The organism is Marivibrio halodurans, from assembly GCF_017963645.1.
Classification (GTDB): Bacteria; Pseudomonadota; Alphaproteobacteria; order UBA8366; family Aestuariispiraceae; genus Marivibrio; species Marivibrio halodurans.
Genome location: NZ_JAGMWN010000005.1, coordinates 228,075 through 284,654 on the forward strand (window position 1 = coordinate 228,075; position 56,580 = coordinate 284,654).

51 protein-coding genes, 1 tRNA gene and 1 riboswitch (2 of these 53 running past the window's edge) are annotated in these 56,580 nt (G+C 66.6%); of the genes, 22 read left to right on the forward strand and 30 right to left on the reverse strand.

Features of this window, described 5'->3' with window-relative positions:
• The 3 genes from tssH to acdA all read right to left on the reverse strand — a co-directional run.
• Positions 1 to 1,576, reverse strand: the 5' portion of a protein-coding gene (gene tssH, locus KAJ83_RS12270; protein WP_210682364.1) for a type VI secretion system ATPase TssH. It extends 1,121 nt beyond the left edge of the window; only the first 1,576 of its 2,697 coding nucleotides appear in the window; the start codon lies at positions 1,574 to 1,576; the stop codon falls past the left edge of the window.
• A gap of 86 nt (positions 1,577 to 1,662) precedes the next feature.
• On the reverse strand, positions 1,663 to 3,297 hold the full coding sequence (locus KAJ83_RS12275; protein WP_210682365.1) for a thiamine pyrophosphate-binding protein: 1,635 nt from the start codon (positions 3,295 to 3,297) through the stop codon (positions 1,663 to 1,665).
• Positions 3,298 to 3,339: 42 nt separating this feature from the next.
• The gene (acdA, locus tag KAJ83_RS12280; RefSeq protein ID WP_210682366.1) at positions 3,340 to 4,569 is read right to left on the reverse strand and encodes a 3-sulfinopropanoyl-CoA desulfinase; all 1,230 of its coding nucleotides are present in this window, start codon (positions 4,567 to 4,569) and stop codon (positions 3,340 to 3,342) included.
• 104 nt (positions 4,570 to 4,673) lie between these two features.
• Between acdA and KAJ83_RS12285 the strand changes: the two genes are divergently transcribed.
• Entirely contained in the window at positions 4,674 to 5,546 is an 873-nt protein-coding gene (locus KAJ83_RS12285; RefSeq protein ID WP_210682367.1) for a LysR substrate-binding domain-containing protein, read from the forward strand.
• A 31-nt stretch (positions 5,547 to 5,577) separates the two neighbouring features.
• On the opposite strand, the gene KAJ83_RS12290 is transcribed toward KAJ83_RS12285, so the two are convergent.
• Complete coding sequence (locus tag KAJ83_RS12290; RefSeq protein ID WP_246484476.1) at positions 5,578 to 6,651, reverse strand: GlxA family transcriptional regulator; 1,074 nt, start codon at positions 6,649 to 6,651, stop codon at positions 5,578 to 5,580.
• A 523-nt stretch (positions 6,652 to 7,174) separates the two neighbouring features.
• On the opposite strand from KAJ83_RS12290, the gene KAJ83_RS12295 reads away from it, so the two are divergent.
• From KAJ83_RS12295 to KAJ83_RS12315, 5 genes are all read left to right on the forward strand, one after another.
• Positions 7,175 to 8,419 (forward strand): sarcosine oxidase subunit beta family protein, encoded by a 1,245-nt coding sequence (locus KAJ83_RS12295; protein WP_210682368.1) that lies wholly within the window; start codon positions 7,175 to 7,177, stop codon positions 8,417 to 8,419.
• Between the two features lie 34 nt (positions 8,420 to 8,453).
• On the forward strand, positions 8,454 to 8,813 hold the full coding sequence (locus KAJ83_RS12300; RefSeq protein WP_210682369.1) for a sarcosine oxidase subunit delta: 360 nt from the start codon (positions 8,454 to 8,456) through the stop codon (positions 8,811 to 8,813).
• The gene (locus tag KAJ83_RS12305) at positions 8,810 to 11,824 is read left to right on the forward strand and encodes a sarcosine oxidase subunit alpha family protein (protein WP_210682370.1); all 3,015 of its coding nucleotides are present in this window, start codon (positions 8,810 to 8,812) and stop codon (positions 11,822 to 11,824) included. Before KAJ83_RS12300 ends, KAJ83_RS12305 begins: the two co-directional genes overlap by 4 nt.
• On the forward strand, positions 11,817 to 12,497 hold the full coding sequence (locus KAJ83_RS12310; protein WP_210682371.1) for a sarcosine oxidase subunit gamma: 681 nt from the start codon (positions 11,817 to 11,819) through the stop codon (positions 12,495 to 12,497). Before KAJ83_RS12305 ends, KAJ83_RS12310 begins: the two co-directional genes overlap by 8 nt.
• A 74-nt stretch (positions 12,498 to 12,571) precedes the next feature.
• Positions 12,572 to 13,126 carry a hypothetical protein gene (locus tag KAJ83_RS12315; protein WP_210682372.1) on the forward strand — a complete coding sequence of 185 codons (555 nt, stop codon included), beginning with the start codon at positions 12,572 to 12,574 and terminating at the stop codon, positions 13,124 to 13,126.
• 111 nt (positions 13,127 to 13,237) lie between these two features.
• Here KAJ83_RS12315 and KAJ83_RS12320 read toward each other — a convergent pair.
• A tRNA-Ser gene (locus KAJ83_RS12320) sits at positions 13,238 to 13,327 on the reverse strand.
• Positions 13,328 to 13,672: 345 nt separating this feature from the next.
• Here KAJ83_RS12320 and rplU point away from each other — a divergent pair.
• The 8 genes from rplU to rlmH all read left to right on the forward strand — a co-directional run bounded on the left by rplU (position 13,673) and on the right by rlmH (position 20,203).
• Positions 13,673 to 14,185 carry a 50S ribosomal protein L21 gene (gene rplU, locus KAJ83_RS19750; protein WP_210682373.1) on the forward strand — a complete coding sequence of 171 codons (513 nt, stop codon included), beginning with the start codon at positions 13,673 to 13,675 and terminating at the stop codon, positions 14,183 to 14,185.
• Positions 14,186 to 14,196: 11 nt separating this feature from the next.
• Entirely contained in the window at positions 14,197 to 14,466 is a 270-nt protein-coding gene (rpmA, locus tag KAJ83_RS12330; protein WP_210682374.1) for a 50S ribosomal protein L27, read from the forward strand.
• A 126-nt stretch (positions 14,467 to 14,592) separates the two neighbouring features.
• Positions 14,593 to 15,690, forward strand: a complete 1,098-nt coding sequence (obgE, locus tag KAJ83_RS12335) for a GTPase ObgE (RefSeq protein WP_210682375.1) — start codon at positions 14,593 to 14,595, stop codon at positions 15,688 to 15,690.
• Between the two features lie 21 nt (positions 15,691 to 15,711).
• Positions 15,712 to 16,920, forward strand: coding sequence for a glutamate 5-kinase (proB, locus tag KAJ83_RS12340; protein ID WP_210682504.1), 1,209 nt, complete (start codon positions 15,712 to 15,714; stop codon positions 16,918 to 16,920).
• Between the two features lie 28 nt (positions 16,921 to 16,948).
• Positions 16,949 to 18,259, forward strand: a complete 1,311-nt coding sequence (locus KAJ83_RS12345; protein WP_210682376.1) for a glutamate-5-semialdehyde dehydrogenase — start codon at positions 16,949 to 16,951, stop codon at positions 18,257 to 18,259.
• A gap of 22 nt (positions 18,260 to 18,281) precedes the next feature.
• Positions 18,282 to 18,956, forward strand: coding sequence for a nicotinate-nucleotide adenylyltransferase (locus tag KAJ83_RS12350; RefSeq protein WP_343221996.1), 675 nt, complete (start codon positions 18,282 to 18,284; stop codon positions 18,954 to 18,956).
• Between the two features lie 163 nt (positions 18,957 to 19,119).
• Positions 19,120 to 19,482, forward strand: a complete 363-nt coding sequence (gene rsfS / locus KAJ83_RS12355; RefSeq protein ID WP_210682505.1) for a ribosome silencing factor — start codon at positions 19,120 to 19,122, stop codon at positions 19,480 to 19,482.
• A 262-nt stretch (positions 19,483 to 19,744) separates the two neighbouring features.
• Entirely contained in the window at positions 19,745 to 20,203 is a 459-nt protein-coding gene (gene rlmH, locus KAJ83_RS12360) for a 23S rRNA (pseudouridine(1915)-N(3))-methyltransferase RlmH (RefSeq protein WP_210682378.1), read from the forward strand.
• A gap of 9 nt (positions 20,204 to 20,212) precedes the next feature.
• Here rlmH and KAJ83_RS12365 read toward each other — a convergent pair whose 3' ends face one another.
• Together KAJ83_RS12365 and KAJ83_RS12370 are read right to left on the reverse strand one after the other, a co-directional pair.
• Entirely contained in the window at positions 20,213 to 21,259 is a 1,047-nt protein-coding gene (locus tag KAJ83_RS12365) for a proline racemase family protein (protein WP_210682379.1), read from the reverse strand.
• A complete protein-coding gene (locus KAJ83_RS12370; RefSeq protein ID WP_210682380.1) occupies positions 21,249 to 22,433 on the reverse strand; it encodes an alcohol dehydrogenase catalytic domain-containing protein in 1,185 nt (394 codons plus the stop codon). Before KAJ83_RS12370 ends, KAJ83_RS12365 begins: the two co-directional genes overlap by 11 nt.
• A gap of 140 nt (positions 22,434 to 22,573) precedes the next feature.
• Between KAJ83_RS12370 and KAJ83_RS12375 the strand changes: the two genes are divergently transcribed.
• The 4 genes from KAJ83_RS12375 (at position 22,574) to KAJ83_RS12390 (ending at position 26,808) form a co-directional block, all read left to right on the forward strand.
• Positions 22,574 to 24,358, forward strand: coding sequence for a cation:proton antiporter (locus KAJ83_RS12375; RefSeq protein ID WP_210682381.1), 1,785 nt, complete (start codon positions 22,574 to 22,576; stop codon positions 24,356 to 24,358).
• Positions 24,355 to 24,948: a GNAT family N-acetyltransferase gene (locus KAJ83_RS12380; protein WP_210682382.1), complete on the forward strand. Its 594-nt coding sequence runs from the start codon at positions 24,355 to 24,357 to the stop codon at positions 24,946 to 24,948. Before KAJ83_RS12375 ends, KAJ83_RS12380 begins: the two co-directional genes overlap by 4 nt.
• 10 nt (positions 24,949 to 24,958) lie before the next feature.
• Positions 24,959 to 25,603 carry a ribonuclease HII gene (locus KAJ83_RS12385; RefSeq protein WP_210682383.1) on the forward strand — a complete coding sequence of 215 codons (645 nt, stop codon included), beginning with the start codon at positions 24,959 to 24,961 and terminating at the stop codon, positions 25,601 to 25,603.
• A gap of 170 nt (positions 25,604 to 25,773) precedes the next feature.
• Positions 25,774 to 26,808, forward strand: coding sequence for a site-specific DNA-methyltransferase (locus KAJ83_RS12390; RefSeq protein ID WP_343222000.1), 1,035 nt, complete (start codon positions 25,774 to 25,776; stop codon positions 26,806 to 26,808).
• Positions 26,809 to 26,835: 27 nt separating this feature from the next.
• Here the strand turns inward: KAJ83_RS12390 and hisS are convergent, their stop codons facing one another.
• The 12 genes from hisS to KAJ83_RS12450 form a co-directional block, all read right to left on the reverse strand.
• Positions 26,836 to 28,152 carry a histidine--tRNA ligase gene (gene hisS / locus KAJ83_RS12395; protein ID WP_210682385.1) on the reverse strand — a complete coding sequence of 439 codons (1,317 nt, stop codon included), beginning with the start codon at positions 28,150 to 28,152 and terminating at the stop codon, positions 26,836 to 26,838.
• A gap of 107 nt (positions 28,153 to 28,259) precedes the next feature.
• On the reverse strand, positions 28,260 to 28,958 hold the full coding sequence (rpiA, locus tag KAJ83_RS12400) for a ribose-5-phosphate isomerase RpiA (protein ID WP_210682386.1): 699 nt from the start codon (positions 28,956 to 28,958) through the stop codon (positions 28,260 to 28,262).
• Between the two features lie 45 nt (positions 28,959 to 29,003).
• A complete protein-coding gene (gene ribB, locus KAJ83_RS12405; protein WP_210682387.1) occupies positions 29,004 to 30,119 on the reverse strand; it encodes a 3,4-dihydroxy-2-butanone-4-phosphate synthase in 1,116 nt (371 codons plus the stop codon).
• Positions 30,120 to 30,215: 96 nt separating this feature from the next.
• Positions 30,216 to 31,088: a DMT family transporter gene (locus KAJ83_RS12410; RefSeq protein ID WP_210682388.1), complete on the reverse strand. Its 873-nt coding sequence runs from the start codon at positions 31,086 to 31,088 to the stop codon at positions 30,216 to 30,218.
• An 11-nt stretch (positions 31,089 to 31,099) separates the two neighbouring features.
• A complete protein-coding gene (locus tag KAJ83_RS12415) occupies positions 31,100 to 32,431 on the reverse strand; it encodes an NAD(P)/FAD-dependent oxidoreductase (protein ID WP_210682389.1) in 1,332 nt (443 codons plus the stop codon).
• Between the two features lie 37 nt (positions 32,432 to 32,468).
• Complete coding sequence (locus KAJ83_RS12420) at positions 32,469 to 33,290, reverse strand: ABC transporter permease subunit (RefSeq protein ID WP_210682390.1); 822 nt, start codon at positions 33,288 to 33,290, stop codon at positions 32,469 to 32,471.
• Positions 33,287 to 34,219, reverse strand: a complete 933-nt coding sequence (locus tag KAJ83_RS12425; protein ID WP_210682391.1) for an ABC transporter permease subunit — start codon at positions 34,217 to 34,219, stop codon at positions 33,287 to 33,289. The genes KAJ83_RS12420 and KAJ83_RS12425 overlap by 4 nt, the downstream gene beginning before the upstream one ends.
• The gene (locus KAJ83_RS12430; protein ID WP_210682392.1) at positions 34,216 to 35,376 is read right to left on the reverse strand and encodes an ABC transporter ATP-binding protein; all 1,161 of its coding nucleotides are present in this window, start codon (positions 35,374 to 35,376) and stop codon (positions 34,216 to 34,218) included. Before KAJ83_RS12430 ends, KAJ83_RS12425 begins: the two co-directional genes overlap by 4 nt.
• 198 nt (positions 35,377 to 35,574) lie before the next feature.
• On the reverse strand, positions 35,575 to 36,696 hold the full coding sequence (locus KAJ83_RS12435) for a polyamine ABC transporter substrate-binding protein (RefSeq protein ID WP_210682393.1): 1,122 nt from the start codon (positions 36,694 to 36,696) through the stop codon (positions 35,575 to 35,577).
• A 225-nt stretch (positions 36,697 to 36,921) separates the two neighbouring features.
• Positions 36,922 to 37,800, reverse strand: coding sequence for an N-carbamoylputrescine amidase (aguB, locus tag KAJ83_RS12440; RefSeq protein WP_210682394.1), 879 nt, complete (start codon positions 37,798 to 37,800; stop codon positions 36,922 to 36,924).
• A gap of 58 nt (positions 37,801 to 37,858) precedes the next feature.
• Complete coding sequence (locus KAJ83_RS12445; RefSeq protein WP_210682395.1) at positions 37,859 to 38,881, reverse strand: agmatine deiminase family protein; 1,023 nt, start codon at positions 38,879 to 38,881, stop codon at positions 37,859 to 37,861.
• 45 nt (positions 38,882 to 38,926) lie between these two features.
• A complete protein-coding gene (locus KAJ83_RS12450) occupies positions 38,927 to 40,309 on the reverse strand; it encodes an aspartate aminotransferase family protein (protein ID WP_210682396.1) in 1,383 nt (460 codons plus the stop codon).
• Between the two features lie 153 nt (positions 40,310 to 40,462).
• A riboswitch (yybP-ykoY riboswitch) is annotated at positions 40,463 to 40,636 on the forward strand.
• A gap of 12 nt (positions 40,637 to 40,648) precedes the next feature.
• On the opposite strand from KAJ83_RS12450, the gene KAJ83_RS12455 reads away from it, so the two are divergent.
• Positions 40,649 to 41,230, forward strand: a complete 582-nt coding sequence (locus KAJ83_RS12455) for a TMEM165/GDT1 family protein (RefSeq protein WP_210682397.1) — start codon at positions 40,649 to 40,651, stop codon at positions 41,228 to 41,230.
• An 18-nt stretch (positions 41,231 to 41,248) separates the two neighbouring features.
• On the opposite strand, the gene KAJ83_RS12460 is transcribed toward KAJ83_RS12455, so the two are convergent.
• Positions 41,249 to 42,034 (reverse strand): hypothetical protein, encoded by a 786-nt coding sequence (locus KAJ83_RS12460; protein ID WP_210682398.1) that lies wholly within the window; start codon positions 42,032 to 42,034, stop codon positions 41,249 to 41,251.
• A gap of 16 nt (positions 42,035 to 42,050) precedes the next feature.
• Positions 42,051 to 43,628 (reverse strand): hypothetical protein, encoded by a 1,578-nt coding sequence (locus KAJ83_RS12465; RefSeq protein ID WP_210682399.1) that lies wholly within the window; start codon positions 43,626 to 43,628, stop codon positions 42,051 to 42,053.
• A 238-nt stretch (positions 43,629 to 43,866) separates the two neighbouring features.
• On the opposite strand from KAJ83_RS12465, the gene KAJ83_RS12470 reads away from it, so the two are divergent.
• Positions 43,867 to 44,844, forward strand: coding sequence for a bifunctional helix-turn-helix transcriptional regulator/GNAT family N-acetyltransferase (locus KAJ83_RS12470; RefSeq protein ID WP_246484477.1), 978 nt, complete (start codon positions 43,867 to 43,869; stop codon positions 44,842 to 44,844).
• A gap of 17 nt (positions 44,845 to 44,861) precedes the next feature.
• On the opposite strand, the gene KAJ83_RS12475 is transcribed toward KAJ83_RS12470, so the two are convergent.
• The 7 genes from KAJ83_RS12475 to galU all read right to left on the reverse strand — a co-directional run bounded on the left by KAJ83_RS12475 (position 44,862) and on the right by galU (position 52,654).
• Positions 44,862 to 45,563 carry an HAD family hydrolase gene (locus tag KAJ83_RS12475; protein ID WP_246484523.1) on the reverse strand — a complete coding sequence of 234 codons (702 nt, stop codon included), beginning with the start codon at positions 45,561 to 45,563 and terminating at the stop codon, positions 44,862 to 44,864.
• An 8-nt stretch (positions 45,564 to 45,571) separates the two neighbouring features.
• Entirely contained in the window at positions 45,572 to 46,825 is a 1,254-nt protein-coding gene (choV, locus tag KAJ83_RS12480) for a choline ABC transporter ATP-binding protein (RefSeq protein WP_246484478.1), read from the reverse strand.
• A 4-nt stretch (positions 46,826 to 46,829) separates the two neighbouring features.
• Positions 46,830 to 47,678: a choline ABC transporter permease subunit gene (gene choW, locus KAJ83_RS12485; RefSeq protein WP_210682401.1), complete on the reverse strand. Its 849-nt coding sequence runs from the start codon at positions 47,676 to 47,678 to the stop codon at positions 46,830 to 46,832.
• A 108-nt stretch (positions 47,679 to 47,786) separates the two neighbouring features.
• Positions 47,787 to 48,725 (reverse strand): choline ABC transporter substrate-binding protein, encoded by a 939-nt coding sequence (locus tag KAJ83_RS12490; RefSeq protein WP_246484479.1) that lies wholly within the window; start codon positions 48,723 to 48,725, stop codon positions 47,787 to 47,789.
• A gap of 160 nt (positions 48,726 to 48,885) precedes the next feature.
• The gene (gene pgmG, locus KAJ83_RS12495; RefSeq protein WP_210682403.1) at positions 48,886 to 50,286 is read right to left on the reverse strand and encodes a phosphoglucomutase/phosphomannomutase PgmG; all 1,401 of its coding nucleotides are present in this window, start codon (positions 50,284 to 50,286) and stop codon (positions 48,886 to 48,888) included.
• 107 nt (positions 50,287 to 50,393) lie between these two features.
• On the reverse strand, positions 50,394 to 51,707 hold the full coding sequence (locus KAJ83_RS12500) for a UDP-glucose dehydrogenase family protein (protein ID WP_210682404.1): 1,314 nt from the start codon (positions 51,705 to 51,707) through the stop codon (positions 50,394 to 50,396).
• 53 nt (positions 51,708 to 51,760) lie between these two features.
• Positions 51,761 to 52,654, reverse strand: a complete 894-nt coding sequence (galU, locus tag KAJ83_RS12505) for a UTP--glucose-1-phosphate uridylyltransferase GalU (RefSeq protein ID WP_210682405.1) — start codon at positions 52,652 to 52,654, stop codon at positions 51,761 to 51,763.
• Positions 52,655 to 53,039: 385 nt separating this feature from the next.
• Between galU and KAJ83_RS12510 the strand changes: the two genes are divergently transcribed.
• Positions 53,040 to 53,192 carry a hypothetical protein gene (locus KAJ83_RS12510; protein WP_210682406.1) on the forward strand — a complete coding sequence of 51 codons (153 nt, stop codon included), beginning with the start codon at positions 53,040 to 53,042 and terminating at the stop codon, positions 53,190 to 53,192.
• Between the two features lie 175 nt (positions 53,193 to 53,367).
• Positions 53,368 to 54,627, forward strand: coding sequence for an SLC13 family permease (locus KAJ83_RS12515; RefSeq protein WP_210682407.1), 1,260 nt, complete (start codon positions 53,368 to 53,370; stop codon positions 54,625 to 54,627).
• Between the two features lie 18 nt (positions 54,628 to 54,645).
• On the opposite strand, the gene mepK is transcribed toward KAJ83_RS12515, so the two are convergent.
• A complete protein-coding gene (gene mepK, locus KAJ83_RS12520) occupies positions 54,646 to 55,236 on the reverse strand; it encodes a peptidoglycan L,D-endopeptidase MepK (protein ID WP_210682408.1) in 591 nt (196 codons plus the stop codon).
• A gap of 287 nt (positions 55,237 to 55,523) precedes the next feature.
• On the reverse strand, positions 55,524 to 56,580 hold the 3' portion of the coding sequence (locus KAJ83_RS19540; protein WP_210682409.1) for a L,D-transpeptidase family protein. Its footprint extends 638 nt past the window's final position; the window shows 1,057 of its 1,695 coding nt (coding positions 639–1,695); its start codon lies off the right edge, out of view; it ends in the stop codon at positions 55,524 to 55,526.

A 56,580-nucleotide genomic window follows, 5' to 3' on the forward strand; every position in this document is an offset into this window, starting at 1 on the left:
CGCGCATCTCCGCGACCAATGCGCGCTCCTGCTCCCACCGGGCGAGGAGGGTGTCGCGCTCCGCCTCCGCGGCGACGCGCGCGGCGTCGATACCGGCGAGCCTCTCCTTATGATCCTCTTCCCGCACCCGTTCGGCGGTCAGAATGCCGGCCTCGGTCTCCAGGCGTTCGACCAGCCGGCGGGCGGTCTCCAGCGCCGGCGGCTCGCCCGCCTGCGCCACGGCGACCCGCGCACAAGCCGTATCCAGCACCGCGATCGCCTTGTCCGGCAATTGCCGTCCGGCGATATAGCGCGCGGAGAGCGAAACCGCGTCCGCGATCGCCTCGTCCAGGATACGCACGCCATGATGCAGCGCCAGACGCCGGGCCAGACCACGCACCATGGCGACGGCGCGCTCGGCATCCGGCTCCTCCACCTTCACCACCTGGAAGCGCCGCGCCAGCGCCGGGTCCTTCTCGATATAGCGCTTATATTCGGCCCAGGTCGTGGCCGCGACGGTTCGCAACTCGCCCCGCGCCAGCGCGGGTTTCAGCAGATTGGCCGCGTCCCCCTGCCCCGCCGCGCCGCCCGCGCCGATGAGCGTGTGCGCCTCGTCGACGAAGAGGACGACCGGCCGGGCGGACGCCTTCACCGCCTCCACCACGCCCTTCAGGCGTTCCTCGAATTCCCCCTTCATCGAGGCGCCGGCCTGTAGCAGGGCGAGGTCGAGCAGCCGCACATCCACGTCGCGCAGCGGCGGCGGCACGTCGCCATCGGCGATACGCTGGGCGAAGCCCTCGACCACGGCGGTCTTTCCCACCCCGGCCTCGCCGGTCAGGATCGGGTTGTTCTGGCGGCGGCGCATCAGGATATCGATCACCTGGCGGATTTCCGCGTCGCGGCCGATGATCGGGTCGATCGCGCCGACCAGCGCCTGATCGGTGAGCGAGACGGTATAGAGGTCCAGCACCTCCAACGGGTCGCGCTCGGTCGCTTCGTCTTCCGCCCCGCCCTGCGGGGCCTGCTCGTCCGGCGCCTCCGCCTTGACGCGCCTGGCGTCCTTGCGCGCGGCGCGGGAGGCGGCGGCATCCGCCTTGGCGCTTTCGATCGCGCTGGGCATCGCCTCTGGCGAATGCTTCACGATCTCGGGCCAATTCTCGCCCAGGGCCTCGACCGGCAGATCGGCGAAGGCGGGGCAGCTTTCCACCAAGGCGTCGCGCAGGCCCGGCGTCGCCAGCGCCGCCTGCAACAGCGCCGCCGAACGAGTCGCCTTCTGATCCAGCGTCCCGGAGCTATAGATCCAGGCCGCCTGCAACAGGTCCGCGATCTGCGGGCTCAGGGCCGGGGTGCGGGTATTGCCGCGCCGGAAGCCGTCGATCGCCGCTTGAAGATCGGCCGTCAGCGCGGCCGCGTCGATATCGTGCGGGCCGAAGGCGGCGGTCAGGTCGCTTTCCGGCTGCGCGATCAGCTTCAGCAGCAGATGCTCGATCTCGACATGGAAATGGGTCTGTTGGACGCAGAGTTGCGCCGCCTGCTCCAACGCCCGCTTGCAGGTCGGATTGAGCTTGCCGACCAGGACCTTCATATCGAGCTGCATGGACACACCCGCCGCTTCATGCGATCGCTCGGTGGACTCCGTCGCGATTCGGCCCCGGGCGCAAGGAAGGCGGTGACGAGGACACCCTATATCCGGCCGTCATAGGCCTTGCGGTCGATCCTCGCGGCGATGACGGTGAACCGGTCCCGGACTAGCGCGCCGCGAAGCGCATCCGCCAAATCCGCGCGATTATCCACCTCCACGCCGACCCCGCCCATCGCGGCCGCGATCGCCGCGAAATCGCTGCCGCCGTAATCGACCCCCAGATTGGCGAGGCCGGCGCCGCGCTGCTTCATCTCGATCAAGGCCAGAGAGTTGTCCGCGAAGACGACCACGACGACCGGCGTTTCCAATTCACGCGCGCTGGCCAGTTCCCCCAACACCATCTCCAACCCCGCATCGCCGGTGAAGCAGACGACGGGACGCTCCGGCGCCGCCTTGCGCGCCCCGATGGCGAGCGGCAGCGCGCCCCCCATGGTGCAGAGCCCGGTGGATTGCAGAAGCCCGCGCGGCGCCTCGCATTGCCATATCTGGCTCAACAGGATGCGGTGGGCGCCGCTGTCGACGGTCGCGACAGCGCCGCGCGGCAGGGTCTTGCGCGCGGTATCGACCACCGCGGCCGGTCCCCACGCCTCGTCCGCGCCGAAGGCCTGCCGCAACGCCGCGCGCACGCGGGCGGGACCGCCCCCTTCCCAGACCCGAGCGCGCGCCGGGCCGGCGGCGGCCAGCGCCTCGACGCCCGCGCCGATATCGCAGACGAAGCTCAGGCTCGCCCGATGCATCGAATGGGTATTGCCTTCCGCCGCGATCTCTATCACCCGCTGGCGGTCGGGGTGCCAGGGATCGCGCCAGCCCGCGCGCATCTCGATCGGGTCGTAGCCGAGAAGCAGGATCAGGTCCGCCTCCCCGAGGAGGCCGTGCAGATGCCCGTCCGCCACCGGCGAGAGACCCGCCCCGCCGAGGCTGAGCGGATCGTCCTCCGCCAGCACGCCCTTCGCCTTGTAGCTGGTGATGAGCGGCATGCCGAAGCGGCGGCAGAAATCGGCGACCGCCTGCTCCGCGCCGTGATTCAGCACATCGAGCCCCACGATCGCGATCGGTGCGGCCGCCTCCGCCAGCCAGGATCGGGCGCGCTCCAGATCGGGGCCGGCCGGGGCGGTGCGTCCCTGGGGGCCCCGGAGATACGCGGCGCCCGTCCATTCCCGAGGCGCGCGCGCCAGATCGATCGGCAGGTCGATATGAACCGGCCCAGGCCGCCCATCGCCGGTGCGTCCCATGGCGATGGCCAGCGCCTTCTCCATCAACTCCCCGACCGCGCCGTCGGCGAGCCGAAAGCTCGCCTTGGTGACGGGACGCAACAATGCCTGATGATCCAGCACCTGATGGGTATAGGTCAGCGCCTCCGCCGCCTCCACGCAGCCGGTGAGGACGATCAGGGGCACGCGATCCTGCCAGGCATTGGCGATGGCGGTGACGGCGTTGGTGACCCCGGGGCCCAGGGTCGCGACCAGCACGCCCGGCGCGCCGGTCATGTGCCACGTGCCCTCCGCCATGAAGCCGGCGGCATTCTCATGCTTGGCGAGGTGAAAGGCGATCCCCGCGCGGTCGAGCGCATCGACGACCGACACCACCTCGCCCCCCGGAATGCCGAAGGCATGACGGCAGCCCGCGGCCGCCAGATAACGCGCCACCATATCGGCGGCCGAGACCGTGCGTTCCATATGCTTGTCCCAGAGCCCCCTTCCACGGCGGGGTCGGGCGGCCTACTCCGCCGCGCGCGCCGCCTCACCGCGCCGGTCGGGCGCGACATGGCCGTCGCGCCCTTGCGGCAGTTTACGGTTCAGGATGCGGCCGGCGACGACGGTGCGCAAGATCTGGGCGGTGCCGCCGCCGATGGTGAACATGCGCGCGTCCCGGCAGATACGCTCCAGCGGCCGATTGCGGCTATAGCCGCGCGCGCCGAACATCTGCAAGGCGTCGTTCGCGACCTTGATGCCGGTTTCCGCCGCCAGGATCTTGGCCTGCGCGGCAAGCCGTACATCGGGGAAGGGATCGGCGCCCGCCGCCGCGCGGTGCAGCATCAGCCGCGCCGCCTCCAACCCGATCGACATATCCGCCAGCATCCATTGCAGGCCCTGGAACTCCGCGATCGGGCGGCCGAACTGCTCGCGCTTTCCCACCCAGTCGAGCGCCAGATCATAGGCCCCCTGTCCGAGACCGAGGGCGACCGTGCCCGCGCCCACGCGTTGGACGTTATAGGCCGCCATCAGCGCGCCGAACCCCTTGGCGAATCCCCCCGGCGGGCTCAGCACCATGTCGTCGGGGACGAACAGATCCTCGAACAGGATTTCCGTCTCGGGAATGCCGCGCAGGCCCATGGTCGGCTCCCGCGCGCCGACGCGCAGCCCCTCCGCCTCGCCGCGCACGGCGAGGAAGCCGCCGATCCCCTGCTCCGCCCCATCCGCGTCGAAGACGCGCGCGAAGATCAGATGCAGTTTCGAGACACCGCCGCCCGTGATCCAGTGCTTGCCGCCATTCAGCACATAGCCGCCGCGCCGCCGGTCCGCGCGGGTCGTCATCTCGCTGGCGGCGGAGCCCGCCTCCGGCTCCGTGATGCAGATCGCGGGCTTGTCGCCGGCCAGCACCAAATCGGCCGCCCGGCGCCTCTGGGCGTCCGTGCCGTACTGCATGACGGCGGACAGGGCGCCCATGTTGGCTTCCACCGCGATGCGGCCGGTGACGCCGCAGACCTTCGCCATCTCCTCGATCATCAGCACGGCATCGAGGAAATCCGCGCCCTGCCCCCCGAGGGCCTTGGGGATGGTCATGCCCATGAAGCCGGCCGCGCGCAACGCCGCGACATTGTCCCAGGGGTAGCGCTCGCCGCGATCGGTCTCGGCCGCGCGGGGCGCGATCTCGCGGAGCGCCAGGTCGCGCGCGCGCTCGCGCAAGGCTTCCTGCGCGGCGCTGGGGGCGAACGGATTTCGTGTCATGGTTCGGTCTCCCTCGAACAAGTTTCACGAGGGTGTGAGCGACCGATTCATAAGACAACCGAATTATACTGATATACATCATCAAATTTTGTTAGTTTAGGCGGATGAACCCACGCGCGCTGGAAACCTTGATCGCGGTGGTGGAGGCCGGGGGGTTCCAGGCCGCCGCCGACCGGCTGAACCTGACGCAATCCGCCGTCTCCATGCAAATGAAGGCGTTGGAGACGGAGCTCGGCATCGCGCTGTTCGACCGAGGGCGCCGGCCGCCCCTGCCCACCGTCGCCGGACGCGCGGCGGCGGCACGGGCGCGGGCCGTGCTGCAGGCGATCGATCGGGTTCGGGCGGTGGCGCGCGATCCGCATGCGCTGGCCGGCACGCTTGCCATCGGGGCGATTCCAACGGCGACCACCGGGTTCCTGCCGGATGCGCTGGCGGCGCTCGGCCGGGCGCATCCGGATCTGCGCGCCCGAGTGGAAAGCGGCCTGTCCGACCGGCTGGCGGCGCGCGTCGCGAGCGGCGAGTTGGACGCCGCCATCCTTACCGCCGGAAGCGATCCACCGACCGGCATCCGCCTCCACCCGCTCTACGAGGAGCCCCTGCTGGTCGCCGCGCGGGAGGTGCCGGGCGATGGCCAAGCCATGACGGCGCTGTCGTCCCGCCCCTTCATTCGCTTCAACCGCGCGACCGGCGTCGGACGGATCATCGACCGGCGCCTGCGCGCGGACGGCATCGCGGTCGAGGATGCGATGGAACTCGATTCCATCGAGGCAATCCTGATGATGGCAAGCCGGGGCCTGGGCGTCGCCATCCTGCCGGGTCGAAGCCTGCGCGGCCCCTTCGCCGAGGCGCTATGGACCGCCTCCCTGCCCGGCCCGCCACTGACGCGCCGGGTCGCGCTGGCGCTGCGCGACGGGGGGCTGGAGGAACCGGCCCTGGCCGCGCTTTACGCCGCGCTGCTGGAGACGGTACCGGACTGACGGAAGGGCGGGCAGCCGGCCGGCGGCTCGTTCAGGCCTCCATCGATTCGCCGCTGTCCCAGTCCACCTCCTCGCCGACATCGCCGAAGGCATCCTGCTCGCCCGCCAGACGCACCTCCGGCGCGAGGCCGGGCGCGCGGCGCTCGGCGCGCGGGGTGCGGCCGAACATGTCGCGATAGCATTTGGAGAAATGCGAGGCCGACGTGAAACCGCTGGCGAAGGCGACCTCGGTCACCGGCATCGTCGTCTGGGTCAGGAGCGTGCGCGCCCGGTTCAAGCGAAGCTTCAGATAGTAGCGCGCCGGGCTGGTATTGAGATAGCGGCGGAACAGACGCTCCAACTGACGGCGGGAGAGGCCGACCCGCTCCGCGATCTCGTCGCGGGACAGCGCCTCCTCAGTGTTCTTTTCCATCTCGGCGATGGCGCGGATCAACTTCGGGTGGCTGATGCGAAGACGTGCCTGAAGCGGCAGGCGCTGGTCGTCGCTGCCCTCGCGCATGCGCTCATGCATGAACTGTTCGGAGACGGCCGCGGCCAGTTCCGGGCCATGCGCAGTCGATACCTCGCTCAACATCATATCGAGAGCCGCGACACCGCCGGCGCAGGTGAAACGGTCGCGATCCACCTCGAACAGTTCCGCGCGCACGTCGAGATCCGGGAACTCCTCGAGGAAGCTGTCGAGATTTTCCCAATGCAGCGTGCAGCGATAGCCGTTGAGCAACCCGGCATGGGCAAGCACATGCGCCCCGGTGCATATAGCGCCGATATGGCTGCCCTCCCGCGCCCAGCGGCGTAGCCAGCCGAAGACGGCATTGTCCTTATAGACATGCGCCTCGACGCCGGAACAGAGGATCACGTTGGGCGGCGCGCGGTCATAGTCCGCGACCGACCGCGTGGCGGCGATGGCGATGCCATTGGAGGCCGCGACCGGATCGCCGTCGCGGCTCGCGATATCCCATTCGTACAAGGTACGCTTGGCGACATAGTTCGCAAGACGCAACGGCTCGACGACGCTGGTGAAGGCAATCATCGAGAAATTCGGAACCAACACGAGGGTGAGCCGCGTCGGCTCGTCCCCCTTGCCCTTGAACATACGCTCGACCATACCGATCAACCCCGCCAGCGATGCCGCCGGTAATGTCCGGACGGCCGACCAAGCCGATCGCTTTTATTCCGTTGCGACATGACGGACCGGGTGCGGCGCACCTAATCCCTTGTGGTACCTCAACAAATATCGGCGCCACGCATATCGGCAATTGCATCCAAGCGACATCGCTCTATGCGCCCGCCCCGGGGGCTTTGTCAAACGCTTCTATATCGCATTCGACCGCCCCGCAATCGGCCATCGCGCGGGCCGGCCACCGGCCAGTTTCCTTGGGTTTCCGCGCCCTTCGCGACCCGTGCGCCACGATTCGCCGCGATGTCGGTGCCGGGCCATGTCGCGCTCGCTAGAAATGCTGTCGCGCCGCCTAAAGGCGCCACCGCCGCCATGGCGTAATGACCGCATGATGAGGGGGCGTGCCGGTGGACCGCCAACGGCCCCGCCCCCGCGCGTCGCCGCCCGTCCCCGATCGAAAGGGATGCCGGGGCACGCGTCTTATCCCATGGAACCGGGTGGCGCCCTCGCGATGACGAAATATTCGATCTTCTCGCTGATCCGCAACGCGCTCAGCTATCACGAGAACTGGCAGAAGGCCTGGCGCAGTCCGGACCCGAAGCCCGCCTACGACGTGGTGATCGTCGGCGGCGGCGGACACGGGCTGGCGACGGCCTATTACCTCGCCAAGGAATGCGGCATCACCAATGTCGCGGTGATCGAGAAGGGCTGGCTCGGCGGCGGCAACACGGGCCGCAATACGACCATCGTCCGCTCCAACTATCTGTGGGACGAGTCGGCGGCGCTTTACGATCACGCGATCAAGCTCTGGGAAACCATGAGCCAGGACCTGAACTACAATGTGATGTTCTCCCAGCGTGGGCTGCTGCACCTCGCCCATAATGTCCACGACATGCAGGAGATTGGCCGCCGCGGCCATGCGATCAAGCTGAACGGCATCGACAGCGAGTTCCTAAGCCCCGCCCAGGTGAAGGAAATGGTGCCGATCATCAATCTGAACTGCCGTTATCCCGTCATGGGCGCGCTGTTGCAGCGCCGGGGCGGCACCGCGCGGCACGACGCGGTCGCCTGGGGCTATGCGCGGGCCTGCGACGCGATGGGTGTCGACATCATCCAGAACTGCGCCGTCACCGGCTTCGAGATCGAGGACGGCACGGTCAAGGCGGTCGAGACCACGCGCGGGCGCATCGGCGCCGGCAAGGTCGGCGTGGTGACGGCGGGCCACAGTTCCGTCATGGCCGAGATGGCGGGCTTCCGGATGCCGCTGGAGAGCTTCCCGCTGCAGGCCTTCGTTTCCGAGCCGCTGAAGCCCGTCATCGACTGCGTCATCATGTCGAACGCGATCCACGCCTATATCAGCCAGTCCGATAAGGGCGAGTTGGTGATCGGCGGCTCCGGCGACCCCTATATCAGCTACAGCCAGCGCGGCAGCTTCGATCAGGTGGAGCATGTCGCCGGGCCGGTGCTGGAACTCTACCCGGTCTTCAGCCGCGTGCGGATGATGCGTCAATGGGGCGGCATCACGGACGTGACCGTCGACCGATCCCCGATCCTGACCAAGACGCCGGTCGGCAACATGTATTTCAACTGCGGTTGGGGAACCGGCGGCTTCAAGGCGACGCCCGGGTCGGGGCACGTCTTCGCCCATTCCATCGCGAAGGGCGAGATGCACCCCATCGCCGCCCCCTTCTCTATGGACCGGTTCAACACGGGCGCGCTGATCGACGAGGCGGCCGCCGCCGCCGTCGCGCACTGAGCGCCGGCGCGAGCCCTGGGAGGACATATCCGCGATGCTGACGATCAAATGCCCCTGGTGCGGGGAGCGCGAGCAGATCGAATTCACCGCCGGCGGCGAGGCCCATATCGCCCGGCCGGAGAACACGGCCGAACTGAGCGACGAGGAATGGGGCGCCTACATCTATACCCGCACGAACCCGAAGGGCGTGCACTATGAACGCTGGGTGCACAGCCACGGCTGCGGCAAGTGGTTCAACGCGGTGCGGCACACGGTGACCGACATCTTCTGGGACGTCTACAAGATCGGCGAGGAGAAGCCCGCCGTGCCCGAGGATTGGGACGGCGCCACCACGCGCGCGCAGTATCAGGCGGCCACCCAAAAGACGGCGGCCCCGGACGGGAACGAGAAATGAGCCAATCCTATCGCATCGAGGGCAAGGGCCGGATCGACCGGTCGAAGCCGATCCGCTTCACCTGGAACGGGCGGTCCTATCAGGGCTATCAGGGCGACACGCTCGCCTCCGCGCTGCTGGCGAACGGCGTCCGGCTGGTCGGACGGTCCTTCAAGTACCACCGTCCGCGCGGCATCATGACCGCCGGGTCGGAGGAGCCGAACGCCGTCGTCCAATTGGAGGAAGGCGCGCGGACCGAACCCAACACGCGCGCCACGATGGCCGAGCTCTATGACGGGCTGACGGCCAACGCGCAGAACTGCTGGCCGTCGGTCGAGTTCGACGTCGGCGCGCTCAACGCGAAACTTTCGCGCTTCTTCCCGGCCGGCTTCTATTACAAGACCTTCATGTGGCCGGCTGCCCTGTGGGAGCCGCTTTACGAGAAGATCATCCGCCGCGCCGCCGGCATGGGCGAATCCCCTGAGGAGATCGACCCCGACAGCTATGCCCAGCATTTCGCGCATTGCGACGTGCTGATCGCGGGTGGCGGGCCGGCGGGACTCTCGGCCGCGCTGGCCGCGGGTCGAACGGGCGCGCGCGTCATCCTCGCCGACGAAGGGGCGGAGTTCGGCGGAAGCCTGCTGGCCGACACGGTCGAGATCGCGGGCAAGCCCGCCGCCGATTGGATCGCCGAGACGGTCGCGGAACTGACCGCGATGCCGGAGGTGACGCTGCTGCCGCGCACGACGGTCAGTGCCTATTACGACCATAATTTCCTCACGCTGACGGAACGCGTGACGGATCACATGGGTCCTCGGGCGGACGACTCCGTGCCGCGCCAACGCTTCTGGAAGGTGCGCGCGAAGCAGACGATCCTGGCCCAGGGCGCGATCGAGCGCCCGCTTCTCTTCGCCGACAACGACCGCCCCGGCGTCATGCTGGCGAGCGCCGCGCGCACCTATATCAACCGGTACGGCGTGCTGCCGGGCCGGGAGATCGTGGTCTTCACCGGCAATGATTCGGCCTACCCCGCCGCGCTCGACGCGAAGGCGGCCGGTGCGCGGGTGGAAATCGTCGACCTGCGCACCGACCCGAAGGGACCGCTGGTCGACCATGCCCGCGCCCAGGGGATCGAGATCCACGCCGGATGCGGCATTACCGGCACGCGGGGGACGAAGGCGCTGCACGGCTGCGACGTCGCCCCGCTGTCGGAGGATGGGAAGAGCCTGGCGGACGAGCCTTTCTCGATCGGCTGCGACTGCATCGCGGTGGCCGGCGGCTGGAACCCGACCGTCCATCTGCACAGCCAGGCGCGCGGCAAGCTTAGCTGGGACGATACGAAGCAATGCTTCGTGCCGGGCTATTGCCAATGGCCGACACGCTCGGCCGGTGCCGGCAATGGCACCTTCGATCTGGCCGGCTGCCTCGACGAAGGATTGAAGGCCGGCGCGGCGGCCGCGCATGAGGCGGGCTTCGGCAAAGGCGCCGCGCCCGAGGCCCCGGCGGTGGAACTGAGCGAGGAAGGCCCCGCCCGGCAGGTCTGGATCGTGCCCTCCGACGTGCCGCTGGGTCATGGAAAGAAGCATTTCCATGACCATCAGAACGACGTGACGGCCGCCGATATCCACCTTGCCGCGCGCGAGGGGTATGTCTCCGTCGAGCATCTGAAGCGCTATACCACCACCGGCATGGGCACGGATCAGGGCAAGACGTCGAACGTCAACGCGCTCGCCGTGATGGCGGATATCCGCAACGCCCGGATTCCGGAGGTCGGAACCACCACCTTCCGCCCGCCCTATGTGCCGACCACCTTCGGCGCGATCGGCGGCCAGAACCGGCGCCACCTGTTCCTTCAGGAGCGCACGACGCCGATGCATGCGGCCCATGTCGCGAACGGCGCCGTGTTCGAGGATGTCGGCGACTGGAAGCGCCCCTGGTACTTCCCCCGGGACGGTGAGGACATGCACGAGGCCGTGCAGCGCGAATGCCGTCAGGCGCGCGAGACCTGCGGGCTGCTCGACGCCTCGACACTCGGCAAGATCGATATCCAGGGGCCGGACGCCGCCTGGTTCCTGAACATGATGTATACCAACAAGTGGGACACCCTCGCCGTCGGCAAGGGGCGCTACGGCGTCATGCTGAACGAGCACGGCATGGTGATCGACGACGGCGTCACGACGCGGCTGGCCGAGAACCATTTCCACATGACCACGACGACCGGCGGGGCCGCGCGCGTCCTGGGCATGCTGGAGGAATGGCTGCAAACCGAATGGCCGGAACGGCAGGTCTATTGCACCTCCGTCACGGAACAATGGGCGGTCTGCACCATCACCGGGCCGAACGCCAAGGCGCTGATGGCGGACCTGACGGACGATATCGACGTCGATCCGGCGAATTTCCCCTTCCTTGCCTATCGCACCGGCACGGTCGCGGGCGCGCCGGCGCGGGTCTATCGGATCAGCTTCACCGGCGATCTGGCCTATGAGGTCAATGTGCCGGCTCGTCATGGCCTCGCCGTCTGGACGACGATCCTGGAGCGCGGGCGCAAGCACGGGCTCGTCCAATACGGCACGGAAACCATGCATGTGCTGCGCGCCGAGAAGGGTTTCATTATCGTCGGCCAGGATACCGACGGCACGGTGACACCGATGGATCTGGGCATGAACTGGATCGTGTCGAAGAAGAAGGATGACTTCATCGGCAAGCGATCGCATTCGCGCTCCGACACGGCGCGCGAGGGGCGCAAGCAACTCGTCGGCATCATGACGGAGGACCCGAACGTGGTGCTGCCCGAGGGCGCGCATCTGGTGAACCAGCCGGGCAAGCCGCCGATCGCGATGGAGGGGCATGTCACCTCCAGCTATATGAGCCCGAATGTCGGGCGCTCCATCGCGCTCGGCCTGATAAAGGGCGGCCGCGATCGCATCGGCGATACGCTCCACGCCCCGATGATGGACGGCAAGACGGTGCACAAGGTAACGCTGACCGAGCCCGTCTTCTTCGATAAGGAAGGGAAGCGGACCAATGGCTGAACCCGGTGTGACCCAGCGCCTGGCCGCGGCGGGCGCCGCCTTCACCGACCCGCCGGCCGAGGGCACGGTGTCGACGGAACCGGGCGCGCTCGACGCGGCCGGCACGCGCTCCCCCCTCTCCGGCCTGCTCGGCCCCGCCGGCGGACCCGTCACCTTCGAGGAACGTCCCTTTGTCGGCAAGCTCACCTTGCGCGGCGATCCGTCGAACGCCGATTTCATGGCGGCGGCCGGCAAGGTGCTGGGCACGGATATTCCGACCGATCCCTGCCGCTTCGTGGAGCATGACGGCTTCCGTGTCCATTGGATCGGCTTCGACAATTGGCTGATCCATGTGCCCGAAGGCGCGGAAGGGCCGCTCAAGACGAAGCTGGAGGCCGCGCTCGAGGGTATCCATTCAGCGATCGTGGATGTATCGGACTATTACACCGTGATTCGCGTCCAGGGCGCCAAGGCCCGCCGGTTGCTGCAGAAGGGCTGCCCGATCGACCTGCATCCGCGCACCTTCGGCCCCGGCCAGTGCGCGGGCACGGTCTTCCACCACGCAGCCATTTTCCTCGCCCAAACGGACGCGGACACGGATGGCGGCGCCAGCTACGACATTCAGATCCGCTGGTCCTTCGCCCGCTATCTCTGGGACTATTTCGTCGATGGTGCCCGGGAATGGGGCGGCTGATCGCGGATCGGCCGTTCCCCACCCTCGACGCGCCCAGCTAACGCGCTGGTGGCGGAGCAAGACATTGAAGCGCGATGAGCCGTTGGTCTCCTCCAGACCTTCGAGCGCATCCAGCAACGCCTCAAGGAAGGCGCGAAGGCCCCCACCCCACGCGCGCCGATCTCTCGGAGCATTTTCCCGTTGCGGAATTTCGTGCTGTGCGGCGATTGCGACAGGCCGCCGACCACCTGCTGGTCGAAAGGGAATTCGAGGCGATCCTGCGCCGTGCCGAACCCAAGTCCGGCAGGCTCGACCTCTTCAAGACGCTCACGGCCAAGGCGTGGGGTCAGTACCGCGAACGCGGCGCGGCGATGCGTCGTTCGATCCGCACCAGATTGGAGGAAGGCGAGAAGCAGATCGCATCCTTGCTGGATCGGATCGTGGAGACCTCCAGCTCAAGCGTGGTCGCGCGCCATGAAACCCGCATTGCGGAGCTGGAACGCAAACAGGCGATGCTACGGGAACGGCTCGTCTCCGAAGGCCAGCCGATACAGCCTTTCGAGAAGGTTTTTAAACGCCCCCTCCGGTTTCTCACAACGCCTTGTGATTGCTGGAAAACGGCATCTTGGATCACAAGAAATTGCTGTTGAAACTGACTTTCGAGCGCAGCCCCCGGTACACCCGAAATTCCGGATTTTTAAACCCGGAATTTGCATTGCCTTTCAAGGCGTTAATGGGAAATGGGATGCCCGGCAGGGCAATGGCGGAGAGGGAGGGATTCGAACCCTCGGTACGCTTGCGCGCACAACGGTTTTCGAGACCGCCCCGTTCGACCGCTCCGGCACCTCTCCGCGGTCATGATTTCTCGTTCGCCGACAGGACCGGCCGAAATCGCGGCGGAACCTAACGAAGGCGCGAGGGGCTGGCAAGCCTTCTCGACAGCTTCGTGACACGCCGTTCGATCTTCTTTTCGGAAGCCCTCCGCCACCCCATATGGGGCGCACATCCGACGTTGACTTGGGCGCGTCCATCCCTATAGTGCGCGCCGGTCGCGCTCGGATCGTTCGGTTCGGGCGCATGTGGTTAGTGCGCGGTTCGAGGCCTGAGTACCGGGTCCCCCATGACGGAGGGACCCGCGAAAGTTCTCCCGGATGGGAGGCGCCGCAGGACGCGTGAGAATAGTGGGAAGGTAGCCCATGTTCGCTGTGGTGAAGACCGGCGGCAAGCAGTACCGTGTCGCCAAGGACGATGTGATCAAGGTCGAGAAGCTCGACGTCGAGGAAGGCGAGATCGTCGCCCTCGACGAGGTGCTGATGGTCGGCGGCGACGGCGAGCCGAAGGTCGGTGCGCAGGCGCTTTCCGGCGCGGTGGTCGAGGCCGAGGTCCTGGCTGCGGAACGCACCCGCAAGGTCATCGTCTTCAAGAAGAAGCGCCGCCAGAATTATCGGCGCAAGAAAGGTCATCGCCAGCATCAGACGGTGCTGAAGGTGATCGAGATTTCGTTGGACGGCCCGAAGCATGCCGGCAAGAAGGCGGCGGCCAAGAAGGCCGCGCCGAAGACCGCCGAAGCCAAGGCGGAGGCGCCGAAGAAGGCGGCCGCCAAGAAGGCGGCGGCGAAATCCGACGCGAAGAAGACCACCGCCAAGGCGGGCGCGAAGAAAAGTGCCGCCAAGAAGGCAGCCGCCAAGAAGGCGGACGGTGACGAGTAAGGAGACGGGTCATGGCGCATAAAAAAGCAGGCGGCAGTTCCAGGAACGGGCGCGACTCCGAAGGCAGGCGTCTCGGCGTCAAGAAATTCGGCGGCGAGCGCGTGCTGGCCGGCAACATCCTGGTGCGGCAGCGCGGCACCAAGTTCCATCGCGGCGAGAATGTCGGCATCGGCAAGGACCACACGCTGTTCGCGCTGGTCGAGGGCCATGTGACCTTCCGCAAGACGCGCGAGCGTACCTATGTGTCCGTCTCGCCGCTAGAGGCCGCCGCCGCGGAGTAGGGCCGGCCCCGAGACCGATGTTTCAGGGGAAAGGGGAACGGCCCGGCCGTTCCCCTTTTTCCGTTTTTCGACCGCCTTGCGGCCGATGATCAAGGAGCGCCGCGCCGGACGCGGCGGCATGGATCGATGAAGTTCCTCGACGAAGCCAAGGTATTCGTCAAGAGCGGCGACGGCGGCGCGGGCTGCGTCTCCTTCCGGCGCGAGAAATATGTCGAGTTCGGCGGCCCGAACGGCGGCGATGGCGGACGCGGCGGCGATGTGGTGGTCGAGGCGGTCGGCGGCCTCAATACCCTGATCGACTATCGCTATCGCCAGCATTTCAAGGCCTCGCGCGGCGGCCATGGCATGGGCACGGACCGCACCGGCGCCTCGGCCGACGCGGCGGTGCTGAAGGTGCCGGTCGGCACGCAGATCCTGGCCGAGGACAAGGAGACCCTGCTCGCCGACATGACCGTGGAGGGGCAACGCCTGGTGATCGCGCGCGGCGGCGATGGCGGGCGCGGCAACACCGCCTTCAAGACCTCCACCAATCAGGCGCCGCGCAAGTCGGAACCCGGCTGGCCCGGCGAGGAGATGTGGATCTGGCTGCGGCTCAAGCTGATCGCGGACGCGGGCCTCGTCGGTCTGCCCAATGCGGGCAAGTCGACCTTCCTCTCCGCCGCCAGCCGCGCCCGGCCCAAGATCGCCGACTATCCCTTCACCACGCTGCACCCTCAACTGGGCGTCGTCGGCGTCGCCGACCGGGAGTTCGTGCTGGCCGACATTCCGGGGTTGATCGAGGGCGCGCATGAGGGCTCCGGCCTGGGCGACCGGTTCCTGGGACATATCGAACGCTGCGGCGTGCTGCTGCATCTGATCGACGGCACGGACGAGCGCGTGGTCGAGGCCTATCGTACCATCCGCGCCGAACTCGAAGCCTACGGCCAAGGGCTGGCCGAGAAACCGGAGATCGTCGGCCTCAACAAGATCGACGCCTCGATCCCCGAAATGGTGGCGGAGCAGATGGAGGCCCTGCGCGCGGAGACCGACAGCCCGATCCTCGCGCTCTCCGGCGCGAGCGGCGAGGGCATGCCGGCGGTCCTGCACGCGCTGGCCGACAACGTCGCGGTCTTCCGCGCGTCGGAAAAGCGAGACCGGCAGGAGGCGGACGAGGTGGAAGCAGGCGACGAGGACGATCGCGCCGTTGACGATGCCCCCGCCCCTCTCTGGTCCCCGATCGAGTGAGCCGCTAGGGAAGGATCGGTGATGGACACCCCCGCGATCCCCCTGTCCGAGGCGCGACGCCTCGTCGTCAAGATCGGCTCCGCGCTGCTGGTCGACGGCGCGACCGGCGCGATCCGGCAGGATTGGCTCGACGCGCTGGCCGACGACATCGCGGCGCTGAAGGCCGGTGGGCGCGAGGTGCTGGTCGTCTCCTCCGGGTCGATCGCCGTCGGCCGGCGGCATCTGGGCCTGGGCAACGGTTCCCTAAAGCTGGAGGAGAAGCAGGCCGCCGCCGCCACGGGCCAGATCCGCCTGGCGCATGCCTATCAGACCGCGCTCGCCCGGCATGACATCACCGTCGCCCAGATCCTGGTGAGTCCCGCCGACACGGAGGAACGCCGCCGGCACCTCAATGCCCGCAACACGATCCTGCAACTCTGCCGCCTCGGCGCCGTGCCGGTGATCAACGAGAACGATACGGTCGCCACCGCCGAAATCCGATACGGCGACAACGATCGGCTGGCCGCGCGCGTCGCGACGATGGTCAGCGCGGACCTGCTGATCCTGCTCTCCGACGTCGATGGGCTCTACAGCGCCGATCCGCATCGCGATCCCAATGCCCGCCATATCGCGGAGGTCGCGGAGATCACGCCGGAGATCGCGGCCATGGCCGGCGACGTCATGGTGACGCGCGAGCGCGGCGGCCTTTCCACCGGCGGCATGCGCACGAAGCTGGATGCCGCCCGCATCGCGGTCGGCGGCGGTTGCGCCATGGCCATCGCGGCGGGGCGGGAGATGCATGCGCTCGGCCAACTCTCGACGGGGGCGCGCGCGACATGGTTCCGCCCGGCGACCGAACCGCTGGCCGCGCGCAAGCGGTGGATATCCGGCACGCTGAAACCGGTCGGCGCCATCCGGGTCGATGCGGGCGCGGCCGCCGCCCTCGCCCGGGGGAAGAGCCTGCTGCCCGCCGGCGCCACCGGCATCGAGGGCACTTTCGAGCGCGGCGACCCCGTCCGCGTGCTGGGGCCCGACGATCATGTCCTGGGCACGGGCCTCAGCGCCTATGCCGCCGAGGACGCGATCCGCATCCTGGGGCGCAAGACGCGGGAGATCGCGGATATCCTCGGCTATGACGGACGCTCGGAATTGATCCACGCGGACGACATGGCGCTGGCCCGGCCGGGACGCGGCGCGTCGGACGAGCGGACCCCGCCGGTTGCCCGCCCGGCGGACGCGGGCCTAGAGTAACGGCGAGCGTGGAACGGAGGAGTTCGATATGAGCGACGCGGCCATCGCGGATATCGCGGATGTGACGCCCGACGCCACCAAGGCGGCGATCGAGACCGAGGTACGCCAGATCGGCAAGCGCGCCCGCGCGGCGGCGCGGGCGCTGGCGCTCGCCCCGGCGGAGACCAAGCGCCGGGCGCTGGACCGCGCGGCGGAGCTGATCCGCGCGCGCGCCGAGGATATCGCCGCGGCGAACGAGAAGGATATGGAGTTCGGCCGGGCCAAGGGGCTGAACGACGCGTTGCTCGACCGGCTAAAGCTGACGCCGGAGCGGATCGAGGGCATCGCCGCCGGCGTCGCGGCGACGGCCGCCCTGCCCGACCCGGTCGGCCGGGTGCTGGCGGAATGGGACCGGCCCAACGGCCTGCATATCGAGCGGGTGGCGACCCCGCTCGGCGTTATCGGCGTGATCTATGAGAGCCGGCCGAACGTGACGGCGGATGCCGGCGCGCTGTGCCTCAAATCCGGCAATGCCGCGATCCTGCGCGGTGGGTCGGAAAGCCTCAACAGCTCGGCCGCGCTGGTCTCCTGCCTCGCCGACGCGCTGGAGGAAAGCGGCCTGTCCCGCGACGCGGTGCAGATGATCCCGACGCGCGACCGGGCCGCGGTCGGCGCGCTGCTGCGCCTGAGCGAGCATGTCGACGTCATCGTCCCACGCGGCGGCAAGTCGCTGATCGAGCGCGTCCAGACGGAGGCGCGCATGCCCGTCTTCGCCCATCTGGAGGGGCTCTGCCACCTCTATATCCACGCGGCCGCCGACCCGGAAAAGGCGGCGGCCATCGCGCTGAACGCCAAGATGCGCCGCGTCGGCATCTGCGGCGCGGCGGAGACGCTGCTGATCGACAAGGCGGTGGCGGAGACGCTGCTGCCCCGGATCGCATCGTCGCTGAGCGAGGCGGGGTGCGAGCTGCGCGGCGACGCGGCGGCCCGCCGGATCGTCCCCGCCATGGCCGAGGCGGTGGAGCAGGACTGGTTCACCGAATATCTGGCGCCCATCCTCTCCGTGCGCGTGGTGGACGGTATCGATCAGGCGGTCGCCCATGTGAACCATTATGGCTCCCACCATACGGAAGCCATCGTAACGGAGGATCAGGCGGCGGCCGACCGCTTCCTCGCCGAATGCGATTCGGCGATCGTGATGCACAATGCCTCGACCCAGTTCGCCGACGGCGGGGAATTCGGCATGGGGGCTGAGATCGGCATCTCCACCGGGCGCATGCATGCGCGCGGGCCGGTGGGCGCGGAACAGCTCTGCAGCTTCAAGTACCGCGTGCGCGGCACCGGCCAGACCCGGCCGTGAGGGCCGCGCGCGAGGTTCTCCGTTGATCAGGCATCGCAGCAACCGGACGACCCATATCTTTCCGGCCGAACGCGACCGTGCCCGCGATTTCGGGTTCGAGCGGAAAGGAAGTGGCGGGCGGCTGACCGTCGGGCTGCTCGGCGGGTCCTTCAATCCGGCGCATGACGGGCATCGCTATATCTCCGAACAGGCGCTGAAGCGCCTGCGCCTCGATCAGGTCTGGTGGCTGGTCTCGCCCCAGAACCCGTTGAAGGCGCGCGAAGGCATGGCAAGTCATGCCGAGCGCATGGCCTCCGCCCGGTCGGTCGCGCGCCATCCCCGCATAAGGGTCAGCGATATCGAAAGCCGAATCGGCCTCTCCCACACCGCCGATGTCTTGGTCCGACTGCGTGAACGGTATCCGAGGATTCGCTTCGTCTGGCTGATGGGCGCGGATAATTTGGCGACCATTCACCGATGGAAGCATTGGCACAAAATATTCACGGCCATACCCATTGCCGTTTTCGCCCGTCCGTCCTATGATTCCCGTGCGTTGGCCGGGTTGGCGGCCACGCGGTTCTCGGCGGCCCGCTTGGCGGAACGCAAGGCGGCGTCGCTGGCTTACCGCGAGCCGCCCGCCTGGGTGTTCCTGGCAATTCGCCGACACCCGGCCTCCGCGACGGCCATTCGGGCGCGCGAGGGATTCTCCGGATCATGAGCGCGGGCGGCGGGCCGAACGCGGTATCGGTCGATGGAACGCGTGTCGGCGGTAACGGCATGAGGAGAGACGGGCCATAGCTACGCAGCACGGTCACGGGCAAACGGTCGAGGCGGGAGCGGAGAACCAGTTCGGTCTTCCCCCGAATCTCGCCCCGGACGCCCTGAAGTCGCTCGTCGAGCGGAGCCTCGACGACGACAAGGCGCAAGCGGTAACGGTCATCGATCTCACCGGCAAATCCACCATCGCGGATCACATGGTCATCGCCTCCGGCACGTCGCGCCGGCAGGTATCTGCCATGGCCGATCATCTGATGGAGCGGATCAAGGCCGCCGGTGTGACGCACCCCGCGATCGACGGACAGGAACAGGGCGACTGGGTCCTGATCGATGCCGGCGACGTGGTGGTTCACCTGTTCCGGCCGGAAGTCCGCGCCTTCTACAATCTGGAAAAGATGTGGGGGGCGGACATGCCGGAGCTGACGGCCCAGGCGCCGTTGGAACGGGAAGAGCCGCTGCACGCGTAACCCAACGCCGCCGCGGCACCGATTCATCCTTCCGGGATCGCGGCGGACAAGGGGTTGGCGCTGCGGGGATTTAGGCTGACGGTCCCGGGGGGCGTCCCTGGCGGCGTCCCTGGGGGGTTGTCCCGGGGGATCGCCCCTGGGCAGCAGCCCCCTTGAGCGTTCGGCGCGCGCCGGGTACAAGCGCTGGATCGCGTGCGGCGTGCATCGTCGCGCCCATGCCGCTTCGAAGCCCCGCGGCCACGCGGGCGGGAGGTCTTGAGCCGTGCGTATCGCCATCGTCGCCGTCGGCAAGGGACGGCGCGGCCCCGAACAGCAACTCTTCGAAACCTATCGCGAGCGTCTCTCCTGGCCGCTGACCCTGAAGGAGGTCGAGGAGAAGAAACCGCTTGAAGGCGAGGCCCTGAAGGCACGCGAGGCGGAGCTTCTGCTGGGCGCCGTGCCGAAGGGTGCCGTGATCGTCGCGCTGGACGAACGGGGCCGGAACATCACCAGCCGCAAGCTGGCCGATTGGATCGGCGGCATGCAGCTCGACGGCAAGAGCGACCTGTGCTTCCTGATCGGGGGGGCCGACGGGCTCGACCCCGCCGTGCGCGCGCAGGCCGATCTGGTGCTCGCCTGCGGCTCCCTCACCTGGCCGCACCTGCTGGTCCGCGCCATGCTGGCCGAGCAGATTTATCGCTGCGAGCAGATTTTGGCCGGCCATCCCTATCACCGGGACTAAGGGCCCCTCTCACCCCCGCGCCAACAGGGGCCGCATATCCGCGAAGGGCGCCAGCAACGGATTGTCGAAATCGACATGGAAGTCGTTGGTCGCCAGCACGCGCGGGGCGGCGGCGACACTGACGCCCAGCATCGGGTGCCCGCCCCGCGACACGGGGCCGAGGCCGGTTCCGACGAAGATATGTCCCGGTGGGGAGCGATAGGTCAGCACCGCGTCGTCGGCCAGCCGCCCGCGCGACACCTCCACGGCCATGCGCGCGGCCACGCCCGTCCCGGTCGGACAGTTGAAGACGGTCGACGGATAGCCGTAGGTGGCCCCGCGCGCGGCCATGCCGCCCTGCCCGTTCGCTTCCAGCGGCCCCATGAAATGGACGAAGCCGACGGTATCGATCGGCCCGATTTCCGGATGCGCCCGGGCGAAGGAGGGGCGAATCGCCTCGATCAAGGCCGCCCCCACCTGCTTCATGCGGGGCAGATGCTCCGGCGCGATCTCGATGCCCAGCGGCCCGGCCTCCACCGCCAGGAAGCAGGCGCCGCTCCACACCAGGGCATAGGGCACGGTGCCGATCCCCGACAGGTCGGCGCTCAACCCATCCTCGATGACATAGGAATCGTCGCCGCGCACGGCGACCTCGGCAAGGCGTCCCGCCTCCGCGCGATAGCGCGCGGCGATCGGGCCGCTCGGCGCTTCCAGTGTCACCGACGACCAGTCCCGGCCGAGCGGGATGCGCCCATATTCCACCAGGGCGGCGACCACGGCCATGGTGTTGGAGCCGGAATAATGCGGATAGCCCATGCACTCCATGATGATATAGCCGCTCGCCGCACCCGGCAGGGCGGAGGGGAACAGCAAATCCGCGCACATATCCTGATTGCCGTAGGGATAATTCAGCATCAGCCCGCGCAGCCCGTCATGCCCGCCCATGATCAGGCCGCGCAGGGCGCGCGCGTCGATTCCCGGCGGCACGGCGATGCCGTCCAGGATGATGCGGTGGATATCGCCGCCGACCTCGATATCGGCGAGACGGATCGTGGGCAGATCGAGATCAGAGGGCATGGGCTTGGCCGACGGCCTCCCACTTCGCGTCCGGCACGATCACCAGATTGCCGATATGGGACTTGCGGCGGAAGGCCTCCTGCGCCTCGTGCAGGCGGGAAAGCGGGAAGGCGCCGCCCAGGACCGGCGCGATGCGCCCAGCCTCGATATGGCCGACGATGCGCGCGAAATCCCGCGGCTGCCCCTGGGAGGAACCGTGGATATTGAGGAACGCCATATAGACCGTGTGCAGATTGATGCGCGGCGTATAGCCCGCGATGGTCCCGGCGGTGATGTAATGTCCGTCCGGTTTCAGGCAACGCAGAAGGCTGTGGAACATCGTGCCGCCGACCTGATCGACCACCGCGTCGACGCGATAGGAGCCGCCCGCCGCCTCCGCCACGACATCGACGAACCGCCGGCCGTCGAACCGGCCGTCCGCATCCTCGAAATCCTGGCGGGCGACGCAGGCCTCCGCGCCCAGCGCCAATAACGCCTCCTCCTTCGAGCGGCTGGTGACCGCGATGGGCAGCGCGCCACGCGCGCGGACGAGTTGCACGGCGGCGGAACCGACCCCGCCGCTGGCGCCCGTGACCAGTACATACTGACCGGCGCGGACATCGACCCGCGCCAGCATATGCTCCGCCGTGAGCGTGGAGCAGCCGAAGGTCGCGAGCGCCGCGTCCTCGATCTCCCGGCCGATCGCATGCGCGTTCTCCGCCGGCACGGCCACATACTCTGCATAGCCGCCGTCCCGCCCATGCCCGATATAATCGACGTTCCACAGGTCCATCGCGGGCCGCCCCTCGGCGTCGCGGCCGTGATAGAGGCTGAAATCGACCAGCACCCGCTCCCCCATCCGCGCGGCCGCGACGCCATCGCCGACCGCCACGATCCGGCCGACGGTATCCGCGCCCTGGATGCGTGGGAAGGTCAGGCTGGTGGTGCCGTCGGCCGCGGCGATGGAGGCGGCGGCGCCCTCCTCCTCCGCGCCGGAATTCGGATCGAAATCGACGGCATAGGCCGCCTCTCGCACCTTCAGGTCGGTATTATTCATGCCGCAGGCGCTGACCTCGATCAGCACCTCGCCCGGCGCGGGCGCGGGCACCGGCACATCGGTTCGATATTCCAGCTTCTCCGGCCCACCATGGCCGGTCAGCACCATCGCCTTCATGGTGCTTGGCAGATCCGTCACGCGCTTCCCCCGTCGGTTTCGCCTTCACGCGGCTACTTGCTCTTTCCGGCAGGCTGACACCTCGCCCGGGGCGTCGCAACCGCATTCCCCGGCATGCGGCCCCTGGCCGGCCGGCGCGCCTATGCTAGTCTCGTCCGATCATGCATGGACCCGATCTGACCGGTATCGCCCTCGTCGCCGTCGCCGCCACGCTCTGCGGCATGGCGATGGTGCGCCTGAAACAACCGCCGATCGTAGGCTATATCCTGGCCGGCGTGATCCTGGGGCCGAGCGCGCTCGGCCTCGTCGAGAACCGCGAGTCGATCCGGCTGCTGGCCGAACTCGGCGTCATCATGCTGCTCTATTTCGTCGGCATGGAACTGTCGCTGCGCGCCTTCCGCCATATCTGGAAGATCGCGCTGATCACCTCCATGGTGCAGATCCTGGCGAGCGTCGGGGCCGTCTACGGCATCGCGCAGGTCTTCGATTGGCCGTTCGAATGGGCGCTGCTTTTCGGGTTCTGCCTGGCGCTCAGTTCCACCGCCGTCGCGATCAACGTCCTGGAAGGTGCCGGGGAGTTGCGCACGACCGTCGGCAAGGTCGCGGTCGGCGTGCTGATCGCCCAGGATCTGGCGGTCGCCCCGATGCTGGTCGTGACCTCAAACCTCTCCGGCGAGGGCGGGCTCAACCCCAAGGTCATCGTGGAGGTCGCGCTCTCGATCGGGCTGCTGCTTCTCTTCATCCTGGTTCTGACGCGGCGGACCAAGGTGAACCTGCCCTTCCACCGGCTGACCATGGACAATCCGGCGCTGACGCCGCTGGCGGCGCTGACATGGTGTTTCGCCTTCGCGACGGTGGCGGGGTTGATCGGGCTGTCGCCGGCCTTCGGCGCGTTCCTGGCCGGCCTCGTCGTCGGCAACAGCGCGCAACGCCAGACCGTGCACGAGAATGCGGTGCCGGTGCAGGCCGTGCTGATGATGATCTTCTTCCTCTCGGTCGGGCTGCTGATCGACCTGCCCTTCGTGTGGGAGAATTTCTGGCTGCTGATCGGGCTCTGGGCCTTCGTGACGCTGTTCAAGACGGCGCTGAACACGGCGCTGCTGCGCCTGCAGGGTCAGACTTGGCAGACCTCCTTCCAGGTCTCGCTCGTGATCGGGCAGCTTGGGGAATTCTCCTTCCTGCTGGGCGCGGCGGGGCTGTCCGCGGCGGTGATCGATTCGGAGGTATACCGGCTGATCGTCGCGCTCACCGTCATCTCGCTGATGACCAGCCCCATCTATACCGACCTGACGCACAGGCTGGGGCACCGCGCGGCGCGGAACATCGAATCGCTCGGCGGGTTGCTGCGTTTCGCCTATGTCCGCGAATGGCAATTGACCAAGCGCCTGTCGCGCACGGTCTACGCGCTGGGCTTCCGGTACGCCACCGCCATGCATCTGCGCGTCGAGAAGGAGCGCGCCCGTCAACGCGCCCGCAGAACCGCCGGCCAGCGATTGAGCCCCGACGGCAGCGCCCCCGCCGAGGGCGCGGAGACGGACGCGCTGTTCGATCCGCGCGCGCTTTCGCCCGTGCGCGCCGACGCGCCCAAGCCCGGCCCCCGCCGCGCCCGGGCCCGCGCCCATATAGACGCCGCGCGCGAGGCGGCGGAGCGCGCCGTCTCCGAGCGCAAGGCCGGCACGAAGAAAGCCGTTCCCCCAAAAAGCACCGCCAAAAAGACCGCGGCTAAAAAAGGGGCGTCCCGAAAGACGGAGGCGAAATCAACGGTTGGCAAGGCAGCCGGAAAGAAACAGCCCGCCAAGAAGGCCAGCCCGACTAAAGGGGCGGCGAAAAAGGCGGCGCCGAAAAAAACGATGGCGAAAAAAGCACCGGGCGGCAAGACCGGCCGTCCATCCGACACCGCCACCAAGAGGGAGGCGAACAATTCGGGCGAAGGCGGCACCTCGTGACGGAGGGTGCCCCCGAACTCGTCCTGGAAACAGCACGCCTACGGCTCCGTCCGCTGACGGTGGCGGACCTCGATCTCTGCATCGCGCTCGGCACCGATCCGGCGGTGATGCGCTTCATCGGCCCTGTGGAAACGGCCGAGACCATCACGGCCCAGATGAGCGATCTGACCCGGCGCTGCGCGCAGGGACGCATCGGCATTTGGGTCATCCTCGACCGGTCGCGGGGCGAGAAGCTCGGCACCGTCTTCCTCCTGCCGCTCCCGGTCGAGGAGAAGGACACCCCCTTCGGGAAGATCGAAGGCGATGACCTGCCGGAGGGCGAGATCGAGATCGGTTACTGGATCAAGCCCGCCGCCTGGGGCCGGGGCATCGCCACGGAGGCCTGCGCGCGCCTGCTGCGTTTCGCCTTCGAGGCGACGGCGCTCGACGAGGTCGCGGCGGTCATCGACCCGGACAACGCGGCCTCGCGTCGCGTGCTTCTGAAGGCGGGAATGCGGGAGACCGGGATACGGCGCGCCTTCGCCCAGGATTGTCCGGGCTTCCGCATGGCCCGCGCGGAATGGGTGGCGCGCGAGGCCGGGGACGCGTAGAAAACGCGCCATGCCGGATCTGAGCGAGGAAGAGATTCTGCGGCGCGACCTAGCCTTGCCGGCCGATGCGCCGATCGCGGGCGTGGACGAGGCCGGGCGCGGCCCGTGCGCGGGCCCCGTCGTGGCCGCCGCCGCCATCCTTCCCCCGACGGGCCTGCCGGCCGATCTGGCGGCCTTGATCGACGATAGCAAGAAGCTGAGCGCGAAACGACGCGCGTATCTGTTCGAGGCGCTGACGACCCCCGGCACGCTTCTCGCCTTCGCCGTGGCGGAGGCGAGCGTCGAGGAAATCGACCGGATCAACATCCTGCAAGCCGCGATGCTCGCCATGCGCCGGGCGGTCGACGCCCTGCCCGTCCCACCGGCCGCCGCGTTGATCGACGGTAACCGCGATCCGGGGCCGAGCGTGCCGTCACGGCCGCTGGTGAAGGGCGATTCCCGGTCGCTCTCCGTCGCGGCCGCCTCGATCCTCGCTAAGGTGACGCGGGACGGGCTCATGGCGGACCTCGCCCTTGCCCATCCGGGCTATGGGTGGGAGACTAACCAAGGGTACGGGTCCAAGGCACACTTGGCGGCCCTGCGCGTGCAAGGGGTCACGATCCACCATCGGCGCAGCTTCGCGCCGGTGCGCGCGGCGCTAGATATTGAGTCCTGACGCCCAGGCGAGACTCTAGATATTGTAAAATTTTAATAAATCCAAATAGTTATTGACCCAAGACTCGTCGCGAATCATGATTCGCCTTGTCGCCCTGGCAAGTCGAATCGAGAGTCCCGATGAAAAGCATCCCGGAAAACCAAATAATCCGTGCCGATAGCATAGAGTTCATGCGCTCCATGCCGGAAGAATCCGTGGACATGGTCTTCGCGGACCCGCCCTATAATCTTCAATTGGCGGGGGAGCTTTATCGGCCGAACAACAGCCGGGTGGCCGGCGTCGACGACGCCTGGGACCAGTTCGACGATTTCGACGCCTATGACCGACTGACGCGGGACTGGCTGGCGGCCGCGCGGCGGGTTTTGAAGCCGAACGGCACGCTCTGGGTCATCGGCAGCTATCACAACATCTTCCGGGTCGGCACCGCGTTGCAGAATATCGGCTTCTGGATCCTGAACGACGTGGTGTGGGTGAAATCGAACCCGATGCCCAATTTCAAGGGCCGGCGCTTCACCAACGCGCACGAAACCCTGATCTGGTGCGCCAAGAGCCAGAAGTCGAAATACACCTTCAATTACGAAGCCATGAAGGCGCTGAACGACGACCTTCAGATGCGCAGCGACTGGACCCTGCCGCTATGCACGGGCGAGGAGCGCATCAAGGGCGCGGACGGCAAGAAGGCGCACCCGACGCAAAAGCCGGAATCGCTGCTCTATCGCACCATCGTCGCGGCCACCGATCCGGGCGACCTGATCCTCGATCCTTTCAGCGGCAGCGGCACGACCTCCGCCGTCGCGAAGAAGCTGGGCCGGCGCTATATCGGTATCGACCAGGATGCGGGCTATGTGAAGCTCGCCCGCAAGCGGCTCGCCGAGATCCCGGAGGCGAGCGACGCCGAGGCGATCCAGCATACCCGCCCGAAGCGCAAGGAACCGCGCGTGCCCTTCGGCACCTTGGTGGAGAACGGCCTCCTGGCCCCCGGTACCATGCTGACCAGCCCCTGCCGCCGTCATACCGCGAAGGTCCGCGCCGACGGCACCATCATCTCCGCCGACCACAAGGGCTCCATCCACCAGGTGGGCGCCGCCGTCCAGGGCGCGCCGAGCTGCAACGGCTGGACCTATTGGCAGGTGGCGAGCGACGCGCGCAAGGCCGTCCCCCTCGACGTGCTGCGTCAGAAGTTCCGGACGGAGGCAGCGCTTTAGGGGGGTAGGGGGTATTCCCTTAAAGCGTCAGCCCTCCGGGAGCCAGCTTTCAGGATCGGCATCCGCCTGCGCACCGGTGGCCAGCGTCTTCACCTCATGCTTGCCCTCCGCGCCGACGGCGGGGAACCAGACATGGGGAATCCCCTTGTTGCTGGCATAGGCAAGCTGCTGCTTGAGCTTGCGCGGCTCGTGGAACAGCTCCGTCTTGATGCCCCGCGCGCGTAGCGTCCGGGCAACGCCGTTCACGGCCTCGTAGGACGCATCCGGCAGATAGCAGACCATCACCTGGGTCGGCGTCTTGCGGGTGGGCGCGATGCGTCCCTCGCGCACCAGCTTCGAGAAGATGCGGGTCAGGCCGATCGAAATGCCGATCCCCGGCAGATGCTTGTTCAGCATGGAGCCGACGAGGTTCTCGTACCGTCCGCCGCCGCAGATCGTCGGGAAGGACGGATCGTCGGCGAACTTCACCTCATAAACCGTGCCGGTATAGTAGGCGAGACCGCGCGCGACGGAGAGGTCGGCGACGAAGGCGCCTTCCGGATAGGATTCCAGCGCCTTCATGACGAAGTGCAGTTCATCCAGGCCCTGTTCCAGCAAGTCGCCGGTGATGCCCAGTGCGCGCACACGCTCCACCACATCGGCCTTGGTGCCGGTCACCCGGGCGAGGTCGAGAACCTTGCCGATCGTGGCACCGTCCAGCGACAGCTCGTCCGTCAGCATCTTGGAGACGCCGTCCGGGCCGATCTTGTCCTGCTTATCGACGATGCGAATGACCTCGTGCGGCTGCTCGACGCCGAGCGCGCGATAGAACCCCTCCAACACCTTGCGATTGTTGATCCGGGTGACGGTCGGGCCGACATCCAGCGCCTGCATCACCTCATAGACGATCGCCGGCATCTCCGCGTCGAAATGCAGCGGGATGTCGCGCGTATCCACCACGTCGATATCGCACTGGGTGAACTCGCGGAAGCGGCCTTCCTGCGGCCGTTCCCCCCGCCAAGCGCGCTGAATCTGATAGCGCTTGAAGGGAAAAGTCAGGTCGTTGAGATTGGCCGCGACATAGCGCGCCATCGGCACCGTCAGGTCGTAATGCAGCGCGTAATCGGCCTCCGACGCGCTCGCCTCCTCCTCCATCAGGCGGCGAAGGGCATAGATTTCCTTGTCGGTATCGCCCTGTTTCAGCAGCACCTCGACCGGCTCGACCGACCGGGTCTCGATCGGCGCGAAGCCATAGCTCTCGAACACGCCCCGGATACGGTCGATCCAGGCCTGCTCCACCATCCGGACCTCGGGCAGCCATTCGGGGAAGCCGCTGATCGGCTTCAGCTTCTGTTTCTCGATCATATCGTTCGCTCGTTCACATGCGCGCGCGGAAGGCGGGGCGTTCACGGGCCGTGATAGCCGCGCGCCCCCCGGGGATCAAGCGAATGGACGGGCGGGAAAGGCCCCCGTCACCCCCACCAGACGTCCGTCTGCCCGTCGACCGTCACCACGACCCCGTCTCGCAAGGCGATCAGGCTGTCCGCCATGCCGACGAAGAGACCGCATTCCACGACCCCGGGGATCGCGCCCAGGGCCGCCTCCAGCGCGGCCGGATCGTCGATCCGGCCGAAGCGGCAGTCATAGATGAAATTGCCGCTGTCGGTGACGAACGGCTCTCCGCCCTTTTCCCGGCGCGCGAGATCGGGGCAATGCGCGGCCAGCTTCTCCGCCGTCGCCTGATGGCCGAAGCGCACCACCTCCACCGGCAGGGGGAAGGTACCGAGCGCGCCCACCAGCTTAGAGGAATCGGCGATATAGAGGCGGCGCGACGCCGCGCTCGCCACGATCTTCTCCCACAGGAGGGCGCCGCCCCCGCCCTTGATCATCGAAAGATCGGGCGCCACCTCGTCCGCCCCGTCGATGCAGAGATCGAGATGCGTCGTCACCGTCCAGTCGATCAGGGGAATGTCGAAACGATGGGCCAGATCGATCGAGGCCTCGGAGGTCGGCAGCGCGCGCACGGAGAGCCCTTCCGCGATCCGCCGTCCCAGCGACTCGGCGAACCGTTCGACCGTGCTGCCGGTGCCGAGCCCGATGGTCATGCCGTCCTCGACATGGCCGGCCGCGGCCTCGCCGACCAACTGTTTCTGGCGATCCTGCTCGCTCATCGCGGCGCCTCCCCTCACGCCATCCCCATCGCGCACGGTGGTCCGTCAGGCGTCTTCCGGATAGATCGCGGTCTCCGTGATCTCGATATCGAAGCCGCTGAGACCGATATATTGCCGCTCCCGGCTCGCCAGTACACGGATTTTCCGGATGCCGAGGTCGAGCAGGATCTGCGCGCCAAGGCCGACATCGCGCCAATGCTCGCGCCGGGCGGCATCGCTCTCGGCCCCCTCGCCGTTCTCGGCCGCCTCGGCCCGTCGGCTTTCGCTCACCCCGGCCGCGCCGTGACGCAGATAGACGAGGACACCGCCGCCCTCCTCCCGGATGCGTTCCAGCGCGGTCATGACGGGGCGGTCGGCCGGACCGAAGGCATCGCGCAGGACATTCTCGACCTGCAGGCGGACCAGGACGTCGTCCTTGCCCTCCACCTCGCCATAGACCAGGGCGACATGCTCCGCCTGATCGTAACGGGTGGTATAGGTGATGGCGCGCACCGGGCCGATCGCGGTATCGGTCATGCGGTCGTCGATCCGCTCCACCAGCCGCTCGCGCTTCTGGCGATAGGCGATCAGATCGTCGATCGAGACCAGCGCCAGATCGTGCTCCACCGCGAAGCTCTGCAGATCCCCGCCCTTCTTGACCGACCCGTCGTCATTGACGAGTTCGCAGATCAATCCCACCGGCGCGCAGCCGGCGAGCCGCGCGAGATCGACCGCCGCCTCCGTATGGCCGGTGCGGATCAGGACACCGCCATCCTTCGCCACCAACGGAAAGATATGGCCGGGTCGCACGAAATCTCCCGATCCGCTGTTCGGATTGGCGAGCGCGCGCACGGTGTTGCAGCGTTCCTCCGCCGAGATGCCGGTGGTCAGCCCGTGCCGGAAATCGACCGAGACGGTGAAGGCCGTGGCGAGCGGCGCGTCGTTCTCCGCCACCATGGGGGAGAGGTTGAGGCGCTTCGCCTCCCGCCCCTCCAGCGGCGCGCAGAGAATGCCGCTGGTATGGCGGACGATGAAGGCGACGGATTCGGGCGTCGCCTTCTCCGCCGCCATGATCAGATCGCCCTCGTTCTCCCGGTCCTCGTCATCCACCACCACGACCGGCTTGCCGGCGGCGATATCGGCCACGGCCTTCTCGATCGGATCCAATTTCAACGTCGCCATCACTCGTCCTATCGGTTCTTGCGCCCGGTGATATACGGGCCATGCCGGGCTTTGACCAGACCGGCGCGGCGCGGCACGCCGAGGAAGGGGCGATGCCTAAGGCGGTGGCGGGATGGGCCGCTTCCGCTCCACCAGGATGAAGCCGACGCCGGCGATGATGACGGCGCCGCCCAGCAGGACCTCGGCCGATGCGCGCTCCCCCAGCAGCAAGATCCCACCCGCCAGCGTCGCCACGGGGATGAGCAGAAGGAACGGCCCCACCTGACTGACCGGATAGCGTCCCAGCAAGTGATACCAGAGCCCGTATCCCAGCGCGGTCATCACCAGCCCCAGATAGACGACCGTGCCCCAGATGCGCCAATCCGCGGCCAGGACCGCCTCGATCTGGTCACGCTCCAGCGCCCAGGAGGTGAGGAAGAGTTGCGGCGCCGCGAAGGCCGATACCCAGGCGACCAACGTGAAGCCGCCGACCTCCCCCAGCTTGCGGACTAGGATCTGACCGAAGGACCAGATGACGAGCCCCAGGATGAAGAGCGCCAGCCATTGCCAGGCCGCCTGAAGCTTCGCGTCGCCGGTCATCAGGACGACACCGGCGAAGCTGACGGCGATACCGATCTGCTTGCGCAGGCTCGGCCTGTCGCCAAGCACGAGCCAGCCCATCAACACCAGCAACGGCGTCTCCAACTGCACCACCAGCCCGGCCGTCGAGGCGTCGAGATAGCGAAGCGCCGTGAAGGTCATCGAATATTGGATCGTCGCCGAGACGAGCGCGATCACGAAAATCTGTCCGAACAGGTGAACCGGCGCGCGCACGAACCAGACGAGCGCCAGGGCCGTCACCGTGAAGCGCAACGCGATCAGCAGGATCGGGGGAAAATGCGCGATCGCCCCCTTCGCGAAGACGAACCCCAACCCCCAGATCATCGGGACCGACAACGCGATCAGGAAATCGAGCGGCCGCAAGGCCATGCTCGCGCGCCCTATAGGCCGCCATCCATGGTCAGTTTCGTGCCGTCATGGAAGCGGGAGAAGCGGAAGGGTTCGGGGTCGACGATCGGCGCGTCGCCGGCCAGGAGGTCGGCCGCGAGCCGACCCGCCCCCGGCCCGATGCCGAAACCGTGCCCGGAGAAGCCGGTCGCGATATGGAGCCCCGGCAACGCGTCCACCGGCCCGATCGCGGGCACGGCATCGGGCGTCACATCGATCATGCCGGCCCAGCGTTGCGCGACCGTCAGGTCGGAGAGCTTCGGAAAGGCGCGCTTCACCGCCTCGAATGCGTGGTCGAGCACCTTCCGGTCGGGTTCCGGGTCCAGGGTCCGGCAGGCCTCGAACGGCCCCGGTTCCGTCATGGACCAGTCCGCGCGCTGGAACAGCGCCTCCAGGAACGGCCGGCCGAGACGCAGGCGCATCTCCTTGCGCTCCGCCATGAAGGCGGGCCAGAAAAGACGCATATGGCGGATCGCATCGGGGACGATGTCGAAGGTGACGCCGCCGCCCAGCGCGATGCTGTAGCCGCCGTCCTCCCGCCGCCGCAGGCTGAAATCCGGCGCGCCGAGGCCGCCCGGCGTCACCTCCGCCGCCGGGTCCGTGCGCTGGGCGGAGGCGCGCACGCAAAGCTGCGGCATGGAGAGGCCGTGGCGCTTCAGGAACAGGTTCGACCAGGCGCCACCCGCCAGCAGGACGAGGCGGGCGCGGATCGACCCGCGTTCCGTCACCACGGCGGAAACGGCGCCCGCCTCCGTCTCCAACCCGCGCACGGCGCAGCCGGTCAGGATCGCGGCGCCCTTGGCGCGCGCCGCCTCCGCGATCGCCGGGGTGGCTTGCGACGGCTCGGCGCGCCCGTCGCTCGGCGTCTCGATACCGCCGATCCAGCCGGCGCGCGCATCGGGCAGGCGCGCGGCGATCTCCGCGCGGGAAAGCAGGCGGGTGTCGATCTGGTGCTGACGCGCCTGATCGACCCAGCCCTCCCATTCGGCCATGCGCTTGGGATCGTCCGTCACCCAGATCACGCCGGTGCGCCGAAAGCCGGGATCGCGGCCCGTGCGCTCGGCGAGGTCGCCCCATGCGGCGAGGCTGTGCTTGATCAGCGGAATCTCGCGCCGGTCCCGCCCCTGTTGGCGGCACCATCCCCAGTTGCGGCTCGATTGCTCGCCGCCGACGGTTCCCTTTTCGACCAGCGCGACCTTCAGCCCCTTCTCCGCGAGATCGAGCGCGGCCGCGGCGCCGACGATACCCGCGCCGATGACGACGGCATCGACATGATCGGGAAGACCCGGGTCGCTGGCGACCGGATCGACGGGTGGGGATGTCATGGAAATTCGCTCTTCTCGATCTTGTTCGGTTATCGCTCTAGTCCGCGCGGTCGGCCATCTGGGCGTCGGCGAGACGTTGCGCCTCCTGACGTTGGAAGATCAACGCGGCCACCACGATGCACAGCGTCACCAGCAACACGATCAACGTGCCCAGCGCATTGATTTCCGGACTGACGCCGAGCCGGACCTTGGAGAACACCACCATCGGCAGGGTGGTCGATCCCGGGCCGGCCACGAAGCTGGCGATCACCAGATCGTCGAGCGAGAGCGTGAAGGCCAGCAGCCAGGCCGCGACCAGCGCCGGCGCCAGCATCGGAATGGTGATCAACAGGAAGGTCTTGGCCGGCCGCGCGCCGAGGTCCATCGCCGCCTCCTCCAAGGATTGATCAAGGGAGGAGAGCCGCGCGCGCACGATGACCGCGACGAAGCACATGGAAAAGGTGATATGCGCGATGGTGATGGTGGACATGCCCCGTTGCCAGGCGAGCCCGACGAAGAGCAGCAGCGTCGCCAGCCCGGTGATCACGTCCGGCATGACCAGCGGCGCCGTCATCATGCCGGTGAACAGCGTGCGTCCCTTGAAGGCCCCGAACCGCCCCAACGCATAGGCCCCGAACAGTCCGAGCACCGTGGCGACGCTCGCGTTCATCGCCGCGATCTTGAGGCTCATCCAGGCGGCCGAAAGAATCTGCGGATCGCGCAGCAACTCGCCATACCATTTCGGCGAGAAGCCGGACCAGACGGAAACCAGCTTGCCCTCGTTGAAGGAGAAGATGATCAGGATGACGATCGGTGCGTAGAGGAAGGCGAAGCCGAACAGCAGCATCGCGATCGTGACGGGATGCAGACCCTTCCTCATGACGCGGCCTCGTCCGTCTTGCCCTGGTAATGCTGGAAGATGACGATCGGCACCACCAGGAACAGCAGCATCGCGATCGCCACCGCGGAGGCCACCGGCCAATCGCGGTTATGGAAGAATTCGTTCCACAGAACCCGGCCGATCATCAGCGTATCCGGCCCGCCCAGCAGTTCGGGGATGACGAACTCACCGACCGCCGGGATGAAGACCAGCATCGAGCCCGCGACGATGCCCGGGACGGAGAGCGGCAGCGTCACCGCCAGGAAGGTCTTCCACGGCTTGGCGCCAAGATCGGCGGCCGCCTCCAGCAGGCTCTCGTCCATCTTCGCCAGATTGGCGTAGAGCGGCAGGATCATGAAGGGCAGATAGGAATAGACGATCCCGACATAGACCGAGAAATCATTGTGCAGCATCGGCAGCGGTTGATCGATGATGCCGAGCCCGATCAACAGGTTATTGAGGATGCCGTTGTTCTTGAGGATGCCGATCCAGGCATAGACCCGGATCAGGAACGACGTCCAGAAAGGCAAGATCACCAGCATCAGCAAGGCGTTGCGCCACGTCCCCGGCGCCTTGGCGATGCCATAGGCCATCGGATAGCCGATCAGGAGGCAAGCGATGGTGGAAACCAGCGCGATCTTGATCGAGTTCAGATAGGCGACGACATAAAGGTCGTCGGTGAACAGGAAACTGAAATTATAGAAGGTGCCGGTGAAATCCGGGATCAGCCCATCCGCCCAATCCAGGATCGGCAGATAGGGCGGCATGGCGATCGCCGCCTCCGATATGCTGAGCTTCAGCACGATCACGAAGGGCGCCAGAAAGAAAAGCAGCAGCCAGATATAGGGCGGCAACAGCACGACCGTGCGCTGCGAGAACAGCCGCGCCCTAAGGCGCGCGCCGAGGCCGCCGGCCCCACCCGCGCTCATGACGTCAACACGACGCCGGCATGGCGTCCCCAGCTAAGCCACACGGGCTCCTCCCAGTCGATCGGACGCTCCGCCGTGCGGGTCAGGTTCGGGGTTGTCACCCTTACCAATTTCCCATCGGCGAGCCGCACCTGATAGATCGACAGGCTGCCCTGATAGGCAATCTCGTCGACGATGCCCTGGATCACGTTCTCGCCCTGTGACGGCTTATCGTCCTGCTTGGCGATGGCGATCTTCTCCGGGCGAATCGCGACCGCAACCGATTGGCCCGCGCGCGCGTCGGTTTGCCCCGCATCGACATGGATGTCGATTCCGGCCTCGGGCGCGGTGATGCGCATCCCCTCCGCGCCGGTGCCGGAGACCGTGCCCTCGAACAGATTGACCGACCCGATGAAGTCTGCGACATAGCGGGTTCGGGGATATTCATAGACCTCGCTCGGCGTGCCGAGTTGCTGGATCACGCCCTCGTTCATCACCGCGATGCGGGTGGAAAGCGTCATCGCCTCCTCCTGGTCGTGGGTGACGACGATGAAGGTGACGCCGAGTTCCTCCTGGATGTTCATCAACTCGAACTGCGTCGATTCGCGGAGCTTCTTGTCGAGCGCCGCCAACGGTTCGTCGAGCAACAGAAGCTTCGGCCGCTTGGCCAAAGCCCGGGCCAGCGCCACGCGCTGCCGTTGGCCGCCTGAGAGTTGATGCGGCTTGCGCCGGGCGAACCGGCCGAGTTGGACAAGGCCGAGCATCTGCTCGACCCGTTCCTCGACCTCGCCCTTGCCCATGCCTTCCTGCTTGAGGCCGAAGGCGACATTCTGCGCCACCGTCATATGCGGGAAGAGCGCATAGGACTGGAACATCATGTTGACCGGCCGCTCATAAGGCGGCACGCCCACCATGTCCTGCCCGTCGAGCAGGATGCGCCCCTCCGTCGGTTCCTCCAGCCCCGCCAGCATGCGCAGAAGCGTGGTCTTGCCGCAGCCCGACGCGCCGAGCAGCGAGAACAGCTCCGATCGATAGATGTCGAGGCTGACATTATCGACCGCCACGAATTCGCCGAAGCGCTTGGTGACATTCTGGATCGAGATATAGGGGTCGCCGCCGGGCACCGCCCAGCCGGACGGCTTGTGCGGCCCTGGCCGCTTCTCCGCCGTATCGCTCATTGGCTCAGATATCCCGTCACGCATCGTGGACCGGGGAATAGAGTGCACCGGAACCACGACGGAAGGAAGAGACGCGATGAAGGGACACGCCGATTCCGGCCGGTACCTCCCCGCCTGTTCCGTCATGGACGGGAAATGGCGGGGAGGCGTTGACGGGAGGCGGCGCCCCCCTTCGCGCGTGGGACCGAAAGGCCGGCCTTACTGGCCGGTCTTCAGCTTGGTCCAGGCCCGGGTCGCCTCGCGCTGATAGCGCGGGTTCCAGGGGAGAACCGTGTAGAGGTTCTGCATGGTCTCCTGGTCCGGATAGATCGCCGGATCGCCCTTGACCTCCTCGTCGACGAACTCCGTCGCGGCCGAGTTGGCATTGGCGTACCAGACATAGTTGGAGATGCCGGCGGCCACCTCGGGCTTCATGATGTAGTTGAGGAAGGCGTGCGCGTTGTCCGCGTTCGGCGCGTCCTTCGGAATGGCCATCATGTCGGTCCAGAGCAGCGCGCCCTCCTTCGGGATCACATACTCGATCTCGACGCCCTGATCGGCCTCGGCGGCACGGTCGCGGGCGATGAACATATCGCCCGACCAGCCCATCGCCAGGCAGATGTCGCCATTGGCCAGATCGTTGATGTTCTGGGAGGAGTGGAAGTACTTGATGCTCGGCCGCACCTTGTCCATGTGCGCCATCGCCTCTTCCATCTTGTCGACGTCCTGGCCGGCCGGGTCGGCACCGACATAGTTCAACGCGGCCGGGATCACCTCCGTCGGGGCGTCGAGGAACGACACGCCGCAATCCGCGAACTTCGAGACGACCTCCGGGTCCATCATCATGTCCCAGCTATTGACCGGCGCGTCGGGCATGCGCTCCGCGATCATCTTCTTGTTATAGGCGAAGCCGGTCGTACCCCACATGTACGGCATGCCATGGGCATTGCCGGGGTCCATCGGATCGACCCGCTTCAACAGCGTCTCATCGAGATTCTCCCAATTCGGCAGCTTCGACTTGTCGAGCTCCATGAAGACGCCGGCCTGGATCTGACGGGCGAGGAAGGTGGAGGTCGGCACGACGATGTCGTAGCCGGAATTGCCCGCCAGCAGCTTCGCCTCCAGCACCTCGTTCGAATCGAACACGTCATAGCGGACCTTGATGCCGGTCTCCGCCTCGAAATTGGCGATCGTGTCCTCGGCGATATAGTCCGACCAGTTGTAGACGTTGACGACCTCGTCCTGGGCCGAGGCCGCGCCGGACAATCCGACGACCGCCGCCAGGGCGGCGACGCCGGCCTTGAGGGCCGTCTTCGGCGAGAAAGTGGCTCCCACGCTCATATCCCTGATACCTCCTGCTGTTCCAATATGCGGCGGCCGATCGATCCGGCGCGCCGTCGTTCTGATTGTCGCCCCGACCGTGCCGCCACCGCGTGCCGGATACACGCGCGGAAAGCCGCCGGCCGATGCCTTTTTCCCTCCGAGGCGGGAGTTCTGCCGTCCCCCTTGCCGCCGGTGGGAGTGTCGCCGCGGTCGCGCCTTCGCGTCAACCGTGCGACGCGCCCGTCACGGGCGTTTCGTCGCCCCGTCATATGTCATCAACGCGCCGTAGAGTTCCGGACGCCGGTCGCGGAAGAACCCCCAGCTCGCCCGGGCGAGCCGCATGGCTTCCAGATCGACGGTCGCGGTCACCACCGCCTGTTCCTCGCGCCCGGCCTCCGCCAGCTTGGCGCCGGTCTCGTCGGCGATGAAGGAGGAGCCGTAGAAGGTCATTTCCGCGGCGTCCGAAGCCTCGGTGCCGACGCGGTTGCTGGCGACCAGCGCCACCATGTTCGACGCGGCATGGCCCTGCATGGCGCGGTGCCAATGGTCGCGGCTGTCGATCTCCGGCGCCTGCGGTTCGTTGCCGATCGCGGTCGGATACATCAGGATATCCGCGCCCTGCAGCGCCATCGCGCGGGCACATTCCGGATACCATTGGTCCCAGCAGATGCCGACCCCGACCCGCCCGAAGGCCGTATCCCAGACCTTGAAGCCGGTATCGCCGGGGTTGAAGTAGAACTTCTCCTGATAGCCCGGCCCGTCCGGGATATGGCTCTTGCGATAGCACCCCATGACGCGCCCGTCCGCATCGACCATCGCGAGCGAATTGTAATAGGCGTTGTTCGCCCGCTCGAAGAAGCTGACCGGCAGCACCACGCCCAGTTCCCTGGCCAGGCCGGCCATGCGGGCGACGATCGGGTTGCCCTCGAAAGGCTGGGCCAACCGGAACATTTCCTGTTTCTGATCGGGGCAGAAATAGGGGGTCTCGAACAACTCCTGCAGCAGGATCACCTGCGCGCCCGCGGCCGCGGCCTCGCGAACCAGCCCCTCGGCGCGGTCGAGATTGCCGTCCGTGTCCCAATCGCAGGCCATCTGCGTGGCGGCCAGGGTAACCTCGCTCATTTCTTCTCCTCGGCCTCGTTCCGCCATTCCGCGCCCCAGCAAGGGGCTCCGGCAAGGGCTAGAGTCTGGGAACCTGCTGCGTGATGCAGTGGAAGCAGCCGCCGCCGCGCACCACCTCCACGCCGGGCAAGGTGATCACCTTGCGGTCCGGGAACAACGCGGTGATCGTCTCGACGGCGGCGGCATCCGCCGGGTCGTCGAAGACCGGCATGATCACGGCCCCGTTGGCGATATAGAAATTGATATAGGAAAGCGCCAGACGGTTGCCGTGCTCCACGCGCTTTTCCGGATGCGCGATCTCCACCACCTCGAAGGGCTTGCCGTTCGCGTCGCGGGCGGCGCGCAGGCGATCCGCGTTCTCCTTCAGGCGCGCATATTGCGAATCCTGGGGATCGGCGGAGACCAGCGTCGCGATCACGCCGTCGCGCGCGAAGCAGGACAGGTTGTCGATGTGCCCGTCCGTATCGTCATAGTCCAGCGCCTCCCCGTCGAGCCAGATCACCTGGGCCGCGCCCAGCGCGCGCGTCAGGATCTCATCCGCCTCCGTCCGGGTCAGGCCCGGATTGCGGTTGGGGTTGAGGATGACGCTGTCGGTGGTCAGGACGGTACCCGCCCCGTCGGTGTGAAGCCCGCCGCCTTCCATGAAGACCGGCATGGGAAAGCGCGAGGCGCGCTCGCGCTCGATCATCGCGGCGGCGACCTCCGCATCCTTCTCCCAATGCGGATAGCCCTCGCCCCAGGCGTTGAAGCGCCAATCGATCCCGCCGAGCCGCCCCGCACCGTCGGTAACGAAAGTGGCGCCGATATCGCGCGCCCAACTGTCATCGAGCGGCTGGGGCACCACCGTGACCGATGGACCGCACCGCGCGGATGCATCGGCCGCGTCGACGGGATCGGCGAGCATCACGAGCGGTTCGAAATCCGCGATCGCGCGGGCGACGGCGGTATAAACGTCGCGGGCCTGCTCCAGCCGGTCGCGGAAGACCGCCGCATTGCAGGGCCAAGCCATGTAGGTGGCGGAATGCGGCGCCCATTCGGGCGGCATCGCGAAGCCGTCATCGCTTGGGAAGCGCGTGTCCATCCTTGCCCGTCCTGCCCCTGACATATGGTTGCCGCGCATGCGCGCCTACATCAAGCCCAGATCCTTCGCGGCCGCGTCGAGCGCCTGTTCCGCCACGTCGAACAACGCATCTATCTCGGTCTTCTCGATGATCAGCGGCGGGGACAGCACCATCACATCGCCGCAGGAGCGCATGATCGCATTGCGCTTGAAGAAATGATCGCGGGTCACCGTGCCGGCCTTGCCGTCCGGCTTGAAGCGCTCCCGCGTCTTCTTGTCCTTCACCAACTCGATGGCGCCGATCAGGCCCCGACTACGCGTCTCGCCGACCAACGGATGATCGTCGAAGCGCTTGATCGCCTCCGCCAGATAGGGGCCGGTCTCGGTCGCGACCTTCTCGACCAGCTTTTCCTTCTCCAGCAGCTCGATATTGGCCAGCGCCACGGCGCAGGCCGCCGGATGTCCGGAATAGGTATAGCCGTGATAGAACTCGCCGCCGTTCGCCATGATCGTGTCGGCGATCCGGTCGGAAACGCCGCAGGCCGCGATCGGCAGATAGCCGGAGGACAGCCCCTTCGCCATGGTGATCAGATCCGGTTCTATCCCGAAGGTCTCCAAGCCGAACCAGTTGCCGGTACGCCCGAAGCCGCAGATCACCTCGTCGCAGATCAGCAGCACATCATAGTCGCGGCAGATGCGCTGGATTTCCGGCCAGTAGGTGTCGGGCGGAATGATGACGCCGCCGGCGCCCTGGATCGGTTCGGCGATGAAGGCCGCGACCGTGTCCGGCCCCAGCTCCAGTATCTTGTCCTCCAGCGCCTTGGCCGCCTTCAGGCCGAATTCGCCCGGGTCCGTGTCGCCGCCGTCCTTGAACCAATAGGGCTGCATGATGTGGTGGATGGTCGGGATCAGGGCGCCACCCTGCTTATGCATCGGCTTCATGCCGCCCAGCGCCGCGCCCGCCACGGTCGAGCCGTGATAGGCGTTCTCGCGGCTGATGACGTTCACCTTCTCCGGCTTGCCGGCGCACTGCCAATAGTGATGGACGAGGCGCAGATTGGTGTCGTTCGCCTCCGACCCGGAATTGGCGAAGAAGACCCGATTGAAATTGGCCGGCAGCTTGGAGGCTACCTTATCCGCCAGTTCGATCGCCGGCGGGTGGGACGTCTTGAAGAAGGTGTTGTAGAAGGGAAGCTCCAGCATCTGGCGATAGGCGGCCTCCGCCAGTTCCTTGCGGCCATAGCCGACATTGACGCACCAAAGCCCCGCCATCCCATCCAGGATGCGCGCGCCATGCCCGTCATAGAGATAGACACCCTCCGCCCGGGTGATGATCCGCGCGCCCCCCTCGCCATGAAGGCCCTTGTGATCCGTGAAGGGATGCAGATGATGGGCCGTGTCGCTGCGAACCAGCGCCTCGACATCGTAATTGCGGATCATTTCGGTCATCGGGCATTCCTCCAGGCTGGCATCATGGCCGGCACAATATCAAATGTGATCACATTTGCAAATGTGATCACAATCCCCCTTCCCTTTTCCTGCCCCGCTCTCCATCCGTTCCCATAAGCACGGTTGCCCTCGCGGACGGAGGCGGCTAGGATTTCTCCCGTCATTGGGGAGTAGCCGCCCTCGTCGAAGAGGGGGATGTATCAACAAACTTGGGCCACGGCCCATGGTACATCCGGCTTCGGGCTTGGCGAGACCTTTGGCTTCGACCGCTGTCACGGAGAGGGCCGGGCAGAGGGGGTCGAGCCAATGGTTCATGTCCGCCCGGCCCCAGGGTATCCAATGGACGCTTTCCTTATCTCCACCGGCATCGTCGCGATCGCGGAGGTCGGCGACAAGACGCAATTGCTGGCCCTCATCCTCGCCGCGCGCTTCCGCAAGCCGGTTCCGATCATTATCGGCATCCTGATCGCCACGGTGGCGAACCATGCGCTGGCCGCGTGGGTCGGTCTTCTGGTGGCGGATTGGCTGGGGCCGGAGATATTGCGATGGGTCCTGGGGCTATCCTTCCTGGCGATGGCCGCATGGATGCTGATCCCGGACAAGGTGGAGGATGGAGACACGCTGTCGGCGAGCCGGTTCGGGCCGTTCCTCGCCACCCTCGTCACCTTCTTCCTGCTGGAAATCGGGGATAAGACCCAGGTGGCCACCATCGCGCTCGCCGCGCGGTTCGACGATATCGTCATGGTCACGATCGGCACCACGCTCGGCATGATGATCGCCAATGTGCCCGCGGTCCTTGTCGGCAAGGCCGCCGCGACCCGGATTCCCCTGACCTTCGTGCATGCCGTCGCCGCCCTGATCTTCGCGGCGCTCGGACTCCTCGCGCTCGTCAACGCGGGGGATCTGTTCGGCGCGGCATAGGGTCGGCAGCCCCATCGATCAGTTACGCGGGCCGGTCGCGGTGGTCTTGCCGCCTGACGCCGTCTCCGCGCCCGCGTGACCCATACGGTCGAGAAGCCCGTCGAGCGTCCGCATCGCGTCCCGACGCAGCGCCTGGATATCATCGGGCGGCTTCATCTCCCATCCGACGCAGGCAGTCTCGAACAAGCCTGCCCCATCCGGGCGTTCGGCACGGTAGACGCCGAACCGTCCGTCGGCGCGGCGATAGTCGATCAACCCGTTATCGCGGATACCAACGGTCACGGGCTCATCCCCGGCAAGGTCGCAATGGATCGTAGCGGTCCGGGCCGAATACCCCCCTTCCATCGGGCCGGGACCGGTATCCTCCAGCGGCCGCGCGGCCCCCTGGCCATAGCAGGCGACGATCGGGGCGGAGCGCAGTTGCTCCCCCGGCTGTATTTCGCGTTCGAAGACGAAATATAGCCGGTCCCTTTCGGTATCCGGGCAAACCATGTCACGCACGATCGCGGCGATCTTCACCGCGCCCCCACCCCGGTTCTCGATCGTCAAGCGGGCATAGGCCTGACCGTCATGTTGTTCCATTTCCAGCGTTTGATGCAAATCGCGAAGGTCGGTCGTTTTCGGAATCCCCTCTGTCGCGCAGGCGGCCGAGACGGCATGGCAGGACATCGGGTTCCCCGTTTCCTCCACGCAGGCAACGAACCGTTCGCGGCAAGCGTCCGCTTCGGCATGGACCGCACCGGTTACCAAGGCGCCCGCCACCGGAAGGGCACGGAGAACCCCGCCCATTCGCGCCCGCCGCATCACGGCCGGCGATCCATCAATACATCTCCGACGCGCAGGCGGAATAATAGGCCTTCTCCGCGCCCGGCAGGTCGTCGATCATGTTGCAACTCGCCGCGCGGGCATAACGCTCCATCGCGCGTCGGCAGGCCCCGCTGGCCGCGGTGATCGGGATGCTATGGCTACGGCCCGTCTCCGGGCAGGTGAACCCGAAGGAAAGCGTGCGCGCGGCCTGAGCCGTCGCGCCGCCGGCGGCACCACCCTGCCCGGCCTCCTGGCCACCCGACCGGCCATTCGACTGGCCATTCGACTGGGACGTCTCGCGCATCGCCTGCTGCTGCATTGCCACCAGATTGTCGGGCGTGCCGTCGATGACATCGGCCATGCCGCCGGCCAGGAACCCGGCGGCCCTGTCATAGCCCCCTTCGCCCGCTATCATTCCCGCGCCGGCGACGATCGCCGCGCCCGCGAACAACTGACCAATATCGAAATCATCGTCGTGATCGGTCGCGCCCGGATGTTGGCCGCCGCTCCTGGCATAGGCAACGGGTGTGATTCCATAGGAATCCGGCTGGTTCGGATCACCGCCGACGCTCATGAACGCCTGGAACTTGCCCGCCGGCAACCACAGCCATTCCAACTGATGAATGCTGTCGCGCATCGTCGTGTTGCGCGCCGCCAGATGGACCGGGCTGACCGTCGGGCAGACTATCACGGGCTCCCCCTCGCGCATCATGCAATAGGGCAGGCGTTCGTTCACATCGCCGCCGAAGTTCTTCAGGACGAACTGAAGGTTCTCGGTCGCCCGCTCCGTCAACTCCTTCTCATACGCCCTCGCCAAATCCCCGTCATAGTCGACGATCGTGATCGTCGTCGGGCTTTCCAAACGCGGATAGACATCCTCGGGCGGCCAACCGTGGCGGCGGATCGTATCGTAGGCCCATCCCGGCCGCATGGTCGCCGCGAACCTGAAAAGGAGACCCCGGCCCGGCGGATTCACATAGGTATCATGCGGCTGGGCGTTGACCCGGCGCATCGTGGCCTCGTCACTGTAGAATTCCGCCCAGCTATCCTGTCCGTGCCTCAAATGCTGGAAATGGCCGCGCCCCTGCCAGAACGCTTGGCTTACGGTTTGGCTGGCCATGGTCGCGACGCTGGGAATCGCGCCGAGTGGAAGTCCCTCCCGATAGTCGCCGGCCTGTTTCGCCGCATGGATGGCGATGCGTTCCGCCAATTCAGGGCGTGACGCCGATACCGCCAGTTGGAACGCGTTGCCGTAGGCATAGGGCGTATCGAAAATATAGTCGTGGAACAGACGCTGATATTTGTCGCCGAACAGCGTATCCACGCCGTAGATATCGACTAGGGCCATTATGATATCCGGATGCGTGCCCTGGTAGATCAGGTGCGACAAGGATATCCGCCGTGTTTCCGAAGCCGGCTCTTCCAACCAGGCAAGGGCTTCCTGAACGTCCGGTGTGTCGATCGACGACGCGTTTAGGAGCGTGAGATAGGACTGGTTCATCCGTTCCGTGATGGGATCCGTCGTCTGACAAGCAACGGGGCCGAGGACCAGCAGAAGACAGACCAGCCCCCTCATGAAACATGTTTTCATATGGATAACTCCCCCTCGGCCAACAGTCGGCGCCGGTAGATACCAAGTGAATAGGGAAACCGGCCGAACGGCCTGTCCCGGAGTGGAGACTTATAGGTTAGCCGGAACAGGAAGCATTCAGCAAGTATGAGGTGCGGTATCGCCGCCTCAAACCGATTGCCATCGGGGAATATCCCCTTCCTTGTCACGCCCCCTCATTTAATATAGTTGCATTATACAACAACATGGATGACGCACCATGATGCATGCAAGCCCACCCTTGATCGCCCCCCCGATGATCGAGCGTATCCGCGACGCCTCACGCAGGCTGGTTCGCGAATTGGGCTTCATGGAGGATACGCTGGCCGGCACGAACATGTCGGCCTCCGCCGTCCATGCGATATTGGAGATCGGCGCGCGGCGCGCGACGACCGCCGGCGACCTGGCGACCGCCCTTCGCTTGGAGAAATCCACGGTCAGCCGTCTGCTCAAACCCATGATCGACGGTGGGCTCGTCACCGAACATCGGGATTATGAGGACGGCCGGCGGAAGCACCTCGCCTTGACGGAGAAAGGCCGCCAATCCTTCGACGACATCTCCCGGAGGGCCGGGGACCGTGTCGCCACGGCGCTGTCGGTGCTCGACGATGCGGACATCGACCACGTCGTCCGGGGCCTGGAATCCTATTCCGGCGCGCTTCACCAAACGGCCGGGCCGGGCACCGCGAAGGGCACGATATCTGCGGCAATCGAAATCCGGCGGGGCTATCTGCCCGGCCTCGCCGCCCGTATTCTCGACATGCATATCACCTATTACGGTCGAAGCGCCGGTTTCGGTCGGCCGTTCGAGGCGAAGGTCGGCGGCGAGCTATGCGCCTTCCTGACGCGGCTCGACAATCCCCGCAACGCCACCTGGTCGGCGGTACGGGCGGGACGAATCGTCGGCAGTGTCTCCATCGACGGCGAGGATCTCGGCGACGGGCGCGCTCACTTACGATGGTTCATCGTCGATGACGGCCAGCGCGGCACGGGCATCGGCCGGAAGTTGATCGACGCAGCCATGGCATTCGTGGACGAGGCGGGCTTCGCGGAAACCCATCTCTGGACCTTCAGCGGCCTCGACGCGGCGCGGCGTCTTTACGAACAGGCCGGCTTCGAACTGGTCGAGCAGCACCCCGGCACGCAATGGGGCCGCACGGTCGAGGAGCAACGCTTCGTGCGGCACCGCCGGACATAGAACCCGATGAGGCAATTTCAGGCAGCGAGGAACCGGATATCCTCGAACACCGCATCCGCCATCACCTCCAGCGCCGCGCGCGGCGTGGTGCCGGTCAACACGCCGACGGCCGCACCGGCACCGGCGGCGCGCGCCATCTCGATATCATGGGCATTGTCGCCGATCACCATGACCCGCGCGGGCGGCAGCCCCGTCGCCGCGCAGAAGGCCGCGACCTGCCCCGGCGCCGGCTTGCAGCCATGGCCGCTGTCATAGCCGGCAAGGAAATCGAACCGGTCGAGGATGTCGAAGCGCCCCAGGCTGGCGCGCGCGCCGGCCTCGCTGTCCGCCGTCGCCACGCCCAGCCGCAGGCCGCGCCCTCGCAGCCCGTCCAACAACGGCGCCAGATCGCAGACGGCGGTCGGCTCGCAATGGGCGATGAACAGCCGGTCTATCTCCGCCTCCAGCGCCTTGGGGTCGTCGGCCCGTCCGGGCGGCAACAGATCGGCCCAACAGGCGACGATCTCGTCGAGCGCACCGGCCGCCAACGGCGAGCCAGCGGCCACCCGGTCGCTCTCCGGGTCCCAACCGCCCCGGATCAGCAGGTAGCGCGCCAGTTCCGCATCCCCCTCCGCCAAGACATCCACGACCGCCCGGTTCGCCGGCATCCAGGTCGCGTGATAGTCCAGCAGCGTACCGTCCTTGTCGAAAAGAATGGCATCGAAACCGGATGGAAGCATCGCCAACCTCACGCCTCCGCCCGTTCGCGCGCGCTGCCCAGCGTGCTTTGCCGCAGGATCCCGCTATAGAGTTCCTCGTCGCCGACAACGCCGACAAGCTTGCCCGCCTCCATCAACAGCACGGGCCAGCCGGTATGATGGCGCAGTTCGATCGCGCGCTTCATGCGCATAGAGGCCGGCGCGGCGGCCAGCACATCCGCGTCGAGGGAAGCGACATCCGTGTCCTCCTCCGTCTCCACGATGCGCGCGGGCGCGCCGTCGCATGTCGCCGCCGTGGGCCGCCCCGCATCGTCCAGCGTCACGCGGAAATGCCCGCGCTTGTCCAGCACCACGTCCCCGTCGGCCCGGGCTAGATCGTCCAGCGGTGTCATCAGGGACGCCCCGCGCAGCACGTTGAGCGGGTTCATATGCGCCACGAACTCCGCCACATAGTCATTCGCAGGGTTGAGCACGATCTCCTCCGGCTCGCCATATTGCACGATGCGGCCGCCATCCATGATGGCGATGTGGTTGCCGATCTTCAGAGCCTCGTCGAGATCATGGCTGACGAAGATGATCGTCTTCCGCAAGTTCTTCTGCAATTCCAGAAGCTCGTCCTGCAAATGATCGCGAATCAGCGGGTCGAGAGCCGAGAAGGGCTCGTCCATCAACAACACATCGGCATCGGTGGCGAAGGCGCGGGCAAGGCCCACGCGCTGCTGCATGCCGCCGGAAAGCTCGTGCGCGTACTTATCCTTCCAGCGGTCGAGTTCGACCATCTTCAGCTTCTCGTGGACGATTTCCGCGCGCTCCGCCGCGCCCATGCCGCGCAGTTCGAGGCCGAGGCCGACATTCTCCTCCACCGTGCGCCAGGGCAGCAACGCGAACTGCTGGAAGACCATGGCGATGCGGTCGGTGCGCATGCGCCGCAGGGTGGCCGCGTCGCACGACGCGATATCGACCGTGCCGTCGCCCCCCTGGCTCAACGCGCCGTCACGCACCAGCACCTCCCCCCGCGAGACGGGGTTGAGGCCGTTGACCGCGCGCAGCAGCGTCGACTTACCGGAGCCGGAAAGGCCCATCAGAACGCAAATCTCCCCCTCCGCCACATCCATCGTGGCATCCGCGACGCCGAGCACGACACCGCAATCGTCGCGGATCGATTCACGCGTCCCCCCGGCGTCGAGCAGCCCGAGCGCACGTTTCTGCGCATCGCCGAAGAGGATATCGACATGGCGGAAGGAGACCATGGGCATGGGGGGCATGGGGCCATCATCGCTCATCGCCTCACCCCTTCCCCGGTTGCTTGCAGATGCGGTCCATGATGATGGCGACGACGACGATGGCGAGGCCCGCCTCGAACCCCTTCGCCACATTGACGGAGTTGAGCGCGCGCAGGACCGGCACGCCGAGGCCGTCCGCCCCCACCATCGCCGCGATCACCACCATCGATAACGAGAGCATGATGCATTGCGTCAGCCCCGCCATGATGGTGGGCAGGGCGTGGGGAATCTCGACCTTCCAAAGCAACTGGCTCTTGGTCGCGCCGAAACTCTCCGCCGCCTCCATCAGGGGCTTCGGCGCGGAGGAAACACCGAGATAGGTAAGCCGGATCGGCGCCGGAATCGCGAAAATGATCGTCGCCACCAGCCCCGCCACGAGGCCGAGGCCGAAAAAGATCAGCGCCGGGATCAGATAAACGAAGGTGGGGATCGTCTGCATCATGTCGAGCACCGGCCGCATCGCCGCCCAAAGCCGCGGCCGGTGCGCCGCCGCGATGCCGAGCGGCACGCCGATCGCCAGACAGATGAAGGTGGCCCAAAGGACGAGCGCGATCGTGTAGACCGTCTCCTCCCAATAGCCCAGATTGATGACGAGCAACAGCGCCAGCACGGTGAAGAGCGAAAGCTTCCACGAGCGGTGCAGCCAATAGGCCCCCCCGGCGAAGAGCAGGATCAGGAGCGGCGAAGGCAGGAACAGCATGCCCTCCGCCAGAAGCTCGATCAGCACCTCCAGCCCCTGGGTCAGACCGTCGAAGAACCAAAAGAAATAGGTGTTCAGGAAATCGACGAAGGCTTCGATCCAATCGCCGAGCGGAATTTTCGCGGACTCGATCGCTTCGGTGAAACTGTCCATCGGCGTCCCCTCCCTTCAATCGACCACCGCCGTCGGGGGGCTCGTTTCACGGAACCACCCCGACGGGGGATCGTCGTCGTTCCGGGCTCGCGGCCCCGGAAGCGGACCCTAGAGGTCGAGGGCCGCCTTCACGGCCGGCAGGGCAGGCTCGCCGTCGATCGTCTCGACACCATCGAGCCAACCGTCAAGCACGCCCGGATTGGCCTTCAGCCACTCTCCGGCGGCATCCTGGGCGTCCATCCCATCATCCAGGATCTTGCCCATGATCTCGTTTTCCATGGCGAGGCTGAACCGCTGGTTGGTCAGCAGCTTGCCGATGTTCGGGCAGGCCTCCAGATAGCCGGCGCGCACATTGGTATAGACCGTGGCGCCGCCCAGGTTCGGACCGAAGTAATCATCGCCGCCTTCGAGATAGGTCAGGTCGAAATTGGCGTTCATCGGATGCGGTTCCCAGCCGAGGAAAACCACGGCCTCGCCCCGCTTCTTGGCGCGGGCCACCTGGGCCAGCATGCCCTGCTCGGAGCTTTCGACCACCGCGAAGCCTTCGAGGCCGAAGGCGTTCTCGTCGATCATGCTCTGAATCAGGCGGTTGCCGTCATTGCCCGGCTCGATGCCGTAGATCTCTCCGTCGAGGGCATCGCGATGCGCCGCGATATCCGCGAAGGTCCCGATCCCCATCTCCGCGCCGGTCGCGTTCGTCGCCAGCGTGTACTTGGCGCCGGTCAGGTTCGGCTCATCGAGCTGCACGACGGAGCCATTGTCGAGATAGGGACGAATATCCCCCTCCATGGTCGGCATCCAGTTGCCGAGGAAGATGTCGATATCGCCGTTCTCCAGGCTCTTATAGGTAACGGGGACGGAGAGGACCTTCGCCTCCGGTGAATAGCCCATCGCCTCCAGAACCACGCTGGTCGCCGCCGTCGTGGCGGTAATGTCGGTCCACCCGACATCGGAGAAGCGCGGCGCCTCGCAATCCTGCGCGATGGCGGCGCCGGCCGTGCCGGCGGAAAGGACGGCCGCGAGAGCGACCCGTTTGAAAGCTGTCATGCGCATTGGCTTGACTCCCTGGTCTTTTATTGGACGGTCAACTAATAGTCGGCGATACCTTCCCCGATCGGGCCGGCTCTGGCCACCCCCGGCACCACCCGATGCTACATTCGTGCTCGTCTCTACCCCATGCGTCGGCACGGCGCCACGCGCCGCCCCTTCACGCGGCGAGCATGCCGATCGAATTTCCCGTCACGCCCGACGCCGCGAGTTGCTCCGCGACCGCGCGCTTGAGTTGGACAAGTCCCGCCTCGTCCAGCGCCTCGCAGCGCGCGACCAGCGCGTTCTGGGTGTTGGAGGCACGCAGCAACCACCAGCCGTCCTCGGTCCGTACGCGCACGCCGTCGATATCGTTGACCTCCGCCCCGGCGGCGGCGAGGCGTTCCTTCACCTCCCGCACGATGTCGAACTTGCGTTCCTCGGGCACGTCGATGCGCACCTCGGGCGTATTCACCACCTGGGGCAGCGCCTTGCGCATGTCGGAGAGTTTCTGGCGCGACTCCGCGACGAGATTGATCAGCCGCACCGCCGCATAGAGCGCGTCGTCGTAGCCGAGATAATGATCGGCGAGGAAGATATGCCCGCTCATCTCGCCGGCGAGCGGGGCCTGATGCATCGCCATCATGGACTTGATGATGGAATGGCCCGTCGGACACATCACCGGCTTTCCGCCCAACCGTTCGATCTCGTCGAACAACACCTGGCTTGCCTTCACATCGGCCAGCACCGGCGCGCCCGGGCGGGTCTTCAGAACCTCTCGCGCCAGAATGGCGAGAAGCTGGTCCCCCCAGAGAATCTCCCCCTCATCGTCGATAACGCCGATCCGATCGCCGTCCCCATCGAAGGCAACGCCGAGATCGAGCTTCTCCTCCAGCACCAGCGTGCGAAGCTGTTCCAGATTCGCCGGCACGGTCGGATCGGGATGATGGTTCGGGAAACTGCCGTCGACCGTCTCGTTCAACAAGAGATGCTCGCCCTTCAGGCGGCGCGCGATGCCGAGGGCCGCCGGCCCGGCAGCCCCGTTGCCCGCGTCCCAGCCGACGCGCAGCGCGCGCTTGGAGGTATAGTCGAGCGCGACACGCGCCATATAGGCGGACATCGCATCCACCTCCACCACACCGCCCTCGGCGCGCGCCCATACGCCGCGCCCCGCCAAATCGCGCAGACGCTTGATATCGTCGCCATAGAACGGCTTGCCGCCGACGACCATCTTGAACCCGTTATATTCCGGCGGGTTGTGCGAGCCGGTCACCATCACGCCGAGTTCCGCCCGCAGCATCCGCGCGGTGAAATAAAGGCAGGGCGTCGGCACCAGCCCGATCCGCAGAACATAGAGGCCGCAGGAGGCGATCCCCCGGCACAGTTCCTCCTCCAGCACGGTGGAACTCATCCGGCCGTCATAGCCGACGACGGCGACCCGGCCGCTTCCCGCGGCGGCGATCGTGCCGAGCGTACGGCCGAGGGCGAGCGCGTCGGAGGGGGTCAGCGATCGCCCGACCACCCCGCGAATGTCGTATTCGCGCAGAATCGTCGGATCGAATCTATGACCGCGCACCGCCATCTTTCCCAGCTTCCCCCTCTTGAGCGGCCCCGGCTAACGGGCCCGACCACCGCCCCCCGCCGGCATTCGGCGATGTCCCCGGACGATCACATCATAAGCGGGGTGTTTCACACCGCCGATTTCCGGCCGATGCTTACATATCGGAACCCAGCCGCCTCCATGATAGACGGATCGTACAGGTTCCGCATATCGACGACTATGGGAGATTTAAGCGCGGCGCGAACCCGCACGAGATCGAGCGTCGCGAAGACCTTCCATTCGGTGACGATCGCCAGGACATCCGCGCCCTTGACCGCGTCATAGGGATCTTCCGCCCAGTCGACGTCCGGCAACAGGGAGGCCGCGTTCTCCATCCCCTGCGGATCATAGGCCGCGACCGTCGCCCCCCGGTTCTGAAGGTCAGGAATGATCGTCAGCGCGGGACTCTCTCGCATGTCATCGGTCTCGGCCTTGAAGGTAACGCCGAGGACCGCCACCCGCTTGCCGTCGAGGGACCCGTCGACCGCCCCTTCGATGCGGTCGGCCATGGCGCGCTTACGCGCGTCGTTCGCCTCGACCACCGCCTCCACGATCCGGCTCGGACGGCCATATTCGCGCGCGGTCGAAACGAATTCCTGCGTGTCCTTCGGAAAGCAACTGCCGCCATAGCCCGGCCCGGGCTTCAGGAACCGGGGCCCGATTCGCGTATCGAGACCGATGCCGTTGGCAACCTGGGAGACGTCCGCGCCCGCGCGCTCGCAAATATCCGCGATCTCGTTGATGAAGCTGATCTTGGTCGCGAGGAAGGCATTGGCCGCGTACTTGATCAACTCCGCCGATTCCGGGTCCGTGACCAACATCGGATACCCTTGGTCCGTCAAAGGCTTATAAAGCTGGCGCATGACTTGGCCGCCCCTGTCCGAACGAACCCCGACGACGATACGGTCGGGGCGGGAAAAATCCGTGACCGCCGCGCCCTCGCGCAGGAATTCCGGATTGGAGACCACCTCGAATTCGGACGGGTCGCGGGTTCGGGCCATGATCTCCGCCACCGCGACCGACGTGCCGACCGGCACGGTCGATTTATTGACCACCACGGTGAAGCCGGTCATCGCCGCCGCGATGCTTTCGGCGGCGGCATGCACATATTTCATGTCCGCGTGACCGTCCTCGGGCCGGGGCGGGGTGCCGACCGCGATGAAGACGGCGTCGCACCCCGGCACGCCCTCCGACACCTCGGTCGTGAAATGAAGCCGGCCCGCCTCGGCATTGCGCCGGACCAGCTCCTCCAAGCCCGGTTCGTAGATCGGGATATCTCCCGCTTCCAGCGCGCTGATCTTCTTCGGATCGATATCGATGCAGGTGACGTCCCACCCCATGTCGGCGAAGCAGGTTCCCGTCACCAGGCCGACATAGCCGGCGCCGATGGTCGCGATCTTCATGCTGTTCTTCGTCCCCTATCTCCGCCGGTCCCCACGACGGCGGCACCGGCTCTTCAGTCGAGGTTCGCGGCGAACCGCCGGAGCGTCGCCTCCGTCGCCGCGCGCCGATCCGGGTCCGCCAGGGAAAAAGCGATGTTCGCCGACAGCCAACCATCCTTCGTCCCGCAGTCGAACCGTTCACCCTCGAATCGCAAGCCATGGAACGGCTGGCGGCCGATCAGCTTCGCCATTGCATCGGTCAATTGAATCTCATTGCCGGCACCGCGCTCGTGCTGTCCCAGGGCCTCGAAAACTTCGGGCATCAGGATGTAGCGGCCGATGATGGAGAGCGTCGAGGGCGCCTCCGCCGGCGTCGGTTTCTCGACCAACCCCTCGACCGTCGGGGTACGGTCGGATTCGTTCGGGGTCGACAGAATGCCGTAGCGGTCGGTCTGTTCGCGCGGAACGTCCATGACGCCGACCAAATTGCCGCCAAGCGCCGCATGCGCCTCTACCATCTGCTTAAGGCAGGGCGTTTCGGCCAGCACGAGATCGTCCGGGGAGATCACGGCGAAGGGACCATCCCCGGCCAGTTCGCGCGCGCACCAGACCGCATGCCCCAATCCCAATGCCTCGCGTTGACGGACATAGTGGATCGCGCCGGGAGGGGGCAGAAAATCGGTAATCTCCGCGACCGCCGCGTCCTTGCCGCGCGCCTTGAGGGTCGCGGTCAGCTCATAGGCCAGATCGAAATGATCCTCGATCGCCTGTTTACCGCGTCCGGTGACGAGGACGAAACGTTCGATCCCGGCGGCGAGCGCCTCCTCCACCGCATATTGAATCAAAGGCTTGTCCACGACGGTCAGCATTTCCTTGGCCATCGCCTTGGTCGCGGGAAGGAACCGCGTGCCGAACCCCGCGACGGGAAGTACCGCCGTGCGAACCTGATGCGTCGATGTCGTTGCCATGGAACCCGAATAGCAGTGCGCGGAAATCTGAACGCGGATATCGACCCAACGGTTCGCCCGCGCCGACTCTTCCGCCCTTGGTAAAGTATCGTGGTTCTGCCACAGCCCCGCGCGGGCGGCAAGACATAGGCCGGGAACTGCGTGAACCTCCTCCCGGTCGACATGAAAAATTCACACCCGCCCCCGGGCCTCGGGGAAACGCGCGCTTGCCTCGTCCCTGTATCAATCATATAATTTCGGTAGCCGAATTAAATAGACTTATGAGTCACCGTCAAGGAATGGCCCCGCCGATCACGATACCGCCGAATGCCCAAAAAGCTGCACGACACGGGGCAGCGAAAGAAGCGGCGGCCCGCGACGGGATGCCCAAAAGGGGAGAGCCGACATGCGCGATACACGAGCGATCACCATCTGTCTCCTGAGTGGTGCTCTGCTGCTGTTGGCCGGGCTCGCCTTCGGCGCCAATCAATTCGTGTTGGACAAGCAGCCGATGGAGGCCGAAACCCCGCCCAAGACCGAGACGATGAAGAAAATCTGACCGCTCTGTCTCGGCGGTTGCCTGGCCCCCTCTTGGCGGGAAGAGGATGCGACGAAGGCATCATGTTCGATCGGGGCCCGAATGGTTCCCCGCGCCCCGCCGCGTCATGCACGCGCCCACCGGCCCCAACGATCCGTTCCTTCCCTGAAATCGCATGTGACGAACGGTTTTGGCGATGCATTCCCTCGACGTCTCCGCCGCCGTGTCGATCGCGGTCTTCGCGGCTGTCTATACCGGCATGGCGCTTGGGCGTTGGCCCGGGGTTAGAATGGATCGAGCCGGCATCGCGCTGGTGGGTGCGGTGCTGCTCCTGACGTTGGCGGAGAATCGTGGCGAACTTCTCGCCACGATCAATGGAGAGGCGCTGGCACTTCTATTCGGGCTGATGTTGCTGTCGGCCCAGTTCGAAGCCTCCGGCCTCTATCGCGTCGCGGCCGGACGGTTGGCCGCCGCCCGCCGTGGCGATCTCGCCCTGGTGGCGGGCGTGGCGGGGGTCACGGGCACGCTCTCCGCGCTGCTCGCCAATGATGTCATCGTCTTCGCCATGACACCGATCCTGTGCATCGGTTTGCGGGCCGGTGGCCGCGATCCGGTTCCCTTCCTGCTCGCTCATGCCGGGGCCGCGAACGCGGGCTCGGCGGCGACGCTGATCGGTAATCCGCAGAACATCCTGATCGGTGAAGCGGGGGATCTCGACTTCTGGCGCTATCTCATCGAAGCCATGCCGGTGGCCGTCATCGCGACGGGATGCACGGTTCTTCTCGTCCATCTGTTGTGGCGCGGACGCTATCATCTGCCGCCCGCCCCGCACCGGAACGAAATGAAAGCCACTCCGGCGGAGGAGGAGCCGGGGAATGGACGAATAGATCGCGGCCCCCTCACGAAGGCGGTCGTGCTGACCGTGCTGCTCCTTGGCCTATTCGCAAGCCCGATACCCCGCTGGCTCGCCGGGCTCGCCATCGCCGCGCTGGTTCTCGTCAGCCGGCGGAACACCACCCGCGCCCTGATCGGGCGGGTGGACTGGGGGGTGCTGTTGCTACTCGGCGCGCTCTTCATCGTGACGCAGGCGGTGGCGCCGCTTTTTCGCGATCTTGTCGCCCCATTCGCAGCCAAGGACCGGATCGACCTCGCGACCCTCGCGGGTGCCAGTCTCCTCGGCGGGAATACGATAGGCAATGTGCCCTTCGTCGTGCTGTTCCTGAGTTGGTTTCCGGCGCTCGGCCCGGAGACACTGACGCGATTGGCTGTCTTCTCGACACTCGCCGGGAACTTTCTGCTGATCGGCAGCCTGGCCAACATCATCGTGGCCGAGCGCGCGGCACACCAAGGCGTGCGCCTCCGGTTCCGGGATTTCGCGGCGGTCGGGATTCCGTCCACCCTGCTGGCGATGGGGATCGCCTATCTATATTTCACCGCCACCGGAACCGCCGGGTAAACCCGCCGGAGCGCGAGGCTACCACCGCCGCACCGGGCCGACGTCGATATGAAGGAAACCCGGGTTGTTGTATCGCCCGACGCCACCGCGCCGCGCGACGAGCGCCGCCTTGTGAAGCCGGTCGAGCGGCACATCCGGCAGGAAGCAATCGACCGCCATCGCGCGCATATGAAAGCTCTTCTTCGCGACCCCGCCGCTCTTCGCGGCCAGCATCGCATTGGTCTTGGGGGAACGATAGCCGGAATAGACCTGAAACGGTTCGGCGCTGTCCACCGCGCGACGGAGATCGGCAAGCAAGGTCAACAATTTAGGATCGATCGCCGCCACCTCGCCCGTGCGGTGATCGCGCAGCACATGCGCGATCTCGTCGAGTGCCGCGGGGTCGTAGACCCCCTTCTCCTGGAAGGTAAGCATACAGCTCTCGCCCGTATGGAGATTGGTGAAGGCCAGACGTCTGGCCACCGGCACGCTCGCGGCCATGGCCGGGCCGGTGGGCAGGAGCGCCGCCGCCGCGAAACCGCCCAATCCCACAAGGGTGGCGCGTCGGGTCGTGAAGGCATCGGGCAAAACGCGCACGGCGGTCGCGATCGGATCGTGGGGGCTGGCCATGCCGAAGGGTCCGGGCGTTGTTATTCGCTAGAATGTGATCACACATAGGCGGCCAAATCGTGGGCGCCGTCAACTGCAATCGCGCCATGCCGCTAAATGACCAGGATGCGCGATATCCGGGGGCACCTCCCGGCGGATGAGGGTTCCACATGGTGTCCCCACACCGCATGTCGGTGATCGGGTTCCATGGAGACGGCTTTCCCGAGGTCTCGGTTGGGAGCACGCGGCGCGGCGATGCGGGGCGCCGTGAGCGGCACCGCGAAGACGGCGCACGAAACTCATCGCGCTCAATTCCGAAACGCCCCGCGCAGCAGGGAATCGCGGCCATAGACATCGTCGCGGAAATGAACCTGCCCGTCCTCCCCCGCCCAGGCGGTGGCGTAGATCAGGTGAACCGGCACGCGCTGGGGAAGCTTGACGACCCGCGTCTCGCCCGTATCCAGCATCGTCCGAATCTCCGCCGCATCGGGCCCGCCGGTCAATCGCATCAGCCAATTCACCAGGTCGAACGGCCGCGACAGGCGGATACAGCCGGAGGAGAAGGTACGCACACGCTTGGCGTAGAGGTCACGCGCCGGACTGTCATGCAGGTATATGTCGAAGCGGTTCGGAAACATCACCTTCACCCGGCCGAGCGCGTTCCGCTCCCCCGGCCCCTGGCGCAGCTTGTAGGAGAAGGTCTTCTGCGTGACGCGCGCCCAATCCACCGTGGCCGGGTCGACGGGCCGCGCATCCGCGCCCCACCCACTTAGCACTTGAAAGCCCCCGTCGGTCAGATAGGCCGAATCGGCCTGGATCTTGGCCAGTAGATCCTCGCGCGCGATCTTCGGCGGCACTGTCCATGTCGGGTTCAACTCGATATAGGAAATCGCGTCGGAGAAGACCGGAGACATCCGATAGGGGCGGCCGACGACCGCCGCCATGCGGTCGACGACGGACCCTTCCTCGACCATCGTCACCTCGAAACCCGCGATATTCGCGAGGACGTAGTTCGGGCCGAGTTCGCGCGGCAACCAACGCCAGCGTTCCATGTTGAGCAGGATCTGATCGACCCGCGCCGACACCGGGAGGTTGAGGGCGGCCAAGGTCTGCTTGCCCGCGACCGCGTCGGTGTCGAGGCCGTGGCGCCGCTGGAAACTACGCAGCGCGATCGCCAGCGCCGGCGTGAACAGATCGGCCTCCGCCTCCGGCACGGAGATATCGCCGAAACGGGCAAGCCGCGCGCGCACCGCCGCCACGCGCGCATCGCGCATACCGGGCTTCAAGCTGCCCCCCTCGGGGATCGGTGGGGGCTCGGCCTTCTCCGCCAAAGCACGGTATAGGGAAAGCGCCCGCCGCAACCCC

Bases quoted from the DNA above. Each gene is read 5' to 3' on its own strand.
- KAJ83_RS12275 (WP_210682365.1), bottom strand. From the start codon at position 3,297: ATGGAACGCACGGTCTCGGCCGCCGATATGGTGGCGCGTTATCTGGCG.
- acdA (WP_210682366.1), bottom strand. From the start codon at position 4,569: ATGACACGAAATCCGTTCGCCCCCAGCGCCGCGCAGGAAGCCTTGCGC.
- KAJ83_RS12285 (WP_210682367.1), top strand. From the start codon at position 4,674: ATGAACCCACGCGCGCTGGAAACCTTGATCGCGGTGGTGGAGGCCGGG.
- KAJ83_RS12290 (WP_246484476.1), bottom strand. From the start codon at position 6,651: ATGGTCGAGCGTATGTTCAAGGGCAAGGGGGACGAGCCGACGCGGCTC.
- KAJ83_RS12295 (WP_210682368.1), top strand. From the start codon at position 7,175: ATGACGAAATATTCGATCTTCTCGCTGATCCGCAACGCGCTCAGCTAT.
- KAJ83_RS12300 (WP_210682369.1), top strand. From the start codon at position 8,454: ATGCTGACGATCAAATGCCCCTGGTGCGGGGAGCGCGAGCAGATCGAA.
- KAJ83_RS12305 (WP_210682370.1), top strand. From the start codon at position 8,810: ATGAGCCAATCCTATCGCATCGAGGGCAAGGGCCGGATCGACCGGTCG.
- KAJ83_RS12310 (WP_210682371.1), top strand. From the start codon at position 11,817: ATGGCTGAACCCGGTGTGACCCAGCGCCTGGCCGCGGCGGGCGCCGCC.
- KAJ83_RS12315 (WP_210682372.1), top strand. From the start codon at position 12,572: ATGAGCCGTTGGTCTCCTCCAGACCTTCGAGCGCATCCAGCAACGCCT.
- rplU (WP_210682373.1), top strand. From the start codon at position 13,673: ATGTTCGCTGTGGTGAAGACCGGCGGCAAGCAGTACCGTGTCGCCAAG.
- rpmA (WP_210682374.1), top strand. From the start codon at position 14,197: ATGGCGCATAAAAAAGCAGGCGGCAGTTCCAGGAACGGGCGCGACTCC.
- obgE (WP_210682375.1), top strand. From the start codon at position 14,593: ATGAAGTTCCTCGACGAAGCCAAGGTATTCGTCAAGAGCGGCGACGGC.
- proB (WP_210682504.1), top strand. From the start codon at position 15,712: ATGGACACCCCCGCGATCCCCCTGTCCGAGGCGCGACGCCTCGTCGTC.
- KAJ83_RS12345 (WP_210682376.1), top strand. From the start codon at position 16,949: ATGAGCGACGCGGCCATCGCGGATATCGCGGATGTGACGCCCGACGCC.
- KAJ83_RS12365 (WP_210682379.1), bottom strand. From the start codon at position 21,259: ATGCCCTCTGATCTCGATCTGCCCACGATCCGTCTCGCCGATATCGAG.
- KAJ83_RS12375 (WP_210682381.1), top strand. From the start codon at position 22,574: ATGCATGGACCCGATCTGACCGGTATCGCCCTCGTCGCCGTCGCCGCC.
- KAJ83_RS12385 (WP_210682383.1), top strand. From the start codon at position 24,959: ATGCCGGATCTGAGCGAGGAAGAGATTCTGCGGCGCGACCTAGCCTTG.
- KAJ83_RS12390 (WP_343222000.1), top strand. From the start codon at position 25,774: ATGCGCTCCATGCCGGAAGAATCCGTGGACATGGTCTTCGCGGACCCG.
- hisS (WP_210682385.1), bottom strand. From the start codon at position 28,152: ATGATCGAGAAACAGAAGCTGAAGCCGATCAGCGGCTTCCCCGAATGG.
- rpiA (WP_210682386.1), bottom strand. From the start codon at position 28,958: ATGAGCGAGCAGGATCGCCAGAAACAGTTGGTCGGCGAGGCCGCGGCC.
- ribB (WP_210682387.1), bottom strand. From the start codon at position 30,119: ATGGCGACGTTGAAATTGGATCCGATCGAGAAGGCCGTGGCCGATATC.
- KAJ83_RS12410 (WP_210682388.1), bottom strand. From the start codon at position 31,088: ATGGCCTTGCGGCCGCTCGATTTCCTGATCGCGTTGTCGGTCCCGATG.
- KAJ83_RS12415 (WP_210682389.1), bottom strand. From the start codon at position 32,431: ATGACATCCCCACCCGTCGATCCGGTCGCCAGCGACCCGGGTCTTCCC.
- KAJ83_RS12420 (WP_210682390.1), bottom strand. From the start codon at position 33,290: ATGAGGAAGGGTCTGCATCCCGTCACGATCGCGATGCTGCTGTTCGGC.
- KAJ83_RS12425 (WP_210682391.1), bottom strand. From the start codon at position 34,219: ATGAGCGCGGGTGGGGCCGGCGGCCTCGGCGCGCGCCTTAGGGCGCGG.
- KAJ83_RS12430 (WP_210682392.1), bottom strand. From the start codon at position 35,376: ATGAGCGATACGGCGGAGAAGCGGCCAGGGCCGCACAAGCCGTCCGGC.
- KAJ83_RS12435 (WP_210682393.1), bottom strand. From the start codon at position 36,696: ATGAGCGTGGGAGCCACTTTCTCGCCGAAGACGGCCCTCAAGGCCGGC.
- aguB (WP_210682394.1), bottom strand. From the start codon at position 37,800: ATGAGCGAGGTTACCCTGGCCGCCACGCAGATGGCCTGCGATTGGGAC.
- KAJ83_RS12445 (WP_210682395.1), bottom strand. From the start codon at position 38,881: ATGGACACGCGCTTCCCAAGCGATGACGGCTTCGCGATGCCGCCCGAA.
- KAJ83_RS12450 (WP_210682396.1), bottom strand. From the start codon at position 40,309: ATGACCGAAATGATCCGCAATTACGATGTCGAGGCGCTGGTTCGCAGC.
- KAJ83_RS12455 (WP_210682397.1), top strand. From the start codon at position 40,649: ATGGACGCTTTCCTTATCTCCACCGGCATCGTCGCGATCGCGGAGGTC.
- KAJ83_RS12460 (WP_210682398.1), bottom strand. From the start codon at position 42,034: ATGCGGCGGGCGCGAATGGGCGGGGTTCTCCGTGCCCTTCCGGTGGCG.
- KAJ83_RS12465 (WP_210682399.1), bottom strand. From the start codon at position 43,628: ATGAAAACATGTTTCATGAGGGGGCTGGTCTGTCTTCTGCTGGTCCTC.
- KAJ83_RS12470 (WP_246484477.1), top strand. From the start codon at position 43,867: ATGATGCATGCAAGCCCACCCTTGATCGCCCCCCCGATGATCGAGCGT.
- KAJ83_RS12475 (WP_246484523.1), bottom strand. From the start codon at position 45,563: ATGCTTCCATCCGGTTTCGATGCCATTCTTTTCGACAAGGACGGTACG.
- choV (WP_246484478.1), bottom strand. From the start codon at position 46,825: ATGAGCGATGATGGCCCCATGCCCCCCATGCCCATGGTCTCCTTCCGC.
- choW (WP_210682401.1), bottom strand. From the start codon at position 47,678: ATGGACAGTTTCACCGAAGCGATCGAGTCCGCGAAAATTCCGCTCGGC.
- KAJ83_RS12490 (WP_246484479.1), bottom strand. From the start codon at position 48,725: ATGACAGCTTTCAAACGGGTCGCTCTCGCGGCCGTCCTTTCCGCCGGC.
- pgmG (WP_210682403.1), bottom strand. From the start codon at position 50,286: ATGGCGGTGCGCGGTCATAGATTCGATCCGACGATTCTGCGCGAATAC.
- KAJ83_RS12500 (WP_210682404.1), bottom strand. From the start codon at position 51,707: ATGAAGATCGCGACCATCGGCGCCGGCTATGTCGGCCTGGTGACGGGA.
- galU (WP_210682405.1), bottom strand. From the start codon at position 52,654: ATGGCAACGACATCGACGCATCAGGTTCGCACGGCGGTACTTCCCGTC.
- KAJ83_RS12510 (WP_210682406.1), top strand. From the start codon at position 53,040: ATGCGCGATACACGAGCGATCACCATCTGTCTCCTGAGTGGTGCTCTG.
- KAJ83_RS12515 (WP_210682407.1), top strand. From the start codon at position 53,368: ATGCATTCCCTCGACGTCTCCGCCGCCGTGTCGATCGCGGTCTTCGCG.
- mepK (WP_210682408.1), bottom strand. From the start codon at position 55,236: ATGGCCAGCCCCCACGATCCGATCGCGACCGCCGTGCGCGTTTTGCCC.